This window comes from Salinibacterium sp. dk2585 (genome assembly GCF_008001035.1).
GTDB lineage: Bacteria > Actinomycetota > Actinomycetes > Actinomycetales > Microbacteriaceae > Homoserinimonas.
This window is the reverse complement of sequence record NZ_CP042856.1, coordinates 2042523-2098872: the sequence shown is the minus strand read 5'-3', so window position 1 is coordinate 2098872 and position 56350 is coordinate 2042523. Positions and strand designations below refer to the sequence as shown.

Genomic DNA, 56350 nt, shown 5'->3' with positions numbered 1-56350 from the left:
CGGTGCGGGCGTCGGACTGCTCGTGCTCGTGCTCGGCTTCGCGATCGGGGCACGGACCTTCTCTCGGCAGGCGCCCGAGTTGCTCGCCTTCACGCTCCGCAACTGAGTCACGATGGGCCGATCTTGTCAGCCCTGAAGCCGACCGAAGCGCCTACCATTGATGCCATGAGCGACACTGAGCACACCGGCGGCGGCACCGACACCCTCGACCGCGAGCTTGAAGAGCTCCTCAACCAGGAGCAGGTGGAAGATGGCGACCACGAGCGCTACTCCCACTATGTCAACAAGGACAAGATCATGAAGTCGGCCCTCACGGGTCGACCCGTCATTGCGCTGTGCGGCAAGGTGTGGACGCCCGGGCGCGATCCCCAGAAGTTTCCCGTGTGCCCCGTGTGCAAAGAAATCTACGAGTCCATGAAGAAGTAGCGACCATGTTCCGCATCGACCCCACCTCGGCCACGCCGCCGTTCGAACAGCTGCGGGGGCAGGTCATCGAGCAGGTCAAGAGCGGACGTCTCGCTTCGGGTGCGAAGCTGCCGACGGTTCGTGGCCTCGCTGTCGACCTCGGAGTCGCGGCCAACACGGTCGCTCGCGCCTACCGCGAGCTCGAGGCCGACGGCATCATCGAGACGCGCGGCCGCGCCGGCACCTTCGTGGCCGCGGCGGGGGATGCCTCGGAGCGCCGGGTGCAGGAACTCGCGCGACAGTTCGCGGCCGACGTGCGACGGCTCGGTGTCGATGAGAACGCTGCGCTCGACTGGGTCGAAGCGGCGCTGCGCTCCTGAAGCCGGCTTTCACAATTCAGGAACTGGCTTTCACAATTCAGGAACTGGCCCTCCCAATTCAGGGGCCCGGCTCCTGAATTGTGAGAGTGATCTCCTGAGTTGGGAAAGTGACCTCCCGGGTTGCGATACGCTCCGCTACTCAAGCCGCGCAAGCAAGCTCCGCTACTGGGCCCGCACAACGAAAGAAGCCCCGGCCGAGGCCGGGGCTTCTTCAGTTCTGGCGAAGGACTAGAACTGGTTCATCGTGTTGTTGTGGCCGCCGGCCTTGAGGGCCGCGTCTCCCGCGAAGTACTCCTTGTGGTTGTCGCCGATGTCGGAGCCCGCCATGTTCTGGTGCTTGACGGTCGCGATTCCCTCGCGGATCTCGCGGCGCTGCACGCCCTTGACGTAGGCGAGCATGCCCTGGTCGGCGAAGTAACCCTTGGCAAGGTCATCCGTCGACAGCGCAGCCGTGTGGTACGTCGGCAGCGTGATGAGGTGGTGGAAGATGCCCGCCTTGGCCGAGCCCTCCTTCTGGAAGTTGCGGATCATCTCGTCCGCCACCGTGGCGAGCTCGGTCTCGTCGTAGTCGACGTTCATGAGCTTGTCGCGGTCGTAGGCCGAGACATCCTTGCCCTCTTCGACCAGCTTGTCGAAGGCCTGCTGGCGGAAGTTGAGGGTCCAGTTGAACGACGGGCTGTTGTTGTAGACGAGCTTGGCGTTCGGGAACACCTTGCGCACCTCGTCGACCATGCCGGCGATCTGGCCAACGTGCGGCTTCTCGGTCTCGATCCAGAGCAGGTCGGCACCGTTTTGCAGCGAGGTGATGCAGTCGAGCACGCAGCGTGCCTCACCCGTGCCCTGGCGGAACTGGTAAAGGTTGCTCGCGAGGCGCTTCGGGCGCAGCAGCTTGCCGTCGCGCTTGATGACGACGTCGCCGTTGCCGAGCTCGGCGTCGGAGATCTCCTCGACATCGAGGAAGGCGTTGTACTGGTCGCCCAGGTCACCCGGCGTCTGCGTGACGGCGAGCTTCTGCGTGAGGCCGGCGCCGAGCGAGTCGGTGCGGGCGACGATCACGCCGTTGTCGATGCCGAGCTCGAGGAACGCATAGCGCACCGCGTTGATCTTGGCGATGAAGTCCTCGTGGGGAACCGTGACCTTGCCGTCCTGGTGGCCGCACTGCTTCTCGTCAGAGACCTGGTTCTCGATCTGGATGGCACACGCGCCGGCCTCGATCATCTTCTTGGCGAGGAGGTAGGTCGCCTCGGGGTTTCCAAAGCCGGCGTCGATGTCCGCGATGATCGGCACGACGTGCGTCTCGTAGTTGTCGATCTGCGACTGGATGAGCTCCACGGAGGTCTCGTCACCGGCCGAGCGGGCGGCGTCGAGCTTCGTGAAGAGCAGGTCGAGCTCGCGAGCATCCGCCTGGCGCAGGAAGGTGTAGAGCTCCTCGATCAGCGCGGGCACGGCCGTCTTCTCGTGCATCGACTGGTCGGGCAGCGGGCCGAACTCCGAGCGAAGCGCCGCGACCATCCATCCCGAGAGGTACAGGTAGCGCTTGTTAGTGGTCTTGAGGTGCTTCTTGATCGAGATGAGCTTCTGCTGGCCGATGAAGCCGTGCCACACGCCAAGGGACTGCGTGTAGACGGAGGAGTCGGCGTCGTACTCTGCCATGTCGCGGCGCATGATGTCTGCCGTGTACTGGGCGATCTCGAGGCCCGTCTTGAAGCGGTTCTGGGCGCGCATGCGGGCGACCGACTCGGGGTTGATGGCGTCCCAGCTGCTGCCGTACTGCTGCTTGAGGGCCTCGATCGACGCGATGTCGTCCTGATACGTGGTCATGGTGCTGATTCCTTCGTTGGTGGGATGGGGCTGGTGTTGGTCAGGCGGATGCGACGGGCTGAGGTTCCTCGACGAGGTAGCGCGTGTAGGCCGTGATCGTGAGGAAGGTCGGGTACTCCTCGCGGAGCGCGACCTCACGGAATACGTCGATCGCGTCGTCGAAGCGGTCGCCGTCGAAGCGCTCGAGGCCGAGGCGCTCGATGATGCCCTCGACGACCTCCGTGCAGATGACGGTGCCCTCTTCCGTGACGGTGTTCTGATGGATCCACTGCCAGATCTGCGAACGGCTGATCTCGGCTGTCGCGGCGTCCTCCATGAGGTTGTCGATCGCGGCGGCGCCGACACCGCGCAGCCACGACTCGATGTAGCGAATGGCGATAGAGACGTTGTCGCGAAGTCCGGCATCCGTCACGGTGCCGCCGATCGAGCGGATGTCGAGCAGCTGGTCGCGGGTGACGTGCACGTCGTCGCGCAGGCGGTCGACCTGGTTGGGCTTCTCGCCGAGCACGGCGTCGAACTCCGTCTTCGCCGTCGGGATGAGGTCGGGGTGGGCGACCCAGGTGCCGTCGAAGCCGTCATTCGCCTCGCGGCGCTTGTCGGTGGCGACCTGCTCGAGGGCGCGCTCGGTGACCTCGGGGTCGCGGCGGTTGGGGATGAAGGCGCTCATGCCGCCGATCGCGAAGGCGCCGCGCTTGTGGCAGGTGCTCACGAGCAGCTCGGTGTAGGCCCGCATGAAGGGCACCGTCATGGTGATCTGGTTGCGGTCGGGCATGACGTACCACTGCCCGCGGCCGCGGTAGTTCTTGATGATCGAGAAGATGTAGTCCCAGCGGCCGGCGTTGAGGCCGGCGCAGTGGTCACGGAGTTCGTAGAGGATCTCCTCCATTTCGAACGCTGCGGGGATCGTCTCGATGAGCACCGTGGCGCGGATCGTGCCGTGCTCGATGCCGAGGTACTCCTCCGAGAACGAGAACACCTCGTTCCAGAGGCGGGCCTCGAGGTGCGACTCGAGCTTCGGCAGGTAGAAGTAGGGGCCGCGGCCCTGCTCGATGAGCTTCGTCGCGTTGTGGAAGAAGTAGAGGCCAAAGTCGACGAGGCTGCCGGACGCGGCCATGCTGATGCCTGTGCGGTCGATGAAGCGCAGGTGCTTCTCGACGAGGTGCCAGCCGCGCGGGCGGAACACGATCGTGGGGGTGCGCTCGGCCGTGACCGCGTAGGTCTTGCCCTCGGGGCTCGTGTAGTCGAGCTGGCCGCGGAGGAAGTCGTAGAGAGTGATCTGGCCGCCGATGACGTTCGCCCAGGTGGGGCTCGTCGCGTCTTCCTGGTCAGCGAGCCACACGTTGGCGCCCGAGTTGAGTGCGTTGATCGCCATCTTGCGGTCGGTCGGGCCGGTGATCTCGACGCGGCGGTCTTCGAGGCCGGGGCCGGCCCCCGCGACCTTCCAGGAGTCGTCGTTGCGGATGTGCTCCGTCTCGGGCAGGAAGCGCAGGTCGCGTCCATTGCCGAGGTCGAAGCGCCGCTGCATCCGGTCGGCGAGTCGGTCGTGCCGCTGGCCACTGAAGCGAGCGTGGAGTGCTGCCACGAACGCAAGGGCCTCGTCGGTGAGGATCTCGTCGAAGCGGTCCCGCTGGGGGCCCGTGATCTCGATTGTGGGGTTCATGGTGTGACCTTTCGTCCGGTGCTTTCCCCAACTCTGACCCAAGAATTAGGCCTCTTCCGGCGAAATCAAGGCAGAAGATTTGCCATTCTTCTGTTGCATAGAAGAAGCTTGTCTGGCACCCTGAATCCATGACCGACATGCTCGCCCCGCCCGTCGACGAGACGCTCGACGCCCTCACGATCGGAAAGCGCATCCGCCAGCTCCGCACTGAGCGCGGCATGACGCTCGACGACCTCGGAGCAGCCATCGGCCGGGCACCTTCCCAGGTGAGCGTGCTCGAGAACGGCAAGCGCGAACCCCGCCTAAGTGACCTGCAGACGCTCGCCCGCGCCCTCGGCGTCGGACTCGAGGCGCTGCTCGCGACCGAGGCGCCCTCCAAGCGCGCCGCACTCGAGATCGCCCTCGAACGCGCGCAACGTGGACCCCTCTACTCCTCGCTCGGGCTGCCACCCCTCCCCGTGCGCAAGTCGCTCAGCGATGAAGCCATCGAGACGATCCTCGGGCTGCACGCCGAGCTGGAACGCCTGCACCGGCAGCGTGCCGCGACGCCGGAGGAGGCACGCAGGGCGAACACCGAGCTGCGCCAGCAGATGCGCACGCAGAACAACTACTTTCCTGAGCTCGAGGAGACCGCAGCGAGGCTCCTCTCGGCGGTCGGCCACACGGGAGGGCCACTCTCGCAGCGCATCGCCTCCGACCTCGCCAGCCACCTCGGCTTCTCGTTGCACTACGTGAAGGACCTGCCGGCATCCACTCGCTCCGTGACCGACCGCAAGCACGGCCGCATCTACCTGCAGATGAACCCCGGCGGAGACCCGCGCACGTCGCTGCTCCAGGCGCTCGCGGGCCACGTGCTCGGCATCACGGAACCGAAGGACTATACGGAGTTCCTGCGCCAGCGCGTCGAGACGAACTACCTCGCCGCGGCGCTCATGGTGCCGGAGACGGGTGCGGTCGAGTTCCTCACGGCCGCGAAGAACGCCAAGGAGCTCTCGGTCGAAGACCTGCGCGACACCTTCGCTGTCACCTACGAGACGGCGGCGCACCGCTTCACAAACCTCTCGACGCAGCACCTCGGCATCCCCGTGCACTTCCTCAAGGTGCATGAGTCGGGCACGATCTCGAAGGCCTACGAGAACGACAATGCGGCCTTCCCGACGGATGCCCTCGGCGCCGTCGAGGGGCAGGTCGTGTGTCGCCGGTGGAGCGCCCGGCAGGTGTTCGACGTCGATGACCGCTTTAGCCCGTACCACCAGTACACGGACAAGCCCGCGGGAACCTACTGGTGCACCTCGAGCATCCAGACGACGCACCAGGGTGCCTTCTCGGTGAGTGTCGGCACGCCCTTCGCTAACGTGAAGTGGTTCCGCGGCCGCGACACCAAGCATCGCCAGGTGTCGTCGTGCCCTGACCCCGCCTGCTGCCGCAAGCCGCCGGGAGAACTCTCCACCAAGTGGGCCGAGCACGCCCTCCCGAGCGCGAGCCTCAACTCCTCGCTGCTCGCGGCCGTGCCCTCAGGTTCGCTCACGGGCATTGACCAGAGCGAGGTCTACGCGTTCCTGGAGTCGCACGCGCCCGGGGACTGACTTTCACAATTCAGGACCCAACGTTCCCAACTCAGGAAAACCTGAGAGCCAGGTCCTGAATTGGGAGAGGTTCTAGGCATAGATGGTCGGCAGCGCGGGCTCGCCGCGGCTGAGCCGTGACGCGGCGGGCGGGAGTTCTGCGACGGCGGCGGCGCGGTGTTCGCGTGCCAGCCTGGTGCCCCCCTCGCCGAGGTGCTGCCGTTCGACCGCGCCCTCGACGATGAGCGGCACGAGAAGCTCGCGGCCATCGTGCTCTGCCGCGCCCGTGTGAATCACCTCGGCGGTCGCAACCCCGTCCTCGAGTCGTCGCACGGGGAACTTGCGCCCCCCGACGGTCGCCTTGTCGGCGGACTTCTTGGCGACGGAGATCCACTCGCCGCGGGCATCCTGTCGCGCCACCAGCTTGTAGACCATGCCGGACGCGGGCGAGCCGGAGCCCGTGACGACCGAGGTGCCGACGCCGAAGGAGTCGACGGGGGTCGCCGACATGGCGGCGATCGTGTACTCGTCGAGGTCGCTCGTGACCGTGATGCGGGTTTCGGTCGCGCCGAGGGAGTCGAGCTGGGCGCGAACGGCCGCGACCTGCTGGGGGAGGTCCCCGCTGTCGATGCGCACGGCACCGAGCTGCGTGCCGGCGATGCGCACGGCCTTCTCGACGGCGGCGTGCACGTCATAGGTGTCAACGAGGAGGGTCGTGCCGGGGCCGAGCGCGTCGACCTGTGCCTGGAAGGCTTCTTCCTCGGTCTCGTGCAGGAGCGTGAAGGAGTGCGCGGCGGTTCCCATGGTCGGCACACCCCAGGTGCGCCCCGCCTCGAGGTTGCTCGTCGATGCGAAACCGGCGATGTAGGCGGCGCGGGCAGCCGCGATGGCGCTGCGTTCCCCCGTGCGGCGCGAGCCCATCTCGGCGAGGGGCTTGCCCGCGGCCGCGCCGACCATGCGCGCGGCGGCGGTCGCGACAGCCGAGTCGTAGTTGAGCACGCTCAGGATGAGGGTCTCGAGCACGACGCATTCGCCGAAGCCGCCCTCGACGACGAGGAGCGGCGAGCCCGGAAAGTAGACCTCGCCCTCCCGGTACCCATGGATGTCGCCCGAGAAGCGGTAGTCGGCCAGCCAGTCGATCGTGTCGGGGGAGACGATGCTGTTGTCACGCAACCAGGAGAGTTCCGCGTCGGAGAAGCGGAAGCGTTCGATGAGCTCGAGCAGTCGACCCGTGCCCGCAAGCACCCCGTAGCGCCGGGCGCCGGGGAGTCGACGCGCGAAGGCCTCGAAGACGCACGACCGATCGTTGGTGCCGGCGCGCAGGGCGGCGTCAACCATCGTCAGTTCGTACTGGTCGGTCAGCAGGGCGGTCGATGCATCGCTCACCCGGCCAGCCTAACGTGGGCGATCAGGCCACCTCAGATGCCCGTCGACTAGTCTTTTGCGGTGAGCACCGCAGGCCCCTTCGACCCGAGCGCCTATGGGGCGTTCCGCTTCGACAGCTTCCGTGTCGACGAGTCCGCGTGCGCGGTCGATTTCACCTTCACGCTTGTTCCGCGCGAGGGGGCGGATGCCTCCCCCTGGAGCTTCACGGAGCGCATCGGTTTCTCGGCCCCGGCCGGCGGAGCGACGCCGGACTGGGCGGCGGCCCGCGGCATCCTTCCCCTGCTGGGTGCGGTGCTGGGACTCAGCTACTACAAGGCGGCCGCGCCACCCGTCTATGAGGTCGCGGTGGACGGTCTCGCTGCCGAGGGCGCCGCGTTCCTGAAGCAGGCGCTGCGGCACGGGCTCGCCGAGTTCGCGTACCGTGCGGGGCTGCCGGCGCTACTGGCGACTGAGGTGACGGTGACGGGCGCGCCCGCGGCTTCCCGGGCATCCGTCGCCCTCGAGGGAGAGCGCCTCGCTCGGCCTCTCGCGCCCGTCGGCGGCGGCAAGGACTCGGTCGTGACGGTCGAGTCGCTTCGGCTCGCAGGCCTCGACGTGACCCAGTTCTCGGTGAACCCCAACGCGATCATGCGCCGCGTCGCGGAAGCGGCCGGGCTGCCCTTCGTGACGGCGAGCCGCACCCTCGACCCCGCGCTCTTCGAACTCAACAAGTCGGGCGCGTTGAACGGCCACGTGCCGGTGACGGCCATGAACTCCCTCATCGCGCTCGCGCAGGCGCGGCTGCTCGGGCTGGGGCCCGTCGTCATGTCGAACGAGAACTCCGCCGCCGAGCCGACTCTCGTGTGGAACGGCGAACCCGTCAACCACCAGTGGTCGAAGAGCCTCGAGGCCGAGCAGCTGCTCGCTGCGGCGATCGAGGCGCAGACTGGGGAGCGCGGTGCCTACTTCTCGCTCCTGCGCCCATTCACTGAGCTGCGCATCGCCGGCAAGTTCGCCCGCACCGAGCGCTACGACGACGCGATCGTGAGCTGCAACCGGGCATTCCGGCTCTCGGGCGCCGAGCCCGGTTGGTGCGGCGAGTGTGCCAAGTGCCAGTTCGTGTTCCTCGCACTCTCGCCCTTCATGTCGCGGGAGCGTCTCGTCGGCATCATCGGCACCGACATGTTCGCCAAACCCGAGCTTGTCGACGGCTTCGCCTCCCTGCTGGGCCTCGACGCCCACAAGCCCTTCGAGTGCGTGGGCGAGGAGGCCGAGTCGACCGTCGCGATGAGCCTGGCCGCCCGTTCGCCCGAGTGGTGGGACTCCGCCGTCGTCAGGGCGCTCGTCGAGCGGGCCCCCGAGTTGCTCGATGGTGACCCCGCGATGGAGCGCTCGCTGTTCGCCGATCGCGAGGCGACCCCCGTGCCCGGCATCTACGCCGAAGCGCGCGACCTGCTCGATTCGAGCGTGCCGCTGTGAGCGCCGCCGAGAAGTTCCGCGGGCGCCGCGTGCTCATCGTCGGCACGGGCCGCGAGGGGCAGGCCGTCGCCGAGCTGGCCGTGCCGGTCGCGACATCCGTCATCGCCTACACGGATGACGCGGCCGCCGCACCGGCCTGGGCCGCGGCGTGGGGCGAGCGGGTTCCCGTACACGTCGGCTCCGTCGAGGGGGCGATCGATCTCGTCGTCGCGTCACCGGGCGTGAGTCCGCAGCATCCGCTGCTGCAACGTGTGCGCGAGTCCGGCATCGAACTGACGACGGGTACGAGCCTGTGGCTTGCCGAGCATGCGGGGCAGACCGTCGCGGTGACGGGCAGCAAGGGCAAGAGCACGACGAGCAGCCTCATCCACCACTTGGAGACGGCGCTCCACGGGCCAGCAGCACTCGGCGGCAACATCGGCGTGCCGCTCCTGTCGCTGCCGGATTCGCCGCGCTACGTCGTCGAGCTGTCGAGTTACCAGTGCGCTGGCCTGACGGTGTCGCCGCATACGGCCGTCGTCACCTCGCTGTTCGCGGAGCACCTCGACTGGCATGGCAGCGAACAGGCCTACTTCCGCGACAAGCTCAACCTCATCGCCCACGGACCCCGCCGCGTGATCGTCAACGCCAACGACAGCCGCCTCATCGCCGAGGTGACCGCGCGGTATCCCTTCATGGCGCCCGAGCTTGTGGGCTTGGACGAGAGCTTCCATCTCGCCGACGGATGGTTCATGCGCGGCACGGAGCGGCTCTTCCCGCGCGAGACCCTGGCCCTGCGTGGTGAGCACAACGCCCTCAACGCGTGCCTGGCGCTCGCCGCGGTCGAGCGCGACGGCCTCGACCTGGTTGCGGAGCGCGAGCGGGTCGCGTCGGTGCTTGCGGAGTTCACGCCGCTCGAGCACCGGCTCGAGGAGATTCCGGATGCCTCGGGCCTCACCTTTGTCGACGACTCCCTCTCGACCAGTCCCTACGCCGCGATCGAGGCCATGCGCGCCTTCGCCGACGCGCCCCTCACGCTCCTCGTTGGCGGGGCCGACCGCGGTGTCGACTATGCACCGCTCGCCGACTATCTGGCCGAGCATCCGATCGCGGCGGTCATCGGCCTGCCTGGCAGCGGAGAGAGGCTCACGGGACTCATGCCCGCAGCCCAGCGGGTCGCGACCGCGGTTGACATGGCGGATGCCGTGCGCCAGGCTCGCGCACTCACGCCGAGCGGCGGCTACGTGCTGCTCTCGCCTGCCGCGCCCAGCTACGGCATCTACCGCAACTATGCGGAACGGGCGGCGGACTTCCGCGCAGCCATTGGCGCGACGGCCAGCGAAGGCTGACGACCTTGCCCGCCGCCCTCGACACGACATGCTGCATCGTCGGGCGAGCGCCGGGTGGTCGGTCGCGGCATCAGGCCGGAGCACGTCTCGGCTGGGCTGCGGTCGCACTTCGAGAGCGTGGGAGGATTGCGGCATGACTGACCTGCGCATCGATTCCCGCACCCCCGACCAGCTTCGCCCCGTGACTTTCGAGCGCGGATGGAGCAAGCAGGCGGAGGGCAGCTGCCTTGTGAGTTTCGGCGACACGAAGGTGCTGTGCACGGCATCCTTCACCAACGGGGTGCCGCGCTGGATGACCGGTAAGGGCAAGGGCTGGGTCACGGCCGAGTACTCGATGCTGCCGCGGGCGACGAACAGCCGCAACGACCGCGAGGCGGTCAAGGGCAAGATCGGCGGACGCACCCACGAAATCTCGCGTCTCATCGGCCGCAGCCTCCGGGCGGTCGTCGACATGAAGGCGCTCGGCGAGAACACGATCGTGATCGACTGCGACGTGCTCCAGGCGGACGGTGGCACCCGCACCGCTGCGATCACGGGCGCCTATGTCGCCCTCGCCGACGCGCTCGATTGGGGCAAGCAGAACAAGTTCATCGCGCAGAGGGCCGCGCCCCTGAGCGACAGCCTCGCGGCCGTCTCGGTTGGCATCGTCGACGGCACGCCGATGCTCGACCTCGCCTACACGGAGGACGTGCGGGCGGGCACGGATATGAACGTCGTCGCGACTGGTTCGGGCAAGTTCATCGAGGTGCAGGGCACGGCGGAGGGTGTGCCTTTCGACCGCGCCGAACTCGACGCCCTGCTCGATCTCGCGCTCGCGGGCACGAACAGCCTCACCGCGCTGCAGAAGGCCGCGCTCGAGGCATGACGCGCACACTCGTCCTCGCGACTCACAACCAGCACAAGGTGGTTGAGCTGCGGCGCATCCTCGGCTCGCAACTCGACGGCATCGAACTCATCGGCTACGACGGCCCGGAGCCGGTCGAAGATGGCGATACCTTCGAGGCGAATGCGCTCATCAAGGCGCGCGCGGCCCACGAGCACACGGGCCTGCCCGCGATTGCGGATGACTCGGGCATCAGCGTCGCCGCGCTGGGCGGTGAGCCGGGCATCCACTCTGCTCGTTACGCAGGCACGCGCGACGACGTCGACAACTACCGGCTGCTTCTCGCGAACCTGGGCGACGCGAGCGACCGCCGCGCCGACTTCATGTGCGCGGCCGCCTTTGTCGACGGCGAGGTCGAGTTCGCCGAGTTGGGCGTGTGGCCGGGCACGATCCTGCACGAGCCGGCGGGGACGGGCGGCTTCGGCTACGACCCGGTCTTCAAGCCCGAGGGGCTGGAGGTCGCGTCCGCCGAGTTGAGCGCCGACGAGAAGAACGCGATCAGCCATCGCTCGCGCGCGTTCGGGGCCCTCCTGCCTCGCGTCAGGCAGCAGCTGCTCTGAGTGTCCTTTCGCAGGTCGCCCTGTATTACCATTTCGGCATGCCGAAAACTCTTGCCTCGGGTCGCCGTATCATCGCGGCCATGGCCGCGACAGCCCTCGTCGCTTCACTCGGCGGATGCGCGTCAGCGCCCGCTGAAGAGAGCACGAGCGACAAGCCGCTCGTGCTCACGACCTTCACGGTCATCGCGGACATGGTGCGGGTGGTCGGGGGAGACCACGTCGATGTCGAGTCGATCACAAAGGTGGGGGCCGAGATCCACGGCTATGAGCCGACCCCTTCCGACCTCCGGAACGCGGCATCCGCAGACCTCATCCTCGATAACGGCCTCGGGCTTGAGCGCTGGTTCGAGCAGTTCGTCGAGCGGCTCGATGTGCCGCACGCCGTGCTGACCGAAGGCATTGAGCCGATCGACATCGCAGGCGGCGAGTACCTCGGTCGCCCAAACCCGCACGCATGGATGTCGCCCGTCGCCGGCCAGCAGTACGTCGCGAACATCGCCGAGGGCCTGAGTGACCTCGTCCCCGAGCACGCAGCCGACTTCGAGGCGGCGGCCAAGGAGTACTCGGCCGAGCTCGAAACACTCGTGGCCGAGCTCGAGGCCGCAGTGCAGGAGCTGCCCGAGGAGCGCCGCGTGCTCGTGACGTGCGAGGGGGCGTTCAGCTATCTCGCTCGCGACCTCGGCCTGTCAGAGGGCTACCTTTGGCCTGTGAACAGTGACACGCAGGGCACGCCGCAGCAGGTCAAGTCCGCAATCGAGCTCGTGCGCGCCGGCAATGTGCCCGCAGTGTTTTGCGAGACGACCGTCGATGACGGCGCTATGCGGCAGGTGGCAAGCGAATCCGGCGCCAAGTTCGCCGGCAACCTCTACGTCGACTCCCTGAGCGAAGAGGGCGGCCCCGTGCCCACCTACCTCGACCTGCTGCGCCATGACATCAGCGTGATCGCTGAAGGCCTCGGCCGTGGCTGAGGGCGGGACATCGCCCGCAGCCACCATCGAGGTGCGCGGCCTGAACGTGAGCTATGAGCGGGTCCGCGCCCTCGTGGATGTCGACATCACCCTCCTTGCGGGGAGGGTGATCGGCCTCCTCGGGATGAACGGCTCCGGCAAGTCGACCCTGTTCGGCGCGCTCATGGGATCCGTGCGGCCCTCCTCGGGCCGCATCCGTCTCTTCGGGGGCGACCCGGCCGCCGCGCGCAAGGCAAACCTGGTGTCGTATGTGCCGCAGTCGGAACTGGTCGACTGGGACTTCCCCGTGTCGGTCGCCGACGTCGTGATGATGGGCCGCTACGGGCGGCAGGGCTGGACCCGGAGGGTGCGGCCAGCCGATCGCACGGCGGTCGCCGACGCGCTCGAACGGGTCGGGCTGACCGAACTCGCCGACCGCCAGATCGGCGAACTCAGCGGTGGCCAGCGCAAGCGTGTCTTCGTGGCGCGGGGCATCGCGCAGGAAGCGCAGCTCCTGCTGCTCGACGAGCCGTTCGCCGGCGTCGACAAGGGCTCGGAGCGCACGATCGTGACGCTGCTGCGCTCGCTTGCCGACGAGGGTCGCAGCATCCTGATCTCGACCCATGACCTCGCCGGCGTTCCGGAGCTCTGCGATGAGGTCGTGCTGCTACAGAATCGTGTGCTGTTCCATGGCTCGCCCGCCGAGGCACTGACACCTGAGCGCCTCGCGCTCGCATTCGGGCTCGGGGTCGAGTCGTGAGCCTCATCGACTGGCTCGTCGAGCCCCTCATGTTCGACTTCATGACACGGGCCCTCCTCGTCACCGTGGTGGCAGGCACCACCTGCGCGCTCCTCTCCACCTGGCTGGTGCAGATCGGCTGGTCGCTCATGGGCGACGCCGTCTCGCACGCCGTGCTGCCGGGCGTAGCCGTCAGCTACCTTCTCGGCTGGCCCTTCGCGGTCGGCGCCTTCATCTTCGGGGTCGGCGCGGTCGCCCTCATCGGCGGCGTGCGCGCGACCACCAAGATCAAGTCGGATGCCGCAATCGGCGTCGTCTTCACTTCACTCTTCGCCCTCGGACTCGTGATCATCTCGGCGAACCCCAGCCAGACCGACCTCGGCCACATACTGTTCGGCAATGTGCTCGGTGTCAGCGATGCCGACATCGTGCAGGTGGTCGCAATCGGCGCTATCGCCTGCGCGATCCTGCTCGCAAAGCGCAAGGACTTCACACTCTTCGCCTTTGACCGCAGCCACGCCGGGGCGATCGGCATCAACACGCGCGTGCTGTCGGCACTGCTCCTGGGCCTGCTCGCGCTCACGGTCGTCGTCGCCCTGCAGGCGGTCGGTATCATCCTTGTCGTGGCAATGTTGATCACTCCGGGTGCGACCGCGTCGCTGCTCAGTCGGCGTTTCGACCGGATGCTGCTGCTCTCGGTTGTCGTCACCGTCGTAGCGAGCATCGTCGGGGTCTACGTCAGCTACTACCTCGATGTCTCTACCGGTGGGGCAGTCGTGCTCGCCCAGGCGGCCGCCTTCGTGCTGGCCTACCTCTTCGGCGCGCGCGGCGGCGTCGTCACGGCTGCCCTGCGGCGACGACGGAGCATGACGGCGTGAACCCTGCCAGCGTCGGCAGTGCCGGCAACACCGTCGTGGAGGACTACCTCAAGACGATCTACTCGTTCAGCGAGTGGGCTGAGGTCGCGGTCACCCCGTCGGCACTCGCCGCCCGCCTGGGCCTTGCCGCCTCGAGCGTGACCGAGATGGTCAAGAAGCTCGCGGCATCCGGCCTCGTCAACCATGTGCCGTACGGCGCCATCAGCCTCACGGGGGAGGGACACACGCTCGCGCTGCGCATGGTGAGACGGCATCGGCTCATCGAGACCTGGTTGGTGGAGTCGTTCGGCTACCGCTGGGACGAGGTCCACGATGAGGCTGAGGTGCTCGAGCATGCGATCTCCGACCGGATGCTCGATGCGATCTTCGAGAAGCTGGGTCGGCCGACGCGGGATCCGCACGGTGACCCCATTCCGACCGCAGACGGCACGGTTGTGTTCCCTTCAGCGGTGTTGCTGGCCGATGCGCCGGAGGGCCATGAGGGTGTGGTGGTGCGCATCCGCGACCGTGACCCGAAGCTGCTGCGATATCTGACGGCGGAGGGGTTCCGCCTCGACTCCACGGTGCGCGTGGTCGGCCGCAAGCCGTTCGGCGGCGCGCTCACGATCACGCTCGACGGCACCGAGATCGATCTGGGCAGTGAGGCCACGGGCGAGATCTGGGTCAGCACCTGACGCGACTCCGGCTGACACCGCGCCCGTTCAGGGAGCGCGCTTGTCGGGGTCGTTGCTGGGGTCCTGGTCGAAATAGGCCGGGTCGAGCACGATCTCCTCTGAGTTGAGGGTCGGGATGCCGGCCGTGCGCGCCTGCTTGGCCTTCTGGCTCGAACGCCAGTAGTGGAATGCGGTGGGGATCACGGTCGCCGCGACGGCGATGAGCAGGATGAGGTCGATGTACTGGCGCACGAACTGCTCGACCGGCGGGATATAGCCGAGCACGAAGCCGACGAAGGTCAGGCCGGCCCCCCAGATGAGCGCGCCGATCGCGTTGTAGAGCGAGTACTTGCGGTAATCCATGTGGCCGATGCCCGCCGCGACCGGCACGAAGGTGCGGAGGATGGGCACGAAGCGCGCGAGGATGACCGAGAGCCCGCCGAAGCGCGAGAAGAAGGCGTTGGTGCGCTCGACGTTCTCGCGGCTGAAGATGCCGCTCTCCTTGCGCTCGAAGATGCTCGGGCCGAACTTGTGGCCAATCAGGTAACCGACCTCACCACCCAGGAAGGCGGCGACGGCGATCGCGAGGCACACCCACCAGATGTCCATCTCAATGACGTCCGCGAAGGTCAGCACGCCCGTGATGATGAGCAGCGTGTCACCGGGGAGGAGGAAGCCGACCAGCAGTCCGGTCTCAGAGAAGACGATGAGGCACACGCCCAGGAGGGCAAAGGCCCCGAAGCCCGTGATGAGCGTCTCGGGGTCAAGCCAGGGTATGAGGGCGAAAGGCATCAAGCGCGGGACTCCGTCGTTCAGGTGCGGCGCCTGCTGGCACCTGCTCAAGATTAGCGGCGGGAGTGCCCCAGCGCCTCGTTCTTCAGGATGATTCCGTCGAACTCCAAGGCGGATGCGTCGTGCCGGTCGTTGTACGGGAGAAGGGACTTGAACCCTCACGCCTTTCGGCACCAGAACCTAAATCTGGCGTGTATACCAATTTCACCACTCCCGCGGGAGACGCCAGTTTAGTCGCTTGGCAGCAGCCACGTTCGGGTGCAAGATTGAACAGCCCTATCCGGCGTCTGATGGAAGGCCCTCCGTGTCGCAGGCAGCATCCGTTCCCGATCCGCGGCGCTGGAAGGCGCTGGCGTTCATCGCACTCGCCGTTTCGGTCATCATCATGGATGCCACGGTGGTCAACGTGGCGGTGCCCACCATCATCGAGGACCTCGGGCTCGTGGCATCCGAGGCCGAATGGATGAACTCGGTCTATTCGCTCGTGTTCGCGGCCCTCCTAATCACCGCGGGGCGCATCGGCGATCTCTTCGGGCGCAAACGCCTCTTCCTGATCGGCGTCGTCGTCTTCGGCCTCGCGAGCGTGCTGGCCGCAGTGAGTGGCTCTGCTGCCGTGCTGATCGCGGCGCGCCTCCTCCAGGGCCTCGGGGGTGCGCTCATCATGCCAACGGCGCTCTCCTCGATTAATACCCTCTTCGTCGGCCGGGAACGTGGAATCGCCTTCGCCGTCTGGGGCGGCACGATCGGCGGAATGGCGGCCGTCGGCCCACTCGTCGGCGGATGGCTGACAACCGAGTTCAGCTGGCACTGGGCCTTCCTGATCAACGTGCCGATCGTCGTCATCGTCTTGGTGGGCGCCTCACTCTTCTTGCGAGAGACGCGGGACCCGCACGCAACTCGGGGCCTCGACCCGCTCGGCATCCTCCTGTCGTCCGTCGGCCTCGCCGCATTCGTGTTCGGGCTCATCGAGGGCCTGCGCTACGGCTGGTGGGCTTCCAAGGGCGACACCGACCTCTTCGGCCTGACCTGGACCGCGGATGTCTCGCCTGTCCCGCTCGCCTTCGCGCTCGCCCTCGTGCTCCTCACCGCCTTCGTGCTCGTGGAACGCGCTCGCGGAGCCGCGGGCAAGGCGGTGCTGCTCGATCTCTCGCTGTTGCGCATCCGCAGCTTCGGCTTCGGAAGCGTCGCCGCCCTCGTCGTGTCGCTCGGCGAGTTCGGACTGCTCTTCGCCCTGCCCCTCTTCCTCCAGGGCGGGCTGGGCCTCAGCGCGCTCGACACCGGCATCCTGGTCGTCTGGCTCGCCCTCGGCACCTTCCTCATCTCGGCTCGCACACCAGCCCTGACCCGCAGGCTCGGGGCGCGCGCAGTCGTGCGCCTGGGACTCGGGCTCGAGGTCATTGCGATCCTCGGGCTCGGGCTCACGATCACGCTCGAGACCAACACCTGGGTCTATGCGGCCTGGTTGTTCCTCTACGGCGTCGGTGTGGGCATGGCGACGGCCCAGCTCACGAGCGTGATCCTCATCGACGTGCCTGTCGAGCAGTCGGGGCAGGCGTCCGGCCTCCAGAGCACCTTCCGGCAGGTGGGGTCGGCGATCGGCATCGCCGTGCTCGGTTCGCTGCTCGTCACCTCATTGGGATCGACGTTCTCGAACTCGCTCGAAGGCGTTGACCAGTTGCCGCAGGAGGCCAGGAGCGGACTCGTCGAGGCCGTCGAGGGATCCGCCGGTGCGGCGATCCCGGGGATCGGCTCGGCCGTCGAGGAATCCATTGCGGAGGTGCCCGGCGTGCCGGTCGGTGATGCCGACGACGTGGCGGAGCAGGTGCAGGAATCAGCGCAGGAGGCGATGGTCGCAGCGGCAAAGGTGACGATCCTGAGCGCCGCCGGCGTCGTGCTGCTCGGACTGCTGGCCACCCTCGCACTCCCGCGTGTGCGCAGTGACGAGGACGACCCGGTGCAGGCGCCGCCTACTACCCCCTGACGACTCCGCGTCCACGTCGTACTCAGGAAACGCGCCTACCGTCCGAGCCATGCTGAAGATCATTCTCATCCTGCTGGCCATCTGGATCGTCCTCTCGATCATCGGTTTCGTTGTCGAGGGTCTCTTCTGGCTCGCCATCGTCGGCCTCGTGCTCTTCGCGATCACGGCCATCTTCGGCGGCGTGAAGGGGCGCGGGAGCACACGCTGAGCCCTGTGGAAAACGCGGCGCACGCGAAGGGCGCGTGTCGCAGGATGTGACGCATGCCCCAGCACCCGCACTCGCTCATCACGGAGCGCGTACGCGACAGGGTACGGCGAGACGGCATCGACCTGACGGCCGACCGCTCGATTGCCGGCCGTCTCGTGCGCGAGGAGGTGCAGCGGTACAGCGAGCGAGCGCTCGGTGGTGCCGTGCCGATGCTCGCCGACGAACGCGACGCGGAGGAACGCATCCTCGCAGACCTGGTCGGGTTCGGCCCGCTCCAGCCTTTCCTCGACGACCCGAACATCGAGGAAATCTGGATCAACGCGCCCGACCAGGTCTTCATCGCGCGCGGCGGCGGTGCAGAGCGCACCGACATCCGTTTGACTTCGTCGCAGGTGCGCGACCTGGTCGAGCGGATGCTGCAGTCCACTGGTCGGCGTGTTGACCTGAGTTCGCCCTTCGTCGACGCCTCCCTGCCCGACGGCTCACGGCTGCACGTCGTCATTCCCGACGTGACGCGCAGGGAGTGGGCCATCAACATCCGCAAGTTCGCGCGGCGCATCTCGGCGCTCGCCGACCTCGTGCAGCGCGGCTCGCTCACGCTGGAGGCGGCGGACTTCCTCCGCGGGGCGGTGCGTGCCGGTGTGAATGTCATCGTCTCCGGCGCGACGCACGCGGGTAAGACGACCATGCTGGGGGCCCTCCTGGCGGAGGCGAAGGAGCGCGAACGCATCATCACGGTCGAGGAGACCTTCGAACTCGACCTGGGCGGGCGTGACGTCGTGGCGATGCAGTGCCGCCAGGCGAGCCTTGAGGGAACCGGTGAGATCACGCTGCGAAGGCTCGTGAAGGAATCGCTGCGGATGCGCCCCGACCGGCTCGTCGTCGGCGAGGTGCGCGAGGCGGAGGCCCTCGACCTGCTGATCGCCCTCAACTCGGGGGTCCCTGGTGCGTGCACCGTGCACGCAAACGGGGCGCGGGACGCACTTGCGAAGCTCTCGGTGCTTCCCCTGCTCGCGGGGCGGAACATCGACGCGTCGTTCGTGCTCCCGACCGTGGCGGGGGTCGTCGACCTCGTCGTCCACTGCGAACAGACGGCGGATGGTCACCGCCGGGTTGCCGAGATCGTCGCGCCAACGGGCGTCGTCGACGGCGGTGTCGTGCAGGCGGTGTCGCTCTTCGCAATGACCGCCGACGGGCTTCGCCCCACCGGCGTGGCACCGCCCCGTGCCGCGAAGTTCGGATCGGCTGCGCTCGTGCCCGCGGGGATCGCGTGATGCTTCCCGTGCTTCCGGTCCTCCTGGGCGGTGCCCTCGGAGCGGGCCTACTGCTCGCGGCATCCCCGTTCCTCTGGGGGTCCCGCCAACGGGAGCGCCGACGCTCGCGCGTGCACGAGCTCATGACGGAACAGCTCACACTGGCAGGTCTCGGCTCCGTGACGCCGGCCACCTTCATTGTCGTGTCGCTGCTGCTCGCCCTCGCGGTCGGCGGCGTGACCCTCGCGTTCGTTCCCGTGCTCGCGATCGCGCTTGCGGCTGCCGCAGCGGCGGGCTCGGTGCCATTCATGATGGTGTCGTGGCGTTCCCGCGCTCGCAGGCGACAGCTCCGATCCCTATGGCCCGATGTCGTGGACCATCTCGTTTCGGCGGTGCGCTCGGGACTCTCCCTGCCCGACGGCCTCGCCGCTCTCGCCGAAGTCGGTCCGCCCGGAACTCGGGTGGCGTTCGCCGTCTTCCAGCGCGACTACCAGTCCACGGCAAACTTCTCCCGCTGCCTCGACGAACTCAAGCTGCGCCTCGCCGACCCCGTTGCAGACCGCATCCTGGAGACGCTGCGGATGTCTCGTGAGGTTGGTGGCACGGAGCTCACGGGCGTGCTCCGCAGCCTCTCGACCTACCTGCGCCAGGACTCGGCGATCCGCTCTGAGATCGAGGCGAGACAGTCGTGGGTCGTCAACGCGGCTCGGCTCGGTGCAGCGGCACCGTGGATCGTGCTCCTGCTGCTCGCGACCAGGCCAGAGGCGGCCGCTGCCTACAACACGCCCTCTGGCGTCGGCCTGATCGCGGCGGGACTCGTCGTGACGGTGCTCGCCTACCGGGTGATGATCGCGATCGGCCGACTGCCGGAGGAGGAGCGGTGGTTCCGTTGAGTGCGGCCTGGGCGCTGCTGTGTGGCAGCGCGCTCGGGCTGGGATTGTGGGTGCTTGCGACACGCATCCCTCGGCTCGGGCGCCCGCGGCTCGCGGCTCGCGTTGCTCCGCATGTTGTCGATGTGTCCCCCGGGGCGCGTGACCATTTGCACCGTTTGCAGTCCGACCCCCTGCCGGTGTTCGGTGCGCTCCTCGGGCCGCCGTTTGCCGCACTCCGCCGGGCGATGAGTGGCGTGCTCGGCGGCTCGGCCGCGGTGCAGCTGCGCTTGCGCCAGTCAGGATCGGGCATGACGCTCGACGGCTACCGTTCCCAGCAGTTGCTCGCCGCCATCGCGGGCGTCGCGTTCGGTGCCGTCGTCACGATCATCCTTGCCCCGCAGCACGCCTCACCCGTCATGCTCGGTGTCGGTTCGATCATCGCGGGTGGGGTCGCTGGCGTGTTCCTGCGCGACTGGATGCTGCAGCGCGCGGCATCACGGCGCATGTCGCGACTCGCCGCCGAGCTGCCCATGGTGCTCGAGTTCCTGACCTTGAGCCTGTCGGCGGGGGAGGGCGTGCTCGAGGCGCTCCGCCGCGTCTCTCGCATCAGTTGCGGGGAACTGTCTCGCGAACTCGGGGCGGTGCTCACCGACGTCACGACGGGTGCGCCCCTGTCGGAGTCGCTGCGGCGCTGCGCCGAGGAACTGCAGCTGGCGCCCTTCACACGCTGCGTCGACCAGCTGACGATCGCCCTCGAGCGCGGCTCGCCGCTTGCCGAGGTGCTGCGGGCCCAGGCTCAGGATGCGCGCGAAGACACCAAGCGCGGCCTGCTGGAACTTGCGGGTAAAAAGGAGGTGGCGATGCTCGTGCCCCTCGTCTTCCTCATCCTGCCGGTCACGATCCTGTTCGCGATCTTCCCGGGCATCATGGTGCTGCGGCTCGGGTTCTGACGCGCTCACGGGGCGACCGGGTTCACATTCCGACGGCCCGATGACGCGACGGGCAGGTTCGCTTCGCGCACCTCCCGGTACCCGCGGAGGTTGGTATAGAGCTCGTCGCGCAACGGGTTACGGCGCCGCTTGACGATCGTGTACACCTGGTAGACCGCCACCGCGATGTTGGCCGCGAGTGCGATCGCGGACACCGTGAACAGCGCGGCGGGGTCGTGGGAGGACTCGACCGCGAACGGTGAGGACTCCACGAAGGTCGGCACGGCCATCGTGAACATCATCCAGAGCGCCAAGGTATGTGCGCGGTGCTGCAGCCACGCGCCCCGCTTGATGAAGAACGCCGGGATCGTGCAGGAGATGAGCAGCGCGGCGCCGGCGTAGAAGGAGTGGTCTCCCACGCAGTTGTAGACGTAGGCGAAGTTCCAGAGATCGTACGCGATGATCCAGAACCACAGCATGTCGGGCCAGATCATGTCCTTCGAGCGGTCGCGCGACACGAAGATCCCTACCCATCCGCAGATGGTAAGCAGATTCAGGATGCCGGCGACGGCGTTCATGTAGTTCCAGGGTCCGCCGACCATGAAGACGCCGTCGTGAACGCCCTGTAGCCCGGCCACCTCAAAGTCACGAATGACGGCCTCGCCGATGTTGATCGCGAGGATCAGCGGCGGGAACAGCAGCATCCACCGGTTCTTCGCAAGACCCGGCACGTACCGGATGAGCATGAAGCCGAGACAGCCGGCCAGCGCCGAGTACACCTTGACCCAATGGAACCAGGTGCCCGTCGAGGACCCCTCGGCGGCGGTGGTCGGCCACACAAAGATCGTCAACACGATCGGCAGCGCGACGAAGAAGGCCAGGCCCGCCCACTTCCACCGACGCGTCACTTCGTTGAGCCCGACGAGCGCGCCGAGTACGACGAACCACATCAGCCACGAGTACCAGGGAATAGATTCGTACAGAAACATTTGACTGTCTCCTCCGGGCCCGCCCCGCGCGGGTTGTCCGTCTTCCATGGTTAGGGATCAGAACCCGCGTCACTAGGCACAAGGTCCCGTATCCCGAGCGGTCTGAGGGTGTGTTCAGCCCATCGCGTCCCGGAATCCTGCTGGTTGAGACGGTTGCCGCAACGCTCGGCGCAGAAGCGCTTCGACTCTGACCGGAGACTATTCCTCGTCGGAGCTGATGGGGTTGCGCAGTACCCCGATGCCGTCGATGTTGATCTCGACCGTGCTCCCCGCCTTCAGGAACTTCGGTGGCGTGAAACCGGCGCCGACGCCGCCGGGGGTGCCGGTCGCGATGATGTCACCAGGACGCAGCGGGGCCCAGGTCGAGATGTATTCGACGAGGGTCGCGACGTCGAAGACCAGCTGGTCGAGGCTCGAGTCCTGACGCACCTCGCCATCAACAGTCGTGCGCACCCGCTGCGACGTCACGGGGCCGAACTCGTCTGCGCTGACGATCCAGGGGCCGACGGAGCCGGAGTCGGCGAAGTTCTTGCCGGGGGTGAACTGGATTGTGTGGGCCTGGTAGTCGCGCAGTGAACCGTCGTTGAGGATCGTGTAGCCGAGCACATGTTCGAGTGCGTCCTCCTTCGCGATCGCGCGGCCGGCTCGGCCGATGACGATCGCGAACTCGCCCTCATAATCGAAGGCTTTGCTCGCCTTCGGCAGCACCATGGGGGCACCCGCGCCGACGAAGGTGTCGGGGAACCGGGTGAATAGCACGGGATGGGTGGGCATTTCGCGACCCATCTCGAGCACGTGGTCGCGGTAGTTGAGGCCCACGCAGAGCACCTTCGCGGTCGGCAGCACGGGCGGGAGCAACGTCACGTCGGCGAGGGGGAGTTCACGCTCGAGGGCAGCGGATGCGACATCCGCGAGCTCGACAGGGGAGTTGCTCGTGCGTACCGTGTCGCCTTCCACAATGCTCCAGCGTTCTGTGCCGTCGAGGGCGATGCGTGCGATCTTCACAGATGGATCCTTCCGGTGGCTCGGGCTTCGCGACTAGCCGTGAAGCGATCATGCGGGGTATGCCCCATACGGCAGCAGTCTTCCAGCCGGGGCGGCATCGGTGCTGCTTGCTGTTCCAAATTGCGCAACGCATTCAAGCGCGATATGCCTTGCACTTCTAGGTACCTTGCAGCTCTAGGTATATGCTTCCTCCAGGAGGCAGCCCATGAACATCGACAAGGATCTCGTCGCCGCGATGGCGACGCCACTCGTCCTCGCAATCCTCATGGAGGGCTCGAGTTACGGTTACGCGATCCTCAAGCGGGTGCGGGAGCTCTCCGCCGGCGAGCTCGAATGGACTGACGGGATGCTCTACCCGCTCCTGCACCGGCTCGAGCGGCTCGGCCATGTGCACGCCGAGTGGGGTGTCTCGCCCGAAGGTCGGCGCCGCAAGTACTACCAGATCACGGAAACCGGCAGGGCCCAACTGGCCGAGCAGCGGCGCCAGTGGGTCACCGCCACGCGCACGCTCGGCGGGCTCTGGGGCTTCGCGATCCCCGCGACGGGCGTGTGACGATGGAGCCGCTCGAAGCACGCATCCGGGAGTGGCGTTCGGCGATCGTGCGCGGGGGCACGGTCGACGGGGCTGACGCCGACGAGCTGGAGGCCCACCTGCGCGAGCAGGTCAGGGATCTCGAGGCATCCGGTCTCTCGCCAGACGAGGCCTTCCTCATCTCGGTCGGACGGCTCGGCCGTATCGACCAGCTGACGGCGGAATTCGCCCGCGAGCACAGCGACCGTCTCTGGAAGCAGCTGACAATCACACATTCCCCCGCAGAGGACACACGCGCCTCGGTGCTCGTGATGCTCGGCTTCGCGCTGCTCGCCGCCGTGCTCATCCAGGTGGCGCGGCTCATCGCCGACCTGCCGGGCGACGGCCGCGACATCCGCGAGGAGTGGTTCCTGCGCGGGGCCAGCGTCACGGTGCTGCCCGCGCTCGCCGCCTACTTCGCGCTGCAACGACGGATGCCACGGCCGCGGGCCATCGCGCTCGCCGCCGCTGTCACCGTCGTTGCCGTCGTGGCATCCGTCTTCCCCTACGGGGGCGAGAGCACGACTGTGCTGATCGCGCTGCACCTTCCCGTCGTGCTGTGGTTCGCGGTTGGTGTTGCGTATGTCGGGGGCGAGGTGGGCTCGCATTCGCGCCGCATGGACTTCATTCGCTTCTCGGGGGAGTGGGCCATCTACTACGCGCTGATCGCCCTCGGGGGTGGCGTGCTCGTCGCCCTCACGGCGCTCGTGCTCGCCCCGATTGCACCGGAGATGATCGAGGGCGTCTTCGAGTGGGTCGTGCCCTCGGGCGCTGTGGGTGCCGTCATCGTCGCGGCCTGGCTCGTTGAGGCCAAGAAGAGCGTCATCGAGAACATCGCGCCCGTGCTGACTGCGATCTTCACGCCGCTCTTCGCGCTCATGCTGGTGGTCTCGGCGGTTGGCTACGCCGCTGCGGGGGTGGGGCGCGAGTTCGACCGCGACCTGCTGATCGTCTTCGACGTGCTGCTCCTCGTCGTGCTCGGCCTCATCGTCTACGGCATCTCGGCCCGCGGCCCGTCGAAGCCTGGCGCGCTCGACGCGCTCCGCCTCGTGGCAGTGGTCGCCGCCATCGCGCTCGACGCGCTCGTGCTCGTGTCGATGTTCGGTCGCGTCGGAGAGTTCGGCTTCACGGCCAACCGCGTGGCGGCCCTGGGGCTCAACCTCGTGCTGCTCGTGAACCTCGCGGTGACCGCGTGGTACATCGCCCAACTCCTGGCTCGCAGGGTGCCCGCCATGCGGCTTGAGCGCTGGCAGACTTCGTACCTCCCGGTGCTCGCCGCGTGGGTGCTCACGGTTGTTCTCGTGCTTCCACCGCTCTTCGCCTTCGCCTGAGTTCTCGCGCAGCCGCTGTGGAAAACAGCGACGGATGCTGCGGGTCCCTCAGTAGCATCCCCGCATGACCGGCTTCCCCCGCATCCGCTCCGCGTTCGCCCGCCTCGCATCCGAGCGCGGTGACGTGCCCGGGTGGGTGCTCATCACGCTCATGACCGCGGGGCTCGTGATCATCATCTGGTCGCTTGCGGGGCCCGCGCTCAGTTCGGTCTTCGAACAGGCCATCCAACGGGTCTCCGGGTTCTGAGCACCAGTGCGGGTCGCCATCCTTCGTGGTGAGGGGGAGCGGGGCTCCGCGCCCGCCGAGTTTGTCATGGTCGCCGCGCTGCTGACGCTCCTCACGCTCTCGGTCGTGCAGCTCGGCCTCGCGATGCACGTGCGCAACACGTTGCTCGACGCGGCCGGGGAGGGCGCACGCTTCGCGGCGTTGGCGGACAGGACGCTGGCCGACGGCGCCGTCCGCACGCGCGAACTCATCACGACCGCGATCGGGCCCGCCTATGCGACGGATGTCACGATCACCGAGGGCACCTACCTGGGCCATCGCGCGGCCGTCGTGACGGTGCGGGCACCCCTCCCGGTCATCGGGCTGATCGGCTTCGACGGCGGCGTGGAGGTGACGGGCCGTGCAGCGCTGGAGATCGTGGACTGAACTGATGCGGGTGGAGAATGAGCGTGGCTCGGCCTCCCTTGAGTTCCTCGCGGCGGGCACCCTGCTCCTCGTGCCGATGGTCTATCTCATCGTCGCGCTGTCCGCACTGCAGTCCGGCGTGCTCGCCGTTGAGGCCGCCGCGAGGCAGGCCAGCCGCACCTATGTCGAGGCCAGCACGGTCGCGGAGGCCGCCCAGCGCGCGGAGCGGGCGGTGGCCTTCGCGCTTGCCGACCACGGGATGGATGTCGCGGTGGCGAGCATCCGCGTCGACTGCGCCCCACAGCCGCACGCCTGCCTGAGCCGACGTGGCATCGTCACAGTGACGGTCGAGGCGACGGTCGCACTGCCGCTCGTGCCGGCGGGACTCAGCGTTGGCGCGCCTCTCAGCATTCCGGTCGCCGCCTCGGCGAGCCAGCAAGTCTCGCGCTTTGCGGGGCTGCAATGAGTGCGGAGCGGTGGGCGCGCGCCGCCCGCGACGAGACGGGGTCGACGCTCGTGCTCACGATCTTCTACGCAGCGCTGTGCCTCGCGGTCGTGCTGCTCGTGACCGCCGCGACCTCCCTCTACATCGAACGCAAGCGCCTCTACTCGCTCGCAGACGGAGCGGCGCTTGCAGGCGCGGAGGCATTCGGGCTCGATGACGTGGACTCCTCCTCGGGGCGGCCCACCGCGATCCTCGACGATGCCCGGGTCGCGTCGACGGTCAACGCCCATATTGCCGCCGTGCCGCACTCCTTCGAAGGCCTGGCGATCGACCGGGCAGAGAGTCCGGGCGGTTCGGGTGCGGTGGTCGCGCTCTCGGCGACGTGGCGCCCTCCCATCGTGAGCGTGTTCGTGCCGGAGGGCCTGCGCATCGAGGTTGAGGCATCCGCCAGGTCGGTCTTCGGGTGACGGGCCATTGAAGAACCGTCCCTGGGGGAGGAGAATCGTGAGTCCGCCGACAAGGGCACGAGCGAAGGAGCACCCGTGAGTGATCGCGCTAGCGACGCATCCGACACCATGATCGTCACCCTGGAGCCGACGACGGTCGCCGTGCGCCGCGAGACGGTCGAGATGGCGAAGATCAGGGACTACTTCGACAGCGTCTACCAGGACGTCGCTGCCGTGATCGGCCAGCAGGACGCGCGCTTCGCGGGGCCTGCCATCGCCCTGTACCGAGGCATGCCCAGCGAGACAGTTGACGTCGCTGCGGGGTTTCCTACGCAACGGCCGGTCGAATCCGCCAACGGGGTTGCGGCCGAGCAGTTGCCGACCGGCTTGGCGGCCCGGCACATCCACCGCGGTCCCTATGACGGCCTCGCCGATGCATACGGCGCCCTGCTGGCGTGGATGGAGCGGCACGACCACACGCCGGGCGAGCTCTACTGGGAGGTCTACGTGACCGAGCCAACCCCCGGCGCCCGCCCCGAGGACATGGTGACCGAGATCGTCTGGCCCATCGCGCCCAGGGAGTGACGCCGCCAGCGGATGCACGGGGCTTGTCCCGGTAGGCTGGTGCCCACAATGGATGAGCTCGATATCACTGGCCAGGTCGCGGACCTCCGCGGCACCTTCGCCGAAATCCGGGCCGTCGTCGACGTGCCGCGACTCGAAGCCGAGATCGCGACGCTGAGCGAGCAGGCGGGCGCGCCCGACCTGTGGGACGACACCGAGAAGGCGCAGAAGGTCACCAGCGCCCTCAGCCACCGCCAGGCGGAGCTCGCCAAGATCACGAGCCTGCAGCAGCGCCTCGACGACATCGAGATCATGGTCGAGCTCGCCAATGAAGAGGGCGACGCGGATGCCGCGGCCGAAGTCCGCAAAGAACTCGCGGACATCCAGCGTGTGCTCGGCGAACTCGAGGTGCAGACGCTTCTCAATGGGGAATGGGATGCTCGGTCCGCCGTCATGACGATCCGCGCGGGTGCCGGCGGCGTCGACGCCGCCGACTTTGCCGAGATGCTGCAGCGCATGTACCTGCGCTACGCCGAGAAGAACGGCATCCCGGCGCGCGTGCTCGACACGAGCTACGCGGAGGAGGCCGGCATCAAGTCGACCACGATCGAGTTTGACGCGCCCTACGCCTTCGGCACCCTCAGCGTCGAGGCGGGAACACACCGCCTCGTGCGGATGTCTCCCTTCGGCGCGGCGGGCAAGCGCCAGACGAGCTTCGCGGCCGTCGAGGTCATCCCGCTCATGGAGGCGACCGAGTCGATCGACATCCCCGAGAACGAGATGCGCGTCGATGTGTTCCGTTCGAGCGGCCCAGGCGGCCAGTCGGTCAACACGACCGACTCCGCCGTGCGCATCACGCACCTCCCGACCGGCATCGTCGTCTCGATGCAGAACGAGAAGAGCCAGATCCAGAACCGTGCCGCAGCGCTTCGCGTGCTGCAGTCCCGCCTCCTCCTGCTGCAGAAGGAACAGGAAGCGGCGCAGAAGAAGGAGCTCGCGGGCAACATCACCGCAAGCTGGGGCGACCAGATGCGCAGCTACGTGCTCGCGCCGTACCAGATGGTCAAGGACCTGCGCACGGAGCACGAAGTGAGCAAGCCCGATGACGTGTTCGACGGCGACCTCAACGGCTTCATCACGGCGGGCATCCGCTGGCGCAAGCGCGCAGTCAACGACTAGGCCCCACACCGCGGGTTGAGAAGCGCGAATCGCTTGTTGGCAATCGCGCCAGCGATTGCGCGATTCGCGCCGACCGAGCCTGCGAGGGAGGACTCGGGCTGTATCGAGGCCCATCGCAGGAACGCCAAAGCGGGCCGAGCCGATCCGAAGACCGGCCCGACCCGCGTCGGTGTTGCTACGTCAGCGACGTGCCAGGCGGCGGCTCACCACGAGCCAGGCGATCGTCGCGGCGACCAGCACCGCGAGGATGATCAGCACGGTCGGCGCGAGGGCCGCCGGGCTGACGCTCTGTGCGCCAGACGCGAGCTCACCTGAGCCAGCCGCGATGCGCTCGTTGCCGTCGCTCAGCTCAGCGACGCCGTCATTGAGCGTCTTGGCGCCATCGTTGAGCTTCTTCGCGCCGTCGGCGAGGCTTCCATTGCCCTCGGCAAGGTCGGCGGCGCCGGTCGAGAGCGTGCTGGTGCCCTCGGCGAGTGAGCCAGCGCCCGTCGACAGCGTCTCGAGGCCCGCGTTGAGGTTGTTGGCGCCGGTCGTGAGGCTGGCGGCACCGCTCGAGAGGGTGCCAGCACCGGCCGAGACCTTCGCGGTGCCGTCGGCGAGGGATCCCGCACCCGTGGCGACCTTCGCCGTGCCCGCCGCAAGCGAGTTCGCGCCAGCGGCGAGCTGGCCTACGCCCGCGTCGAGCTTGGTGGCGCCGGCTGCGAGGTCGCTAGCGCCGATCGAGAGTTCCGTCAGACCGGGTGCGTTGATAGGGTCGGTTCCCCCGACGAGCTGCGCCGTACCCTGGGCCACGAGGCTCGAACCAATCTTCAGGCCGGCGTCGCTGCCGTCCGCCTTGGTCGGCACCTTGTTGAGGTTTCCGAGCAGAGTGTCGATCTTGCCCTTGAAGCCGTTGATCTCTGCCTTGACAGTGCCCGTTTGGGTAGCGAGACCGCTCAGGCTGGTCGCGAGAGCGTCGATCTCAGCGTCGGTAGGCACGTAGTCCGCGGCGGCCCAGTTTCCGAGCTGATGAGCGAGTGCCGCTGCATTCGCGGCAGCCTCGCCAGAAGCGACGTGGACTTCAGCTGCAGGTACGGCAGTATCGCCACCGAGAAGGCCCGCATAGTCGCTAAGGCCCTTCACCGCGGTCGAAGCCGCGGACACGCCATCCGCGATCGCCTGCGTCTTCACCTTCAGCGTTTGTGCCCCAGCGAGTGCTCTGCTGGCACCGGCGGACACCTGCGCGGCGCCACCCGCGACAACTTCAGAGCCGGTCGTCTTCGCGCCAGCGAGCTTAGCCGCGAGGTCATGGGCGCCCGCGTTGGCGTCGGCCGCGCCTTGTGCGAGGGTGCGAGCTCCTGTCGCGGCGGTGTTGGCGCCCTGGTTGAGGGTGCTCGCACCGTTGAAGAGCTTGTTCGCCCCCTCGGCGAGGGAGATGGAGCCGGTGAACGCTGACGAGGCGCCGTCGGCGAGCTTGGTCGCGCCCTCTGCCGCGGAGTCAGCGCCAGCGGCGACCTTGTCGGCACCCGCCTTCGCGCTCGCCGTGCCGTCCTTGAGTGTCGCCGTGCCGTCGAAGAGTGTGGCGGCGCCATCGACGAGGCGCACGGATCCGTCGCGTGCCGTGGTCGCGCCGTCGTTCAGTTGCGATGCCCCGGCGGCGAGTTTGTCTGTCGTGATGAAGAAGAACGCGAGCAGGCCGATGAGCAGGATCGAGAGCGCGGCTATCGCCACTTTCGAGAAGCTATCGCGTCGTTCAGACCTGGTGTGGGCGGGACCGCTCATGTAGTGACTCCTTTGTCGGTATCCGGGCAGCACAAAACGCACGCCATCATGCTGTTGAGGCGCGCGCCGAACGAGGGCTTTCCCGCGCCGTTCGGGCACCGACATTGGTGTCCGGCGCGAGTCGCCTCCGGTGGATTGCGCTGAATCTAACAGTGGCCGAGATCGTTGTGAGGGTCCGTCGAAAAGTGTGTATCGAAGGTCAATAGCCAACTAATGCGGCCTTCGATCGTTGGAGGATGTCTACAGCGCATGGCGGGGCATCCGCGCGTCGGCCTGTCGTTGCGCCCGGATGGGCGACGGATGCTTAGGCTCGACGGGACATGATTCGTTTCGATCAGGTGACCAAGCTCTATGCCGGCACCACCAGGCCCGCCCTCAACTCCGTGACCCTCGAGATCCTGCGGGGGGAGTTCGTGTTCCTTGTCGGTGCCTCCGGCAGTGGAAAGTCGAGCTTCCTGCGGTTGATCCTCAAGGAGGAGAATCCGACGAAGGGCGAGATCCACGTGCTCGGCCAGAACGTCGGCCGCCTCTCGAGCCGCAAGGTGCCCTACTTCAGGCGCAACCTCGGTGTCGTCTTCCAGGACTTCCGCCTGCTGCCCCAGAAGTCAGTCTTCGACAACGTGGCCTTCTCGCTGCAGGTTATCGGCAAGTCGAAGGGCTTCATCCAGGAGGCCGTGCCCGACGTGCTCAAGATGGTGGGACTCGCGGGCAAGGCGAGCCGCTTCCCGCACGAGCTCTCCGGTGGTGAGCAGCAGCGCGTCGCCATCGCCCGCGCGATCGTCAACCGGCCGGCCCTGCTGCTGGCCGATGAGCCGACGGGAAACCTCGACCCGGCGACATCCGCTGGCATCATGACGCTCCTTGAGCGCATTAGCCAGAGCGGCACGACCGTGATCATGGCGACCCACGACGCCGGCATCGTCGACCAGATGCAGCGCCGAGTCATCGAGCTCGTCGCGGGCCAGATCGTGCGAGACGAACGGCAGGGCGGCTACCTCACGCAGGCGATCCCCGTGCAAAAGGGCTTCGGAGCGGAGGCAGCACAGTGAGGTTCGGCCTGATCATGTCGGAGGTCGGCCAGGGCCTGCGACGCAACTTCTCGATGGTCGTCTCCGTCGTGCTCGTGACCTTCATCTCGCTCACCTTCGTGGGCACCGCGATCCTGCTGCAGATGCAGATCAACGAGATGAAGGGCTACTGGTATGACCGCGCCCAGGTGGCGGTCTACATGTGCACCGCCACGACAGACACCGCCAACTGCAATATGACGGAGGCGACGGAGGAACAGAAGGCGGCCGTCGCGTCCAAGCTCGAATCGTCTGAACTCGCCCCACTCGTCAACGAGTACGAGTTCGAGACCCACGAGGAGGCGTACGAGAAGTACGTCGAGTTCACCGACAGTGCCGAGGCTGACTACATCACGCCGGAGTTCCTGCCGGAGACGTTCTGGGTGAACATGGTCGACCCCACGCAGTCGGGCGTGCTGATCGAGACCCTCTCGGGCACGCCTGGTGTCGATGAGGTCGCCGACCAGCGCAAATACCTTGACCCGATCTTCGACGCGCTCAACGCCGCCAGCTACACCGCGATCGGCATCGCCGCGCTCATGCTCGTCGCGGCCGTGCTGCTGATTGCCACGACCATCCGCCTGAGCGCCTTCAGTCGCCGGCGCGAGCTCGGCATCATGCGGCTGGTCGGTGCATCCAATCGCTTCATCCAGACGCCGTTCATCCTCGAAGGCGTCATCGCCGGGGTGATCGGCGCTGCGCTGGCGGGGGGAGCGACGGTCGCGGTCGTGCACTTCTTCGTGCAGGGCTACCTCGCCGAGACGATGGTCGCGACCTCCTTCGTGGGGCTCGAAGAGGCAGTCGTCGTGGCGCCGATCCTGCTCGCAGTCGGAATCGTGCTTGCCGCGATCTCCGCCAACGTCGCGATCAGCCGCTACCTCAAGGTCTAGTCGTGACGGCCGAGCGCGCGTCGCTGCATCCGATCACTCGGGAGGCGCCGCCGCTCGGCTCGCGCGCGATCATCGGCCAGCGCTGGAGCCACGTCAGCTTTCTGCACTGGCGCATCGACCGTGCGGACGCTGAGCGTGCCCTGCCGCCTGGCCTGCAGGCCGATGAATTCGATGGTTCCAGCTGGATCGGCCTCATCTGCTTCCGGCTCTCCGGTTCGGCTCCCTTTGCCGGCCCTCCGATCCCGTACTTCGGCACCTTCCCCGAGGTGAATGTGCGCCTCTACACGCGCGACTCGCAGGGCAGGCGTGGCGTCTGGTTCGCGTCGCTCGAGGCTTCCCGTCTCGCCGCAGTGCTCGCTGCGCAGGCAGCGTTCGGCCTGCCCTACCGCTGGGCCGCCATGTCGATCACCGAGGGTGCGGGTGTGCTCCGCTACACCTCGCGCCGGAGGGGTGCCACGGATGCCACGGCTGACGTGAGCGTCCGACCCAGTAGTGCGGCCGTCGACGACGAGCGAGCGCGCTTCCTCACGGCGCGCTGGGGGATGCACACCTACCGGGGTGGCGAGCTCACGTGGCACGCCAACGTGCACCAACCGTGGACGCTCGTCGAAGCCGAACTCCTCGACTGTGAGCACGGCCTCTTCCATGCGGCAGGCATCATGGGCGTGCGGCCCGGCCCGCCGGAGTCGGTGCTCTACGGGGCTCCCGTCGACGCGCGCTTCGCTCGCGGCATCCGCACGCCACCCCTCTCGCAGGCTGGCCCGCTGTAGGATGGTGGGCTGCGTGTCGCCCGGCACGTACTAGACGTAAAGGATGCATCGTGCCAAGGGAACGTGGTCAGAAGGTCGTCGCGACCAACCGCAAGGCTCGCCACGACTACACGATCGAGGACACCTACGAGGCGGGCCTCGTGCTCAGCGGCACCGAGGTGAAGTCGCTGCGCGCAGGTCGCGCGAGCCTTGTCGATGGCTACGCCTTCATCGACGACCACGCGGAAGCATGGCTCGATGCCGTGCATATCCCCGAGTACACGGGCGGCACCTGGACGAACCACCCGCCTCGTCGCAAGCGCAAGCTCCTGCTGCACAAGGCGCAGATCCTCAAGATCCACAACAAGGTCAAGGAGGGTGGGTATACGCTCGTGCCCCTCTCCCTCTACTTCAGTGACGGCAAGGCGAAGGTCGAACTTGCGGTCGCGAAGGGCAAGCGCGAGTACGACAAGCGTCAGGCGCTCCGCGAGCGCCAGGACAACCGCGAGGCGCAGCGCGCCATGTCGGCGCGCCGGCACCTCGGCGACTGACTAGCCCGAGTAGGGATACGTCGGCCCCTTACCGCGAAGCGGCTCGGAGATGGGGCCGTTCGTGTCGTAGGCGAGGCAGAGTACCTGGCGGTCGCCCTCGTCCCAGCTCTCGGGGCTGGGGTAGTAGTAGCCGAAGTAGAGGCTTGTCTCGTCGATGGCGGAGCCGACGAAGCCCTCGAACTCGGTGAAGCATCCCATCTCCGCCTCCTCGAGGATGGCGTCTTCATCGTAGGAGGGGAAGGTCGACGAGGCGAGGTCGTACAGGTGGTATGCCTCGTTGTCGTGCGGCTCCGTGCACTTGGGCATCACGACCGACTCGACCTGTTCGACGGCGGCGGTGTCGTCGTTGAAGCAGTCGCCGACCGCGATCGAGAAGACGTCTTCCTTGCCCTGGAAGAGATCGGTCATGGCGGCGATGCTGCAGCCGGTGAGCCCGAGGACAGCGAGCGAGGAGAGGGCGAGGACGGGGAGGGTTCTGCGGGTCACGGCCTGTGCTTCCTGTTGCCGAGCGCACGCGAGGCGCCTCGGATCTTGAATGTTCTCGGGGAGCCTAGCGGCGTTCCCAGCGGGTGCACAGCTTGCGCGACTTTGCTTCCTTCTTGCCGGGCACTTTGCTATCATTGAAGGCTGCGCCCGAGTGGCGCTTTTGACAACTCAACAGCGTGCGACTGTGACACGTCTTCACGAAGACGCGTATGGGGATGATCGGTTTCGACATTGCCTGCGCAATTGTGAGAAGCGGGTCGAGGATGCCGACTTATCTCGTAAACGATGTCGGCAAACTATAAGTGCCGATTCCAAGCGCACTGACTTCGCCCTCGCTGCCTAAGCGAGCGCACTAAGGAAGTCCGTCAGTCCGGGGATGCTCTCTACCCGGGTCCTGGCGTTATCTAGAGAGATTGCTTCTCTGTTCCGTCCTGGGGCAGAGAGGGACTTTTACCAGGGCTGGGCTCGTCGGATTAGGTGCCAGTGACAAATTCCGGAGCCGAGTAGAACGCCTGCACTGGCTACACCCGTAGAAGGCACATGACCACAGCAGTGGACCGGGGTTCAATTCCCCGCATCTCCACCATCGTCACCGTCGCACGCTGTTGAGTTCCACATCGACCCATTCGTGGCCGAGCGGTTGCAGCGCGCCCGCACCGGATGTCGCGGCGGCAACGATCTCGTGCAGCCCCTCGCCTCCCGAGAGCCTCAACTCGGCCCGCGCCGCATACTCGACGTCGAGCACGGTGACGCCACGCGCCCGCAGCTCCGACTCGACCCTTCCCGCATCGGCGTGGTGAAGGCTGAGGCGGAAGAGTTCGCGCCGCTCCCGCGCCACGAGTGCCGCCTCCCGGATCGCGTTCGCGACGGCATCCGAATAGGCGCGGGCGAGGCCACCGGTGCCAAGGAGCACGCCACCGAAGTAGCGCGTCACGACTGCGACCACATCGACGAGGCCCGCGCCCGCGAGCGTGTCGAGCATTGGTGCTCCCGCCGTGCCGGATGGCTCACCGTCGTCGCTCGACCTGCGCACCTGGACTGCAGCACCCTTTGGCCCGATGACGAAGGCCGAGCAGTGGTGGCGTGCGCCCCAGTGTTCCCGCCGCGCCGCGTCGACCACTGCGCGCGCCGCGTCCTCAGTCTCGACGCGCTCGATTCGGCAGATGAATCTCGAGCGCTTGACCTCGACCTCGGCGGCGATCGCCGCGCCGGGCCCGCCGCGCAGCGTCACATCAGTCATGCATCCATTCTCCCCCGCGCGCGCGAGCCGCGGCCTAGCCTGCGCGACGGATGCCGCGGCCAGCGCGGCGCGAGACCTCGCCCACCTGGGGGAGGCGCCCGCCCCGCCGCCTTCCTACGCTGGTGTCATGAGTGAAGAGAAGCCAGCACAGGAGCCGCAGGACAAATCGACGCGCTACCCGATGATGGGCGCCGGAATAGCCATCGGCCTCGCCGTGGGGACGGCACTGGGGGTCGCGCTCGACAATCTGGGGATGGGACTCGGCATGGGCCTCGCGATCGGCGTCGCATTCGGTGCCGCGTTCTCGGCTGCCCAGGGCGGCAAGCGGGCTGACGGCAACCACACCTCGGGCGAGAGCGGTGGCGTCGCTGGCGCCGGATCTGATGGTCGGAAAGGTGGCTCCAATGGGAGCGACGATGGCGGCAGCGCTTCCGACGGGGGCGGCGCCTCCGACGGGGGCGGTGCCTTCTAGCGGCGCTGGCCCGGCTCCGGCACGGTGACCGCGCCGGTCGTGACCGGGTAGGTCTCCTGCAGTGAGTCCTGCACGGCGGTCACGGCGACCTCGCGTTCGATCGTGGTTGCGAGCGGCTTCTCCTTGACGAAGAGCAGCAGCACCGCGGCGATGACCGCCAGGGGCACGATGTAGAGGAACAGCGGGGCCAGGGCGTCGTTGTAGGCCCAGATGACCTGCTCGTGTATGGCGGTCGGCAGCTCGTGCACGAGCGCGGGGGTGAGCGAGTTCATCTCGCTCGCGGCGCCGCCCTGCTGGGGCAGGCGCTCAGCGAGCTGTGACGCGAGCCTCGTCGTGAACAGGCTGCCGATGACCGCTCCGCCGAGCGAGCCACCGATCTGGCGGAAGTAGTTGTTGGCCGCGGTCGCCGTGCCAACCTCGCGCGCGGGGAAGGTGTTCTGCACGATCAGCACGAGCAGCTGCATGCTCGTGCCGAGGCCGATGCCCATGACGGCGAGGTAGGAGCAGAAAACCCAGAGGGGAGTGTCGGGGGAGATCGTGCCCAGCAGTGCGAGGCCGATCGCGAGGATGATGCTGCCGACGATCGGCAGCCACTTGTACCGGCCGGTCTTGCTCACGATCTGGCCCGCGCCGATCGAGGTGATGAGCAGGGCTGCCATCATGGGGATCATGAGGAGGCCGGCATCCGTCGCGCTCGCGCCGAAGGTCATCTGCAGGTAGGTCGGCAGGTAGGCGAGCGTGCCCATCATGGCGACGCTCGTGAGCAGGCCCGCGATCGTCGTGATGTTGAAGTTGGCTTCGCGGAAGAGGTGCAGCGGGATGATTGGCTCGGGCGTCACTCGCTCGACGAGGACGAAGCCGACCGCAGTGAGCACCGCGACGACGATCAGGCCGATGATCGTCGTGGAGCCCCACGCGAAGTCCTTGCCGCCCCATGAGGCGACGAGCACGATGCAGGTCGTCGTGATCGTCAACAGCACCATGCCCCAGATGTCGACGCGCGGCTTCTCGTACTCGCGCTTCGGCAGACGGAGCAGGAAGACGGCGGCCGCAAGCGCGACAATGCCGAGCGGGATGTTCATCCAGAAGGTCCAGCGCCAGCCGGGACCTTCGGTGAACCAGCCGCCGAGGAGGGGGCCCGCGACCGAGGAGACGGCGAAGACCGCGCCGAGTGCTCCCATGTACTTGCCGCGCTCGCGCGCGGGGACGATGTCGGCGATGATCGCCTGCGACAGGATCATGAGCCCGCCACCGCCGAGGCCCTGCACGACGCGCGCCGAGATGAGCATGGACATGTCAACGGCGACCGCGCCCAGCACGGAGCCGGCGATGAAGAGCACGATTGCGGCGATCAGGAGGCCCTTGCGGCCAATCAGGTCGCCGATCTTGCCGTAGATGGGCATGACCACGGTCGAGGCGAGCATGAAGGCGGTCATGACCCAGAGCATGTGGTCAACGCCGTCGAGCTCACCCACCATGGTGGGCATTGCTGCGCTCAGCACGGTCTGGCTGAGCGAGGAAAGCAGCATCGCGAGCATGAGGCCGATGAAGACCAGGAGCACGCGCGACTTGGGCGCGGACGTGGCTCCAGCGGTGGCGGAGGAGTCGGGAGAATTTTGCATCGTCTGCAAATATACAGTACTGCATGAATATTCTGCACCACTGCACGAATACAATCAGTGGATGTCCACCATACGCTCCCAGGTTCCCGACCGCGCACGGTGGCAAGCCTTCGCTGTGTGTTCTGCTGCGGCCGCACTCACGATCCTCGACCTCTCAAAGGTCAACGTGGCCCTGCCATCGATCGAGGCCTCCCTGGGGGGTGGCCCGAGCGAGCTGCAGCTCATCGTCGCCGGCTACGCGCTCGCAATGGGGCTCGTGCTGGTGCCCGCCGGCCGACTCGGCGACATCCACTCCCGCAAGCTCTTCTTCGCGATCGGGCTCAGCGTCTTCGTCGCAACGAGCATCATGTGTGCCATCGCGCCGACGATCGAGATGCTTGTCCTGGGGCGGATGCTGCAGGGCGTTGCTGCAGGAATCCACATGCCGCAGATCCTCGGCCTGATCCAACAGCTGTTCCAGGGGCCCGAGCGGGGAAAGGCATTCGGCCTCTTCGGTGCCATCATCGGACTCTCAACCGCATTCGGCCCCACCCTCGGGGGTCTCCTCATTGCGGTGGGCGGCGAGCAGGACGGCTGGCGACTCACCTTCTGGATGAATGTGCCGCTCGGGTTGCTCGCGCTCGCCTTCGCCCTGTGGCGACTGCCTGCGCACCAGCATCACGAGACCAAGCGCACCGAGATCGACCTCATCGGCGTGCTCCTCCTCGGCGCGACCGTCTTCGGCCTCATGCTGCCCTTCGTGCTCACGACAGGTGGGCCGGGCGACGACCCGGCCCGCTGGTGGTGGCTGCTGCTCTTTGCTGCGGCGGGTGCCGCATTCGTCTGGTGGGAGAACCGCTATGCCGTGAGCGGCAAGTCGCCCGTGATCGATTTCGGACTCTTCCGGCTGGCCTCCTATCGCCACGGTGTGCTTATCGCGACAGCGTACTTCGCTGCAACGCCCGCGATCTTCCTCATCAACACGCTCTTCCTGCAGAACGGGCTCGGCGTCTCCGCCGTCTTCGCGGGCATGGTGAGCATTCCCTTCGCGCTCGTCTCGGCCTACACCTCCGCGGTCGGTGGGCGACACGTCGCCACGATGGGCCGCCGCCTCGTGTTCATCGGCCTCGTGCTCGTCGGCGTTGGTTTCGGGGCCTCGATTCCCGTCGCCCTCCTCGCCCCGCCCGCGCTTGTGCCGTGGCTGCTCGCGGTGCTGATGGGCGTTGCGGGAGCGGGAGGCGGCCTCGTCATCTCGCCCAACCAGACCATCACGCTCACCGACGTGCCCGTCGTGCAGGGCGGCGTCGCGGGGTCGATCGCCCAGGTGGGCCAGCGGGTCGGCACGGCCGTCGGTGTCGCCGTCGCGAGCTCGGCCTTCTTCTCCACGATCTACCGCGAGGAGGCGACCGAGAGCCTGCGCGACGCGTTCAGCCACGCCTACGCGTTCGGGATGCTCGCCGCCCTCGGCCTCGTCAGCATCGCCCTCATCTTCGCAATCGCCGACCTGCGCTCGATCAGGGCCGTCCGCCGCGAGTAGCTCAGCGCCGCGCGATGATGTCGAGCACGGCCTCGTGCAGGAGCCCGTTGCTCGCGAGCGCGGAACCGTGCCAGGGGCCCGGCTCACCGTCGGCTGAGGTGAAGGTGCCCCCGGCCTCCTCGATGATCGGCACGAGCGCCGCCATGTCGTAGGGCTGCAGGTCAAACTCGCCTGCCACGTCGATGAGCCCCTCGGCCACCATCATGTACGACCACATGTCGCCGTAGGCGCGCGTACGCCACACGGCGCGCGAGAGGGCGACGAGCTCATCGAGCCTGCCGTGCCAATCCCACTGTTGGATGCTGTTGTAGCTGATCGAGGCATCCGCGAGTGCTGCGACCTTGGAGACCTGCAGGCGACGACCCTCCGGCGACTCGGCGTCGCGCACGAAGGCACCCTCGCTCCGCTCCGCCCACCAGCGCTTGCCGAGGGCGGGCGCGCTGACGACGCCGAGCACGGGAACCCCGTCGACCGCGAGCGCGATGAGCGTCGCCCACACGGGCACGCCGCGCACGAAGTTCGAGGTGCCGTCGATCGGGTCGACGATCCACTGGCGACGGGAGTCCCCCGAGGTGCCGAACTCCTCGCCGAGGATCGAATCGTCGGGGCGCTCCGAAGCGAGCATGGCGCGGATGGCCTCCTCAGCGGCGCGGTCGGCATCGGAGACCGGCGTCATGTCAGGCTTCGTCGTCACGACGAGGTCGCTCGACCGGAAGCGGGCGGCGGATACGGCGTCTGCGGCATCGGCAAGTCGCTGTGCCAGATCCAGGTCATCGCTCACGCCTCAAGGCTAGCGCGAAGGCCAGCAGCCGCCAGCCTTCAGCTCAGCTGAGCGAGGCGAGCATCCGCTGGAAGGAGTCGAGGCGTTGCCTGCCGAACTCGCCCAACTGCCCGGACTCGGCGCGCTCGACGAGTTCGCAGTCGGGGGCATCCGGCAGGTGTGTGCACCCGCGCGGGCACTCCTCCGCGATCTCCGCGAGGTCGGTGAACGACCGCAGCACGTTGTCGACGTCGACGTGGCCGAGACCGAAGGATCGCACGCCCGGCGTATCGATGATCCAGCCGTCCTTGACGCGGTACGAGACGGTCGACGAGGAGGTGTGGCGACCGCGGCCGGTCACCTCATTGACGTGCCCGGTTGCCCGGTTCGCCTCCGGCACGAGGGCATTCACGAGGGTCGACTTGCCGACCCCCGAGTGGCCGACCGCGACGGTCGAGTGACCGGCGAGGAGCGTGAGGATCTCCTCGGTCGGCGTCGCGCCCTTGCCGCTCGTGACGATCGTGAGGTCGAGCCCCGCGAACTCCGCGAGAAATGGCGCGGGGTCGGCGAGATCGGTCTTGGTGATGCAGAGGATCGGCTCGATGCCCGCGTCGAATGCAGCAACGAGGTAACGGTGCACGAGACGCGGCCGCGGCTCGGGGTTCGCGACCGCGACGACGATGAGCATCTGGTCGGCATTCGCGACGATGATGCGCTCGACCTCGTCGGAGTCGTCGGCGCTTCGCCGCAGCACCGTGTCGCGAGGGCGGATGCGCACGATGCGCGCGAGGCTGCCCTCGGTTCCCGAGGTGTCGCCGACGATGTCGACCCGGTCGCCCGTCACGATGGCCTGACGGCGAAGTTCGCGCGCGCGCGTCGCTGTGACGGCGTGCTCACCGGCACCCCCTTCATCCACGAGCACGGTGTAGCGGCCACGGTCGACCGTTACGACCCGGGCCTCGACCGCGTCTTCGTGCTCGGGCCTTCTCTTGGTGCGCGGCTTGTTGGCCTTCGGGTTCGGCCTGGCCTTGGCCTCGTAGTCGGCATAGCGATCGTCGTCGTCATCGACGTCGGTGAGCCAGCTCATGCGAGTGCCACGCGCTACAGCAGCCCGAGCGGGTCGACGGAGGGGCGGCTCAGGCCGAGGAGAGGTCCGAACCAGAGTTCGGCGAACTCGGGCAGGGTCTTCGAGGTCGTCGAGATGTCATCGACCTCGACGCCCTCGACCGCAAGGCCGATGATTGCGCCGGCCGTCGCCATCCGGTGGTCCTCATAGGTGCGCCAGGGCCCTCCGTGCAGGGGGCGGGGCTCGATGGCCAACCCGTCGGGCAGTTCGCTGACCGCGCCGCCGAGCCCGTTGATCTCGGCGACGAGCGCCGCGAGGCGGTCGGTCTCGTGCCCCCGCAAGTGGCCGATTCCGGTGATGCGGCTCGGGCCCTCAGCGAGCGCCGCAAGCGCGACGATCGCGGGGGCCAGCTCGCCGCCGATGCTGAGATCCATCTCGACGCCCGGCAAGGCCTTGCCGCCGATGAGGCCGGCGCCGCCGTCGACCGTGATCGAGCCATCGGCGACCGTGACCGAAGCCCCGAACTCGGGCAGGATGCGCGCCAGCTCGGCACCGACCTGGGTCGTCTGCTCGGGCCAGCCCTCGATCGTCACGGTGCCACCCGCGATGAGGGCGGCCGCGAGGAACGGTGCGGCATTGGAGAGGTCTGGCTCGATCGCGACCTCGGCTGCCGCGATCGGCCCTGGCTCGACGATCCACTCACCGCTGCGCGGCGAGGTGACCTCGACGCCGCGCTGCCGCAGGCATTCCACCGTCATGTCGATGTGCGGCATGCTCGGCAGGTGCTCGCCCGTGTGGCGCAGCTGCAGGCCGTTCGTGAAGCGGGGTGCCGAGAGCAGGAGACCGGAGACGAACTGGCTCGAGGCCGAGGCATCGATCTCGAGCGCACCGCCCTCGACGGTGCCGGAGCCGTAGAGGCTGAAGGGGAGGGCTCCGCGTCCGTCATCGTTCACGTCGACGCCCAACTGGCGCAGGGAGTCGATCGTGGTGCGCATGGGGCGACGGCGTGCTGATTCGTCGCCGTCGAATGCGACCGGCCCAAGCGCGAGGGCCGCGACAGGTGGGATGAATCGCATGACCGTGCCGGCGAGCCCACAGTCGACGGATGCACCACCCGAGAGCTCCCCCGGGGTAATGACGAGGTCGGGGCCGAACGGCCCGGGCTCGCCTTCCTCGATCACGGTGCCCAGACTCCGCAGCGCTTCGATCATGAGGGCGCTGTCCCGTGAGTGCAGGGGTCGGCGCAGCACGGAAGGGCCATCCGCGAGAGCAGACAGCACGAGTTCGCGGTTCGTGAGCGACTTCGATCCCGGGATCGACACTGTGGCCGAGAGCGGGGCAGTCGCGGTCGGTGCCGTCCAGGGACCGTCGTCGGGCTCGACGAGCGCTTCGCCCTGGTAGGGGTCGAAGTCGGGATTGGAATATTTGGAGATCAGCATCGTTGTCAAGGGTATCGGCTGTTACTGGCGTGCGACGGGAGGACGAATGACGCTCACGCTCGACCCATTACCCACCTTCCTCTCGCCTGCCCGCGAACTAAGCTTGGCGGCGATGCCAAGCGATATCCCCGCCCCCGAAGACAACGAATCGGCCGCTCCTGCTGCCGACGCTCGCGACGACGCAGCCACGAGCTCGGCCACTGAGCTTCGCGACCTGTTCGAAGAGCAGGCCATGCCTTTCATGGACCAGCTCTACGCGGCCGGGATGCGCATGACACGCAACCCCGCCGACGCCGCCGACCTTGTGCAGGAGACCTTCGTCAAGGCCTTTGCCGCCTTCGGTCGCTTCGAGCAGGGCACGAACCTCAAGGCGTGGCTCTACCGAATCCTCACCAACACCTTCATCAACACCTACCGCAAGAAGCAGCGTGAGCCCTATCAGGGCACGATCGACGACCTCGAGGACTGGCAGCTGGGCGGCGCTGAGTCGACCACCTCCACCTCCTCTCGTTCCGCCGAGGCCGAGGCAATCGACCACCTGCCAGACAGCGCGGTCAAGGATGCGCTGCAGGCGATCCCTGAAGACTTCCGCCTGGCGGTCTACCTCGCCGACGTCGAGGGCTTCGCCTACCAGGAGATCGCCGACATCATGAAGACCCCCGTCGGCACAGTCATGAGCCGACTCCACCGCGGACGCCGCCTCCTGCGCGGCCTGCTCGCGGAATACGCACAGGGTCGCGGCTTCGACGCCGCGCCGACCACCGGGAGCAAGAAATGACCGACTGCGGTTGCGAGAAAGCGAAAGCCGAACTCGAGGAGTACCTGCACAACGAACTGCAGGCAGAGGATGCCGCAGACATCTGCGACCACATCAAGAACTGCTCCGACTGTGCGAATGAAGCACACGTCGGCGAGGTGCTGACACTCGCAGTGAAGCGTGCGTGCCAGGAGACGGCGCCAGAAGACCTCAAGGATCAGGTGCTCGCGCGCATCCGGGAGATCCAGGCGACGCACTAGCCAGGCATCCGCCAGGCGAACCGCGCTACTCAACCGGCGGCGGGCTTCGAAGTACTCCCGCGACTACGACAAAGGGCGGGCATCCGATCGGATGCCCGCCCTTTGTCGTGCGCTCAGCCCTAGATGGTGAGGGCGCGGTCGATCAGGTCGGCCTGCTCCTGCGCACTGCGCTTGGTTGAACCGGTCGCGGGCGAGGCCGACGCCGGACGGCAGGCGACCTTCATCTCGCGGTTCGGCAGGCTGCGCTTGAGCTCCATGTAGATGAACGGCCAGGCGCCCTGGTTCTCCGGCTCCTCCTGGGCCCACATGAGTTCCGCGTTGGGGTACTGCGAGAGCACCGCCGAGAGCTCACGGAGCGGCAGCGGGTAGTACTGCTCCACCCGCACGAGCGCGATGTCGTTGATGTCGCGCTTCTGCATCTCGTTCTTGAGGTCGTAATGCAGCTTGCCGGCGTGCAGCACGACCCGCTTCACGGCACCCTTGTCGACGCTCGTGTCGTCGATCACGGGCTCGAAGCGGCCGTTCGTGAAGTCCGCGATGTCGCTCGTCGCGCCGCGCAGGCGCAGCATCGCCTTCGGGGTGAACACGACGAGCGGGCGACGCGGCCGGGCGTAGGCCTGGCGGCGCAGCAGGTGGAAGTACGAGGCGGGCGTCGAGGGACGCGCGACCGTCATGTTGTTCTCCGCGCACAGCTGCAGGAAGCGCTCGATGCGGGCCGAGGAGTGGTCGGGACCCTGGCCCTCGTAACCGTGGGGGAGCAGCAGCACGACGCTCGAGCGCTGGCCCCACTTCTGCTCGGCGCTCGCGATGAACTCATCGATGACCGTCTGGGCGCCGTTCGCAAAGTCGCCGAACTGCGCCTCCCAGAGCACGAGGGCGTCGGCACGCTCGACCGAGTAGCCGTACTCGAAGCCCATCGCCGCGTACTCGCTCAGCAGCGAGTCATAGATCCAGAAGCGGGCCTGGTTCTCGCTGAGGTTGAGCAGTGGCAGCCATTCCTGGCCGTTCTCACGGTCGTGGAGCACCGCGTGGCGCTGCACGAAGGTGCCGCGGCGAGCATCCTGGCCTGCGAAGCGCACGGGGGTGCCCTCGAGCAGGAGCGAACCGAGCGCGATGAGCTCGCCGAAGCCCCAGTCGACTCCGCCCTTGCGGCTCATGTCGACGCGCTTCTTGAGGAGCGCATCGAGCTTGGGGTGCACCGTGAAGCCGGCCGGCTTGTTGGCGTGCGCGTCACCGATGGTCGTGATGACCGACTCCGCGACAGCGGTCGTCTCTGGCTCGCCCGCGCGGTCGTCCTGCTGCGAGTCGGGCCGCTCGAGGTCGCTCTGGGCGTTGTCGTCCTGCGTCACGATCGGCATCGAGTTCGTCTGCGCCGCGTGCGTCTCGGCGAAGGCGCGCTCCAGGCGGTCCTGGAAGTCGGCCTGCGCTGCCGCGTACTCCTCCTGGGTGATGTCACCGCGTCCCACGAGGGCCTCGCCGTAGAGCGTGCGCACGCTGCGCTTCGCCTCGATGAGGTTGTACATGAGGGGCTGCGTCATCGAAGGGTCGTCGCCCTCGTTGTGGCCGCGACGGCGGTAGCAGATGAGGTCGACCACGACGTCCTTGTGGAACTTCTCGCGGAACTCGAGGGCGAGCTCTGCGACGCGAACGACCGCCTCGGGGTCGTCGCCGTTCACATGGAAAATGGGCGCCTGCACGGTCTTCGCGACATCCGTCGAGTAGACCGAGCTGCGGGCCTCGCCGGGAGGCGTCGTGAAGCCCACCTGGTTGTTGACGACGACGTGGATCGTGCCGCCCGTGCGGTAGCCGCGCAGCTGCGACATCTGTAGCACCTCGACGACGATGCCCTGGCCTGCCATGGCTGCGTCACCGTGCACCATGATCGGCACGACCTGGAAGGTGCCGATCGGCTTGCGGTCCTGCTTGGCGCGGACAATGCCCTCGAGCACGCCGTCGACGGCCTCGAGGTGCGAGGGGTTCGCTGCGAGGTAGACGGGGATCTGCTCGCCGCCGAGTGCCGTGAACGTGCCCTCGGTGCCGAGGTGGTATTTGACGTCGCCGGAGCCCTGCACGGTGCGCGGGTCCTGCGTACCCTCGAACTCACGGAAGATCTGGCCGTAGGTCTTGCCAGCGATGTTGGTGAGCACGTTGAGGCGACCGCGGTGGGCCATGCCGATCGCGACCTCTTCGAGGCCCTTCTCGGCGGCACCCTGCAGGATCGCGTCGAGGAGGGCGATCATCGACTCGCCGCCCTCAAGGCTGAAGCGCTTCTGCCCGACGTACTTGGTCTGGAGGAACGTCTCGAAGGCCTCGGCCTCGTTGAGCTTCGCGAGGATGCGCATCTGCTCGTCGTGCGTCGGCTTCTCGTAGGGCGCCTCGAGGCGCTCCTGCATCCACTTGCGCTCTTCTGGATTCTGGATGTGCATGTACTCGACGCCGACCTTGCGGGCGTAGGCGTCGCGCAGGATCCCGAGGATGTCGCGCAGCTTCGCGGTGCGACGGCCGCCGAGGTTGCCCGTGACGAACTCCCTGTCGAGGTCCCAGAAAGTGAGGCCGTGGCTTTCGATCTCAAGGTCGGGGTGCGAGCGCTGCACGTACTCGAGCGGGTCGACATCGGCCATGAGGTGGCCGCGCACGCGGAACGAGTTGATGAGTTCCTGCACGCGTGCGGTCTTGTCGATCGCCGAGGCGAGGTCGACGTGGATGTCGGGCGCCCAGCGGATGGGGGAGTACGGGATGCGCAGGTCGGCGAAGATCTCCTCGTAGAAGTCATGCTTGCCGATCAGGCGCTCATGGATGAGCTTGAGGAACTCGCCCGAGCCCGCGCCCTGGATGACGCGGTGGTCGTAGGTCGACGAGATCGTCATGGTCTTGCCGATGCCGAGGTTCGCGAGGGTCTCTCCTGAAGTGCCCTGGAACTCGGCCGGGTACTCGAGGGCGCCCGCGCCGATGATGCAGCCGGCACCCTTCATGAGGCGCGGCGCCGACTGCACGGTGCCGATGCCGCCCGGGTTGGTGAGCGAGATCGTGTTGCCCTGGTAGTCGGCCATCGTGAGCTTGTTGTCACGGGCGCGCTTGACGACATCCTCGTAGGCGGCGAGGAACTGGCTGAAGTTCATCGTCTCGGTGCGCTTGACACCGGGAACGACGAGCTGGCGCGAGCCGTCGGGCTTGGGGAGGTCGATCGCGATGCCCAGGTTGATGTGCGCCGGGGCGACGACGACGGGCTTGCCGTCGACCTCGTCGTAGTAGACGTTCTGGCTCGGGAAGTCGCGCAGTGCCTTCACCATCGCCCACGCGAGCAGGTGCGTGAAGGAGACCTTGCCACCGCGCGCGCGCTTGAGGTGGTTGTTGATGACGATGCGGTTGTCGATCATGAGCTTCGCCGGCACCGTGCGGTAGCTCGTCGCGGTGGGCACCGAGATGCTCTGGTCCATGTTGGCCGCGATCGTCTTCGCGACACCCTTGAGCGGGGTGACGACATCCTGCGGCTCGCTGGGCTCATCGGCAGCGGTGGGCGCTGCTGGTGCTTCGGCCGGGATCGGCTGCGGCTTGGCCTGGAGGGAGGTGGTGCGGGCGATGGGCTGGCTGCCGGTGGTGGCCGCGGGTTCCTTGCTGGGCGCCTGCCCAGAGGGCTCGTTCGTCACCTCGACGGGGATCTGCGGCTCCTGGTCGGAGGCGGGGCCGCTCGAGTCGCTCGGCGCTGGCGCGGCCTCGGCCTGTGCGGGCTTCGACTCGCTGGCCGCGGGCTTCGACTCGGAGGATGCATTCGCGGCCGGGCTCGAGACCTGGCCCTTGGTCTGGTGGTAGTTCTCGAGGATGGGCCACCATGACTTGTCGACCGAGTTCCGGTCGACCTTGAACTGCTGGTACATCTCGTCGACGAGCCATTCATTGGCTCCGAACTCCCCTGAAGATCCCGCTTCAGAACCGATGCCGGTCACTTGGCTAGACACAGCCGCCCACTCTCCGTTGTCACTATCGATTGTTCGGCGCAGATCTGGGCGCCGATGGCCACATACTGACAACAAGCGTAATCCCTCCGGCTGGGCGCTGCCGCCGAGTCGGGGTCGGGGCTACCCTTAAAAACATGAAGTTTTACGAGGCGTCCCCGCGCCATGACCTCACCTACTCCGACGTCTTCCTCGTACCGAGTCGATCCGGCGTCGACAGCAGGCTGGATGTCTCGCTCGATCCCACCGACGGCACGGGCGCGACCCTGCCGATCGTGTCGTCGAACATGAACTCCGTGACGGGTCCGCGCCTCGCTGCGACGCTCGCCCGGAGGGGAGGCCTCGGGGTGCTGCCGCAGGACCTTCCCCTGCAGGAACTGGATGCCGCCATCCGCTGGGTCAAGGACCAGGCGCCGGGCTACGACACCCCGCTCTCCCTCTCGGCCGACGAGACCGTCGACCACGCGCTCGAACTCGTGCCGCCCGTCGAGGGCCACGGCATCATCGTGCGCGATGGTGACGGTGAGTACCTCGGCTGCCTTCCCGCCGCCAGGCTCGCGACGGCGCTGCCGGATGCACGCCTCGGCGACCTGCTGCACGAAGAGCTTCCCTCGATCGATGTCGATGATGTCGACGAGCCGCGGGCAGCCTTCGACCTCATGGTCGAGGCGGAGCTCGACTTCGCCCCCGTCATGCGCCACGGCAAGGTCGTCGGCACGCTCAGCAGGCGCAGTGCCCTTCGCGGCACCCTCTACCGTCCCGCCGTCGACGGCGATGGCCGCCTGCGCGTGGCGGCAGCCGTCGGCATCAACGGAGACATCGAGGCGAAGGCCAAGGCCCTCGCGGATGCCGGTGTCGACGTGCTCGTGCTCGACACGGCCCACGGCCACCAGGAGGGCATGGTTGGCGCCGTGGAACGCGTTGCGGCGCTCGACCTCGGCCTTCCGCTCGTCGCCGGCAATGTCGTGACGGCGAACGCCGTGCGCGACCTCGTCTCGGCCGGCGCGAGCATCCTCAAGGTGGGGGTCGGTCCCGGTGCCATGTGCACGACCCGCATGATGACCGCCGTGGGGCGCCCGCAGTTCTCGGCGGTGCTCGAGACGGCCGAGGTCGCCGCCGAGCTGGGCGCACACGTCTGGGCTGACGGGGGAGTACGGTACCCGCGCGACGTCGCCCTCGCGCTTGCGGCTGGAGCGGCATCCGTCATGATCGGCTCCTGGTTCGCCGGCACGATCGAGGCGCCGGGTCGCCTGCAGAGGGATGCCGAGGGTCGCCTCTACAAGGAGAGCTGGGGCATGGCCTCGACCAAGGCGGTGCAGGCGCGCTTCAATCGCCTGAGCCCCTACGAGCTCGCACGCCGTGAGCTCTTCGCGGAGGGCATCTCGAGCTCGCGCATCTACCTCGACCCCCTGCGACCCTCTGTCGAGGACCTCATTGACATGATCACCTCGGGTGTGCGCAGCTCCTTCACCTATGCGGGCGCGCGAACGCTCGCCGAGTTCCACGACCAGGCGCTCGTCGGCATCCAGTCCGCGGCGGGCTACGAGGAGGGCAAGGCGCTGCCGGTCAGCTGGTAGTCGATTCGCAGCCGAAGCGCCTGTGTGCTCGGCTATAGTTGGCGCAAATGGACGACCCTCCTTCTAGTTACTTGTCGGTGGCCCAGTGCACGAGTTGATCCTGCTCGCCATCGGCATCGTTCTCACGATCGGCACCGGCCTGTTCGTGGCATCCGAGTTCGCCCTCGTGAACCTCGATCGCCAGGAACTCGAGGCGCGGCAGGCCCGAGGCGAGTCCCGTCTCACCATGACGATCGCCGCCCTGCGGCGCACCTCGACGCACCTCTCGAGCGCGCAGCTGGGCATCACGCTCACGACGCTCCTCACGGGGTACACCCTCGAGCCGGCCTTCAGCGCGTTCCTCGCCGGGCCGCTTTCGGTCTTCGGCCTTCCCGAGGCGGTCGAACGCGGGGTCGCCGCGGTTGTCGCTGTCACGATTGCGACGCTGCTCTCCATGATCGTCGGCGAGCTCGTGCCCAAGAACTTCGCCCTCGCGCTGCCGCTCGGCACCGCCAAGGTGGTCGTGCCGTTCCAGCTCGCCTTCACGTGGGTGTTCAAGCCGGCCGTCGCGCTCCTCAACAACTCCGCCAACGTCATCCTGCGAAGCGTCGGTATCGAGCCGAAGGAGGAGCTCTCGTCTGCACGCACGGCAGAGGAACTGACCTCGCTCCTGCGCCGCTCTGCCATGGCGGGAACCCTCGAGGTCGACACGGCGACGCTGCTCGCGCGCACCCTCGCCTTCAACGAGCATGTCGCGGCCGATGTCATGACGCCGCGGCCCCGCGTCTCGAGCGTCGAGCGCGGCGACTCGGCCCAGGTCGTGCTCGACCTCGCCAAGCGCACCGGGTTCTCCCGCTTTCCCGTCGTCGATGACGGCATCGATGACGTCGTCGGCATCGTGCACATCAAGCAGGTGGTGGCCGTGCCGAGGGAGAAGCGAGCGGATGTCCCGGCCTCCGCACTCCAAAGCGACGCACTGCGTGTGCCCGAGACGATGCGGCTCGACTCGCTGCTCGGGGAGCTGCGCCAGCACGGCTACCAGATGGCCATCGTGCTCGATGAATACGGCGGAACCGCGGGTGTCGTGACGCTCGAGGACCTCGTGGAGGAGCTCGTCGGCGAGGTCTCCGACGAGCACGACCGCACGCGTGCGGGCGTCGTCCGCTCCCGCAACTGGGTGACCTTCCCCGGAATGCTGCGACCAGACGAGCTCCTCGAGCGGGCGGATGTCACGGTGCCCGAGGATGGCCCCTATGAGACCGTCGCGGGCTTCCTCATGAGCGAACTAGGGCGCTTGGCCAAGGTCGGCGACACGGTCGAGATCGACGCCGGGGAATTCCGGGTCGAGCGGATGGACGGCCGACGCATCGACCGCATCCGCTTCACGCCGCGTGCCGAGCAGGTTGTGGAGGAGGAGCGATGAGCGACGTCTGGGGCATCGTGTGGCTTGTCGTGCTGCTCGGCGCGAACGCCTTCTTTGTCGGCGCGGAGTTCGCCGTCATCTCTGCTCGTCGCTCGCAGATCGAGCCCAAGGCTGAAGCGGGTTCGCGCGCGGCCAAGACGACGCTCTACGCGATGGAGCACGCGACCCTCATGCTGGCGACGAGCCAGCTGGGCATCACGGTGTGCTCGCTGCTGATCTTGAACGTGTCTGAGCCGGCGATCCACCACCTGCTCGAGGTGCCGCTCGGCCTCACGGGCTTGGCCCCCGAGGTCATCAGCACGGTCGCGTTCATCATCGCCCTCGTGATCGTCTCGTTCCTCCACGTCGTGCTGGGCGAGATGGTTCCCAAGAACCTGTCGTTCTCGCTGCCGGACCGCATGGCCCTCATCCTCGCGCCGCCGCTCGTGTGGGTGTCCCGCGTCTTCAAGCACCTCATTTGGGCGCTGAACTCGATCGCCAACGGGGTGCTGCGGCTCTTCGGCGTCGAGCCGAAGAACGAGGCGACAAGCTCCTTCACCTTCGACGAGGTGGCCAATATCGTGGCCCACTCGACCCGCGAGGGCGTGCTGACGGACACGAGCGGCGCGCTGTCGAATGCCTTCGAGTTCACCTCGAAGAAGGCGCGCGATATCGCCGTCGGGCTCGACACGCTCGTCTCGGTGTCGGAGGCGGCGACGCCCGCCGAGGTCGAGCGCGCCGTCGCGCAGCACGGGTTCTCGCGCTACGTACTCGTGGACGATGAGGGCGAACCGAGCGGCTACCTGCACCTCAAGGACGTGATCGACCTCGACGACGACGGCGAGTTCACGGAACCCGTGCCACCCAAGCGCATCCGGCACCTCATCTCGGTGTTCGAGGACACAGACCTGGAGGATGCCCTCGCAACCATGCGCCGCTCGGGAGTGCACATCGCACGCGTCTTCGACGCGGAGGGCGCCACGAAGGGCGTGCTCTTTCTCGAGGACATCCTCGAGGAGCTCATCGGCGAGGTGCAGGACGCGACTCGTCGCCTCTAGGGGAGCGGGAGCGGGGTCACCAGCGTTCGAGTGGCGTGAGCGCCCGATGGTATGCCGCTGGCCACGTCTCGGGTTGCAGCCCGAGTTCGACGGCCGCGCGCGCCGGGAAGTGCGGGTCACGCATGAGCTTGCGGCCCATCATGACCGCATCGGCGCGGCCCTCCCGCACAACGGCATCCGCCTGCTCGGCCGTAGTGATGAGGCCGACCGCACTCACGGCTGAACCCGTCGCACGCTTGAGCTCTTCGGCGAAACCGACCTGGTAGCCGGGACCGACCGCGATCTTCGCGTTCGGGATGAGCCCGCCGCTCGATACATCGAAGAGGTCGACGCCGCGGTCGGCCAGCCATCCGCCGACGATCGCCATCTGCTCCGGTTCCCAGGAGGGGCCCGCGTCGGCGGGGGCCCAGTCGGTGGCGGAGACGCGCACGAAGAGTGCGCGGTCATCGCCCATGACCGAGCGCACGGCTTCCGTCACCCTCAGGAGCAGCGCGGCGCGATTCTCGAGCGAGCCACCCCACTCGTCGTCACGCGTGTTGCTGAGCGGCGAGAGGAACTGGTGGAGCAGGTAGCCGTGGGCGGCGTGGATCTCGATGACGTCAAAGCCCGCGCGCACGGAACGCTCCGCCGCCAAAGCGAAATCCTGGATGACGCGCTGGATGCCGGCTTCGTCGAGCGCGACGGGAGCAGCGTAGTCGCCGAAGGGGATGTCGCTCGGGGCGACGGTCTGCCAGCCACCGGCATCCTGCGGCCTCGTGATGCCGCCGCGCGGCCCCCACTCACGCCACATCGAGCCCTTGCGGCCGGCGTGCGCGAGTTGGATGCCCGCCGCTGAGCCCTGTCCGTGGATGAAGTCGACGATGCGGCGCCAGGCCTCCGCCTGTTCGTCGCTGTAGATGCCCGTGTCCTCGGCCGAGATACGGCCCTCGGGGCTGACCCCCGTCGCCTCCGTCATGACCAGCCCTGCCCCGCCACGGGCGAAGGAGCCGAGGTGCACGAGGTGCCAGTCCGTCGGCACGCCGTCCTCGGCGTCGACCGAGTACTGGCAGAGGGGTGACACCCAGAGGCGGTTGCGCAACTGCACGGATCGGAGGGTGAGCGGGGCGAAGAGTGAGGGCGCGGTATCGGTCACCGCACCAAACTATCGTGGAGGTATGCGCGCACCCGTCGAGTGGACCCCGAGAGACACTGCGGCCATGATCGCGACTCCCACCGCGACGGACGACAAGTACAGCCGTGGGGTCCTCGGCGTTGTGACCGGCTCCGACACCTATCCCGGCGCCGCCGTGCTCGGCGTCGACGCCGCCCTCGCCACGGGGGTCGGCATGGTGCGGTACCTGGGGCCCGAGCGCCCCACGGCGCTCGTGCTGCAGTCGTGCCCAGAGGTCGTCACCCAGCCGGGGCGCGTGCAGGCATGGCTCGCAGGCTCGGGCGCCGGCGCAGACCGCACCTCGCTCTGGGACGACGTCGTAACGGATGCGGTGCCCGCCGTTCTCGACGCGGGTGCCCTCTCGCTCGTGCATGAGGTCGCCGGCCCCTCCGTCTTGACGCCGCACCACCGGGAACTCGCGAGACTCATGGATCTGGACACGGAGTGGGTCGCCTCGCACCCCGCTCGCGCGGCGAGCGAGGCGGCAGCGTCCCTTGCCTCCGTCGTGCTCCTCAAGGGCAACAGCACCCTTGTGGCGACGCCCGGGGGAGAGCTCATCGCATGCCCGCCCGCGAGCCCGTGGCTCGCCACAGCCGGCACGGGCGACGTGCTGGCGGGCATCCTCGGCGCGCTCGTCGCGACGCACGCGCGCGAGTTGCACGACGACGAGCGGATGCTCGCCCGCGTGGCCGCCTCGGCATCCGTCATCCACGCTGAGGCGGCAAGCCGAGCGTCTGCGGGCGGGCCGTTCACCGTGCGGGCGCTTATCGCCGCGATCCCGGCCGCCGTCGCCGGGTTCCTCGCGTGAGGCTGGGCGTCGGCGCTTCGCGCGCCTGGCTGTGGTGCGCATTCCTCGCCGCGAATGTCTGGATCGCCTGGCTCGCATACACGGGCCCCGGGCATCCGATCGGCGACGTGTACCTCTATGCGTGGTGGGTCGAACTCGGCCTCGAGGGAGGGCCATGGGTCGGCATCGACACCTCGTGGGTCTATCCCGTGCTGGCGCTGCTCCCCATGACGGTCGCTGCCGTGGGCGGCAGCCACTACGCGCTCATCTGGCTCGTGCTCATGGTGCTGCTGAACTGCCTTGCGCTCGCATTCGTGACCGGATGGCGGGGCCGCGCGCGTGGTCTCGCGGCCGGTTGGTGGTGGACCGCGTTCCTGGTCGCGGTGGGGCCGATCGCCCTCGGCCGAATCGATTCGGTCACGGTGCCGCTCGTCGTGATCGCGGCGGTGCTGCTCGCGCGTCGTCCCGTCGTTGCCGGGGCACTGCTCGCCGCCGCGACCTGGATGAAGGTCTGGCCGGCCGCCGTCATCGGCGCCGCGCTCATCGCGCTGCGCGAGCGATTCCACATCCTGCTGGGCGTGCTGGCGACGAGCGCGATCGTCATGGTCACCGCCGTCGTGCTCGGCGGCGGGGCTCCCCTCTTCAGCTTCATCACGACCCAGACGGGCCGCGGCCTGCAGATCGAGGCCCCCGCGAGTGCCCCGTGGCTATGGCTCGGAGCGTTTGGGGATGACGCATCCGGCCTCTATTACGACGACGAGATCCTGACCTATCAGGTCTTCGGGCCGCACGTCGAGGTGGTCGCCGCCGTCATGACGCCCCTCCTCGCGAGCGTCGTCGCCGCCATCGTCGGCCTTGCGCTCTGGCTCCTGGGTCGAGGGGTGAGGCCTGAGTCACTCCTCCCGCCCTTCGTGCTCGCCCTCGTGACCGCGCTGATCGCCGTCAACAAGGTCGGGTCGCCGCAGTTCATCACGTGGCTCTCGGCGGCCGTCATCATCGGCCTGATCGCGCAGCCGAGCGGCGCGGCGGCTTTCCGAATGCCGGCGGTGCTCGTGCTCGTGATCGCGCTGCTCACGCAGATCGTCTACCCCGTGCTCTACGGCTACCTGCTCGCCCTCGAACCGGCCATGCTCACGGTGTTGACGCTGCGCAACCTGCTGCTCTTCGTGTTGCTGGGCTGGGCGGTGCGGACGATGCTCCGCACCCCTCGGGCGCGGCGTCGCTGACGGCCGCAGCGCGGCAAGCGCGGCTCAGAACTCGCGGGGTCCCTCACCGCGCAGCAAGATGCCGTCGGCGATCGCGCGCTTCCGCAGGGCGACCTTGGTGCCCACATCGATGCCCGCGATGCGGTACTTCTCACGGATGCGCTTGAGGTACGACTTGGCCGTCTCCTCCGAGATGCCGAGCTGGTAGGCGACCGCCTTGACGGGCTCACCGCCACCGTAGAGTGCCATGACGCGGCGCTCCTGTGCGCTCAGCTTGGGGGATCCGCCGACCTCGGTCTGGTTGATCGCGAGGTCGAGTTCGGCCGAGATGAAGGACTCGTCATTGGCTGCCGCCCGGATCGCCTCGACGATCATCGAGGCGTCCTCCGTCTTGACGAGGTAGCCGAGCGCGCCGGCAGCGAGGGCCTCGCGCACGACGTTCGGCTCGGAGTAGGTGCTCATGAGCACCGTCTTGACGCCCGTCGTCTTGAGCGTCGAGATCTTGAGCGAGATGGGCAGGTTGTCCTTGAGGTCGAGGTCGAGGAGCACGACGTCGACGGGGAACTGCGGATGCGTCAGGAGCTCCGGCCAGCTTGAGACGGCGGCGACGAGGTTGATGTCTGGAGCGGCCGAGCGAACCCACTCGGTCAGCGCCCCCAGGAGCATCTTGTGGTCGTCAACGATCGCGAGCCGGAGTGGATCTGAAGCAATAGACACGTGATTCCCCTTATTTCGTCTTCGCCATTGAATGCTACTGGTCAGCCGGATTATCCACGAGGCATTGAATTTCGACACGCAGGCTGGAGTCCTGCGTCGAATCCGTATAGCGGCCGACCTTGCCGATGGCCTCCCAGGTGGCCGGATCGACGCGGTTGCGTGGCATCCCCGTCGTCACGATTGAGATGGGAACGCTCACCAACCGGTCAACGCGCTGGGCTCCCTCGGCGGGGCCGATCGTCAGCTGCACCGTGACGGGCTTGTTCTCGCGATCGCTCACGAGCAACCAGACGGCGGAGAGCAGGCCGTCGCGCTGGCGCCGGTCGAGCAGCCCCGCGAGGCTGCTGCGGTCGATGAGCGTGACTGAGCGGCCGAGCGTCTCGGACTCCGTGATGGCGTGGTAGAGCCACGTCTCGCGCCGGCCCTCGATGAGGTGCAGGCGCAGTTCGGTGGCGAGGGATGCCGCGCGCGACGCCATGGTCGGCTTGAGCGGGAGCGAGAGGCGCCCGGTGGCGACCGAGTCGAGCAGCTCCTCGGCCGCGAGGTCGAGGCGGGCAAGTTCTTCGGATGCGAGCATGCCGACCGCGAATCGAGGAGCCGAAACCGTACTCTGCACGAGCACACGGTCGAGCTCGGTCTGCACGAGGCGTCGGAATCGCCGCACGATGTAGACGCCGAAGAGGGTGGGGAGCACGGCGAGGGCCACGAAAGTGAGTTGAGCGGGGATCGTCGTGGTCGTGACGGGGGAGCTGGCCGCAATCCCCCAGATGAGCACGGCTGCGACCAGGATCGTGGCACCGACGACTTCCCACGTGCGACGCAGCGTGACGGAGACGAGCAGCCCCGTGGAGGCGCAGAGCGAGGCCGTGCCGAGCGCGGCGGTGTTGCCGACCGGCCACACCGCGATCAGGTCGAGGGCGATGACGGCGAAGACGGCGAGCACCACGAGGAGGAAGAGCCAGTCGGGCATGTTCTCGCCGCGCGTGGCGATCGAGACGGCGACACCGGCGAGCATTGCGAGCAGCAGGAGCCACGCGAGCGTGACGGGAAGCGTGTCGGGGTAGAGCTCCCAGTTCCAGATGAGGAGCGTGAGCCCGTAGAGCACGATGAGGCCGGCAAGCACGCCCGTGCCGACGCCGAGGTAGCCCGTGCCGAGGCTCGCTCCGGCAGCCCTCGCCTGGCGCGCGGCGCGCGTGGGCGCGCCCGGCTGTGCGCGACGTTTGCCGAAGATCACGCCGAGCGTGTTCTCTCCGAGGTCCCCGTAGCTCATACGCGCGGCACCTCCAGCACGACGGTCGTGCCTGCGCCGGGAGAGGAGAAGACGCGGGCGTTGCCGCCGACCTCCTTCAGCCTGCCGACAATCGACTCCTTGTAGCCGAGGCTGCTCTCGCCCACCTCATCGAGGGCGAAGCCGACGCCCTGGTCGGTCACCATGGCTCGCACTGTCGTCTCGTCGTCGGTGATCGTCACGTGGGCATTGGCAACACCCGCGTGGCGTCGCACATTCTCGAGGCACTCGGAGAGGGCGAGGAGGAAGGCGTCGAGCACCTCGCTCGGCAGCAGCACGTGGCCGGTGCCGTGCCAGGAGACCTCAAGCCCCATGCGGCCGAAGCGCTGCTTGACCGACTCGAGCGTCGTGCCGAGCGGTGTCTCGGAGACGGGCTCGGTGCTGTGCACGACGGGCATCGCGTGCGAGCCCGCAACACCGAGGCGCAGCTGGCGCAGCAGGCGGGCGTCGTCGGCGGCCTGCTGCCGCATCGAGTCCGTCGAGACCCCGACCCCCGCGTGCGCGAGGAGCGTGAGGGTCGCGAGCACGGTGTCGTGGAGCAGGCGAGCGCCCTGGCGTCGTTGCGCCTCGGTCTCGCTCGCCCGTCGCTCGGCCCGGTGCGCGCGTCCGATGCTGTTGATGCGCCGCGCCGCCCTGGGCACTGCCGCGTTGAGCCAGTAGGCGAAGACGATCACGAGCGCCCACCCGAACACCACGAGGATGACCGCGCGGGCCGCGGCGTCGGGCGCGGGGGCCGCCA

56 protein-coding genes, 1 tRNA gene and 1 other RNA gene (2 of these 58 only partly in view) are annotated in these 56350 nt (G+C 67.8%); 39 read left to right on the top strand and 19 right to left on the bottom strand.

Going from position 1 to position 56350, the window contains the following annotated elements; genetic code table 11:
* The 3 genes in view from FVA74_RS09870 to FVA74_RS09860 are tightly spaced (at most 59 nt apart) and all read left to right on the top strand, a layout consistent with a single transcriptional unit that may run on beyond the window.
* Positions 1-106, top strand: the 3' end of a protein-coding gene (locus tag FVA74_RS09870) for a hypothetical protein (RefSeq protein WP_147722018.1). It extends 1466 nt beyond the left edge of the window; the window shows 106 of its 1572 coding nt (coding positions 1467-1572); its start codon lies off the left edge, out of view; the stop codon is at positions 104-106.
* Positions 107-165: 59 nt separating this feature from the next.
* A complete protein-coding gene (locus tag FVA74_RS09865) occupies positions 166-426 on the top strand; it encodes a DUF3039 domain-containing protein (protein WP_147722015.1) in 261 nt (86 codons plus the stop codon).
* A 5-nt stretch (positions 427-431) separates the two neighbouring features.
* Positions 432-785, top strand: a complete 354-nt coding sequence (locus FVA74_RS09860; protein ID WP_147722013.1) for a GntR family transcriptional regulator — start codon at positions 432-434, stop codon at positions 783-785.
* Positions 786-1013: 228 nt separating this feature from the next.
* On the opposite strand, the gene FVA74_RS09855 is transcribed toward FVA74_RS09860, so the two are convergent.
* Both FVA74_RS09855 and aceB read right to left on the bottom strand, forming a co-directional pair.
* Positions 1014-2606, bottom strand: a complete 1593-nt coding sequence (locus tag FVA74_RS09855) for an isocitrate lyase (protein WP_147722011.1) — start codon at positions 2604-2606, stop codon at positions 1014-1016.
* 40 nt (positions 2607-2646) lie between these two features.
* Positions 2647-4266 (bottom strand): malate synthase A, encoded by a 1620-nt coding sequence (gene aceB / locus FVA74_RS09850; protein ID WP_147722009.1) that lies wholly within the window; start codon positions 4264-4266, stop codon positions 2647-2649.
* A 128-nt stretch (positions 4267-4394) separates the two neighbouring features.
* On the opposite strand from aceB, the gene FVA74_RS09845 reads away from it, so the two are divergent.
* Entirely contained in the window at positions 4395-5852 is a 1458-nt protein-coding gene (locus tag FVA74_RS09845) for a helix-turn-helix transcriptional regulator (RefSeq protein ID WP_147722007.1), read from the top strand.
* A 72-nt stretch (positions 5853-5924) separates the two neighbouring features.
* Here the strand turns inward: FVA74_RS09845 and FVA74_RS09840 are convergent, their stop codons facing one another.
* Positions 5925-7169: a nicotinate phosphoribosyltransferase gene (locus tag FVA74_RS09840; RefSeq protein ID WP_370454501.1), complete on the bottom strand. Its 1245-nt coding sequence runs from the start codon at positions 7167-7169 to the stop codon at positions 5925-5927.
* A gap of 108 nt (positions 7170-7277) precedes the next feature.
* Here FVA74_RS09840 and FVA74_RS09835 point away from each other — a divergent pair, with 108 nt between their 5' ends.
* The 8 genes from FVA74_RS09835 to FVA74_RS09800 all read left to right on the top strand — a co-directional run bounded on the left by FVA74_RS09835 (position 7278) and on the right by FVA74_RS09800 (position 14684).
* Positions 7278-8675: a hypothetical protein gene (locus tag FVA74_RS09835; protein ID WP_147722003.1), complete on the top strand. Its 1398-nt coding sequence runs from the start codon at positions 7278-7280 to the stop codon at positions 8673-8675.
* The gene (gene murD / locus FVA74_RS09830; RefSeq protein ID WP_147722001.1) at positions 8672-10003 is read left to right on the top strand and encodes a UDP-N-acetylmuramoyl-L-alanine--D-glutamate ligase; all 1332 of its coding nucleotides are present in this window, start codon (positions 8672-8674) and stop codon (positions 10001-10003) included. The genes FVA74_RS09835 and murD overlap by 4 nt, the downstream gene beginning before the upstream one ends.
* Before the next feature lie 133 nt (positions 10004-10136).
* Complete coding sequence (gene rph / locus FVA74_RS09825; protein WP_147721999.1) at positions 10137-10868, top strand: ribonuclease PH; 732 nt, start codon at positions 10137-10139, stop codon at positions 10866-10868.
* Positions 10865-11446 carry an RdgB/HAM1 family non-canonical purine NTP pyrophosphatase gene (gene rdgB / locus FVA74_RS09820; RefSeq protein ID WP_147721997.1) on the top strand — a complete coding sequence of 194 codons (582 nt, stop codon included), beginning with the start codon at positions 10865-10867 and terminating at the stop codon, positions 11444-11446. Before rph ends, rdgB begins: the two co-directional genes overlap by 4 nt.
* Before the next feature lie 38 nt (positions 11447-11484).
* Entirely contained in the window at positions 11485-12414 is a 930-nt protein-coding gene (locus tag FVA74_RS09815; protein WP_147721995.1) for a metal ABC transporter substrate-binding protein, read from the top strand.
* Positions 12407-13153 (top strand): metal ABC transporter ATP-binding protein, encoded by a 747-nt coding sequence (locus FVA74_RS09810; protein WP_240792201.1) that lies wholly within the window; start codon positions 12407-12409, stop codon positions 13151-13153. Before FVA74_RS09815 ends, FVA74_RS09810 begins: the two co-directional genes overlap by 8 nt.
* On the top strand, positions 13150-14010 hold the full coding sequence (locus tag FVA74_RS09805; RefSeq protein ID WP_206022627.1) for a metal ABC transporter permease: 861 nt from the start codon (positions 13150-13152) through the stop codon (positions 14008-14010). Before FVA74_RS09810 ends, FVA74_RS09805 begins: the two co-directional genes overlap by 4 nt.
* On the top strand, positions 14007-14684 hold the full coding sequence (locus tag FVA74_RS09800; RefSeq protein WP_147721993.1) for a metal-dependent transcriptional regulator: 678 nt from the start codon (positions 14007-14009) through the stop codon (positions 14682-14684). The genes FVA74_RS09805 and FVA74_RS09800 overlap by 4 nt, the downstream gene beginning before the upstream one ends.
* A gap of 27 nt (positions 14685-14711) precedes the next feature.
* Here the strand turns inward: FVA74_RS09800 and FVA74_RS09795 are convergent, their stop codons facing one another.
* Positions 14712-15455, bottom strand: coding sequence for a DedA family protein (locus tag FVA74_RS09795; protein ID WP_187266477.1), 744 nt, complete (start codon positions 15453-15455; stop codon positions 14712-14714).
* 135 nt (positions 15456-15590) lie between these two features.
* Positions 15591-15672: transfer RNA gene (locus FVA74_RS09790), tRNA-Leu, on the bottom strand.
* A gap of 87 nt (positions 15673-15759) precedes the next feature.
* On the opposite strand from FVA74_RS09790, the gene FVA74_RS09785 reads away from it, so the two are divergent.
* The 5 genes from FVA74_RS09785 to FVA74_RS09770 all read left to right on the top strand — a co-directional run bounded on the left by FVA74_RS09785 (position 15760) and on the right by FVA74_RS09770 (position 20719).
* Positions 15760-17436 (top strand): MFS transporter, encoded by a 1677-nt coding sequence (locus FVA74_RS09785; RefSeq protein WP_240792200.1) that lies wholly within the window; start codon positions 15760-15762, stop codon positions 17434-17436.
* Positions 17437-17485: 49 nt separating this feature from the next.
* On the top strand, positions 17486-17644 hold the full coding sequence (locus tag FVA74_RS13620) for a hypothetical protein (RefSeq protein ID WP_168220105.1): 159 nt from the start codon (positions 17486-17488) through the stop codon (positions 17642-17644).
* A gap of 53 nt (positions 17645-17697) precedes the next feature.
* Positions 17698-18918 carry a CpaF family protein gene (locus tag FVA74_RS09780; RefSeq protein ID WP_147721990.1) on the top strand — a complete coding sequence of 407 codons (1221 nt, stop codon included), beginning with the start codon at positions 17698-17700 and terminating at the stop codon, positions 18916-18918.
* Positions 18918-19790, top strand: coding sequence for a type II secretion system F family protein (locus tag FVA74_RS09775; protein WP_147721988.1), 873 nt, complete (start codon positions 18918-18920; stop codon positions 19788-19790). Before FVA74_RS09780 ends, FVA74_RS09775 begins: the two co-directional genes overlap by 1 nt.
* Before the next feature lie 155 nt (positions 19791-19945).
* Positions 19946-20719, top strand: a complete 774-nt coding sequence (locus tag FVA74_RS09770) for a type II secretion system F family protein (RefSeq protein ID WP_240792199.1) — start codon at positions 19946-19948, stop codon at positions 20717-20719.
* Between the two features lie 5 nt (positions 20720-20724).
* Here FVA74_RS09770 and FVA74_RS09765 read toward each other — a convergent pair whose 3' ends face one another.
* A complete protein-coding gene (locus FVA74_RS09765) occupies positions 20725-21687 on the bottom strand; it encodes a DUF5692 family protein (RefSeq protein WP_147721984.1) in 963 nt (320 codons plus the stop codon).
* Positions 21688-21885: 198 nt separating this feature from the next.
* On the bottom strand, positions 21886-22692 hold the full coding sequence (locus FVA74_RS09760; protein ID WP_206022626.1) for a fumarylacetoacetate hydrolase family protein: 807 nt from the start codon (positions 22690-22692) through the stop codon (positions 21886-21888).
* A 205-nt stretch (positions 22693-22897) separates the two neighbouring features.
* On the opposite strand from FVA74_RS09760, the gene FVA74_RS09755 reads away from it, so the two are divergent.
* The 8 genes from FVA74_RS09755 (at position 22898) to prfB (ending at position 27859) form a co-directional block, all read left to right on the top strand.
* Positions 22898-23245, top strand: coding sequence for a PadR family transcriptional regulator (locus tag FVA74_RS09755; protein ID WP_147721982.1), 348 nt, complete (start codon positions 22898-22900; stop codon positions 23243-23245).
* Positions 23246-23247: 2 nt separating this feature from the next.
* Positions 23248-24594 (top strand): permease prefix domain 1-containing protein, encoded by a 1347-nt coding sequence (locus tag FVA74_RS09750; RefSeq protein WP_147721980.1) that lies wholly within the window; start codon positions 23248-23250, stop codon positions 24592-24594.
* Positions 24595-24658: 64 nt separating this feature from the next.
* Positions 24659-24841 (top strand): hypothetical protein, encoded by a 183-nt coding sequence (locus FVA74_RS09745; protein WP_147721978.1) that lies wholly within the window; start codon positions 24659-24661, stop codon positions 24839-24841.
* Positions 24842-24847: 6 nt separating this feature from the next.
* Complete coding sequence (locus FVA74_RS09740; protein ID WP_255471441.1) at positions 24848-25246, top strand: TadE/TadG family type IV pilus assembly protein; 399 nt, start codon at positions 24848-24850, stop codon at positions 25244-25246.
* A gap of 4 nt (positions 25247-25250) precedes the next feature.
* Positions 25251-25691, top strand: a complete 441-nt coding sequence (locus tag FVA74_RS09735; protein ID WP_206022625.1) for a hypothetical protein — start codon at positions 25251-25253, stop codon at positions 25689-25691.
* A complete protein-coding gene (locus FVA74_RS09730; RefSeq protein WP_147721976.1) occupies positions 25688-26137 on the top strand; it encodes a pilus assembly protein TadG-related protein in 450 nt (149 codons plus the stop codon). The genes FVA74_RS09735 and FVA74_RS09730 overlap by 4 nt, the downstream gene beginning before the upstream one ends.
* Positions 26138-26212: 75 nt before the next feature.
* Complete coding sequence (locus FVA74_RS09725; RefSeq protein WP_147721974.1) at positions 26213-26701, top strand: GyrI-like domain-containing protein; 489 nt, start codon at positions 26213-26215, stop codon at positions 26699-26701.
* A 48-nt stretch (positions 26702-26749) separates the two neighbouring features.
* Positions 26750-27859 carry a peptide chain release factor 2 gene (gene prfB / locus FVA74_RS09720; RefSeq protein WP_147721972.1) on the top strand — a complete coding sequence of 370 codons (1110 nt, stop codon included), beginning with the start codon at positions 26750-26752 and terminating at the stop codon, positions 27857-27859.
* Between the two features lie 180 nt (positions 27860-28039).
* On the opposite strand, the gene FVA74_RS09715 is transcribed toward prfB, so the two are convergent.
* Positions 28040-29569, bottom strand: coding sequence for a hypothetical protein (locus tag FVA74_RS09715; protein ID WP_168220104.1), 1530 nt, complete (start codon positions 29567-29569; stop codon positions 28040-28042).
* A gap of 371 nt (positions 29570-29940) precedes the next feature.
* Between FVA74_RS09715 and ftsE the strand changes: the two genes are divergently transcribed.
* Genes ftsE through smpB form a run of 4 tightly spaced genes read left to right on the top strand, consistent with a single transcriptional unit; the run spans position 29941 to position 32877 of the window.
* Positions 29941-30669 carry a cell division ATP-binding protein FtsE gene (ftsE, locus tag FVA74_RS09710; protein ID WP_147721968.1) on the top strand — a complete coding sequence of 243 codons (729 nt, stop codon included), beginning with the start codon at positions 29941-29943 and terminating at the stop codon, positions 30667-30669.
* Positions 30666-31577 (top strand): permease-like cell division protein FtsX, encoded by a 912-nt coding sequence (gene ftsX / locus FVA74_RS09705; protein ID WP_147721966.1) that lies wholly within the window; start codon positions 30666-30668, stop codon positions 31575-31577. Before ftsE ends, ftsX begins: the two co-directional genes overlap by 4 nt.
* A gap of 2 nt (positions 31578-31579) precedes the next feature.
* The gene (locus FVA74_RS09700; protein WP_240792198.1) at positions 31580-32347 is read left to right on the top strand and encodes a YqjF family protein; all 768 of its coding nucleotides are present in this window, start codon (positions 31580-31582) and stop codon (positions 32345-32347) included.
* A 50-nt stretch (positions 32348-32397) separates the two neighbouring features.
* A complete protein-coding gene (gene smpB, locus FVA74_RS09695; RefSeq protein WP_147721964.1) occupies positions 32398-32877 on the top strand; it encodes an SsrA-binding protein SmpB in 480 nt (159 codons plus the stop codon).
* Here smpB and FVA74_RS09690 read toward each other — a convergent pair whose 3' ends face one another.
* Positions 32878-33363, bottom strand: coding sequence for a septum formation family protein (locus FVA74_RS09690; protein WP_168220103.1), 486 nt, complete (start codon positions 33361-33363; stop codon positions 32878-32880).
* Positions 33364-33574: 211 nt separating this feature from the next.
* Here FVA74_RS09690 and ssrA point away from each other — a divergent pair.
* Positions 33575-33949: a transfer-messenger RNA gene (gene ssrA, locus FVA74_RS09685) on the top strand.
* Between the two features lie 3 nt (positions 33950-33952).
* On the opposite strand, the gene FVA74_RS09680 is transcribed toward ssrA, so the two are convergent.
* A complete protein-coding gene (locus tag FVA74_RS09680) occupies positions 33953-34603 on the bottom strand; it encodes a YigZ family protein (RefSeq protein ID WP_147721960.1) in 651 nt (216 codons plus the stop codon).
* 127 nt (positions 34604-34730) lie between these two features.
* Between FVA74_RS09680 and FVA74_RS09675 the strand changes: the two genes are divergently transcribed.
* Positions 34731-35075 (top strand): hypothetical protein, encoded by a 345-nt coding sequence (locus tag FVA74_RS09675; RefSeq protein ID WP_206022623.1) that lies wholly within the window; start codon positions 34731-34733, stop codon positions 35073-35075.
* Here FVA74_RS09675 and FVA74_RS09670 read toward each other — a convergent pair.
* Complete coding sequence (locus tag FVA74_RS09670; protein WP_147721957.1) at positions 35072-36697, bottom strand: MDR family MFS transporter; 1626 nt, start codon at positions 36695-36697, stop codon at positions 35072-35074. The genes FVA74_RS09675 and FVA74_RS09670 overlap by 4 nt on opposite strands.
* Before the next feature lie 61 nt (positions 36698-36758).
* Here FVA74_RS09670 and FVA74_RS09665 point away from each other — a divergent pair, with 61 nt between their 5' ends.
* On the top strand, positions 36759-38213 hold the full coding sequence (locus tag FVA74_RS09665; RefSeq protein WP_147721956.1) for an MFS transporter: 1455 nt from the start codon (positions 36759-36761) through the stop codon (positions 38211-38213).
* Between the two features lies 1 nt (position 38214).
* On the opposite strand, the gene hisN is transcribed toward FVA74_RS09665, so the two are convergent.
* The 3 genes from hisN to aroA are packed head-to-tail and all read right to left on the bottom strand — an operon-like array spanning position 38215 to position 41478.
* Complete coding sequence (gene hisN, locus FVA74_RS09660) at positions 38215-38994, bottom strand: histidinol-phosphatase (RefSeq protein WP_147721954.1); 780 nt, start codon at positions 38992-38994, stop codon at positions 38215-38217.
* 43 nt (positions 38995-39037) lie between these two features.
* Positions 39038-40060: a ribosome small subunit-dependent GTPase A gene (gene rsgA, locus FVA74_RS09655; RefSeq protein WP_147721952.1), complete on the bottom strand. Its 1023-nt coding sequence runs from the start codon at positions 40058-40060 to the stop codon at positions 39038-39040.
* A gap of 14 nt (positions 40061-40074) precedes the next feature.
* A complete protein-coding gene (gene aroA, locus FVA74_RS09650) occupies positions 40075-41478 on the bottom strand; it encodes a 3-phosphoshikimate 1-carboxyvinyltransferase (protein ID WP_147721950.1) in 1404 nt (467 codons plus the stop codon).
* Between the two features lie 46 nt (positions 41479-41524).
* Between aroA and FVA74_RS09645 the strand changes: the two genes are divergently transcribed.
* Together FVA74_RS09645 and FVA74_RS09640 are read left to right on the top strand one after the other, a co-directional pair.
* Positions 41525-42256, top strand: coding sequence for a sigma-70 family RNA polymerase sigma factor (locus tag FVA74_RS09645; protein ID WP_370454499.1), 732 nt, complete (start codon positions 41525-41527; stop codon positions 42254-42256).
* Positions 42253-42495, top strand: coding sequence for a zf-HC2 domain-containing protein (locus tag FVA74_RS09640; RefSeq protein ID WP_147721947.1), 243 nt, complete (start codon positions 42253-42255; stop codon positions 42493-42495). Before FVA74_RS09645 ends, FVA74_RS09640 begins: the two co-directional genes overlap by 4 nt.
* 119 nt (positions 42496-42614) lie before the next feature.
* Here the strand turns inward: FVA74_RS09640 and FVA74_RS09635 are convergent, their stop codons facing one another.
* Complete coding sequence (locus FVA74_RS09635; protein WP_147721945.1) at positions 42615-46451, bottom strand: multifunctional oxoglutarate decarboxylase/oxoglutarate dehydrogenase thiamine pyrophosphate-binding subunit/dihydrolipoyllysine-residue succinyltransferase subunit; 3837 nt, start codon at positions 46449-46451, stop codon at positions 42615-42617.
* A 134-nt stretch (positions 46452-46585) separates the two neighbouring features.
* Between FVA74_RS09635 and FVA74_RS09630 the strand changes: the two genes are divergently transcribed.
* The 3 genes from FVA74_RS09630 to FVA74_RS09620 all read left to right on the top strand — a co-directional run bounded on the left by FVA74_RS09630 (position 46586) and on the right by FVA74_RS09620 (position 50464).
* Positions 46586-48025 carry a GuaB1 family IMP dehydrogenase-related protein gene (locus FVA74_RS09630; protein ID WP_147721943.1) on the top strand — a complete coding sequence of 480 codons (1440 nt, stop codon included), beginning with the start codon at positions 46586-46588 and terminating at the stop codon, positions 48023-48025.
* A gap of 85 nt (positions 48026-48110) precedes the next feature.
* Positions 48111-49427 carry a hemolysin family protein gene (locus FVA74_RS09625; RefSeq protein WP_147721941.1) on the top strand — a complete coding sequence of 439 codons (1317 nt, stop codon included), beginning with the start codon at positions 48111-48113 and terminating at the stop codon, positions 49425-49427.
* The gene (locus tag FVA74_RS09620; protein ID WP_147721939.1) at positions 49424-50464 is read left to right on the top strand and encodes a hemolysin family protein; all 1041 of its coding nucleotides are present in this window, start codon (positions 49424-49426) and stop codon (positions 50462-50464) included. The genes FVA74_RS09625 and FVA74_RS09620 overlap by 4 nt, the downstream gene beginning before the upstream one ends.
* 16 nt (positions 50465-50480) lie before the next feature.
* On the opposite strand, the gene FVA74_RS09615 is transcribed toward FVA74_RS09620, so the two are convergent.
* Entirely contained in the window at positions 50481-51596 is a 1116-nt protein-coding gene (locus FVA74_RS09615; RefSeq protein WP_147721937.1) for an NADH:flavin oxidoreductase/NADH oxidase, read from the bottom strand.
* 22 nt (positions 51597-51618) lie between these two features.
* On the opposite strand from FVA74_RS09615, the gene FVA74_RS09610 reads away from it, so the two are divergent.
* Positions 51619-52422 carry an ADP/ATP-dependent (S)-NAD(P)H-hydrate dehydratase gene (locus tag FVA74_RS09610; RefSeq protein WP_147721935.1) on the top strand — a complete coding sequence of 268 codons (804 nt, stop codon included), beginning with the start codon at positions 51619-51621 and terminating at the stop codon, positions 52420-52422.
* The gene (locus FVA74_RS09605) at positions 52419-53627 is read left to right on the top strand and encodes a glycosyltransferase 87 family protein (protein WP_147721933.1); all 1209 of its coding nucleotides are present in this window, start codon (positions 52419-52421) and stop codon (positions 53625-53627) included. Before FVA74_RS09610 ends, FVA74_RS09605 begins: the two co-directional genes overlap by 4 nt.
* A gap of 24 nt (positions 53628-53651) precedes the next feature.
* On the opposite strand, the gene FVA74_RS09600 is transcribed toward FVA74_RS09605, so the two are convergent.
* The 3 genes in view from FVA74_RS09600 to FVA74_RS09590 are tightly spaced (at most 34 nt apart) and all read right to left on the bottom strand, a layout consistent with a single transcriptional unit that may run on beyond the window.
* Positions 53652-54323, bottom strand: coding sequence for a response regulator transcription factor (locus FVA74_RS09600; protein WP_147721931.1), 672 nt, complete (start codon positions 54321-54323; stop codon positions 53652-53654).
* A 34-nt stretch (positions 54324-54357) separates the two neighbouring features.
* Positions 54358-55593, bottom strand: coding sequence for a hypothetical protein (locus FVA74_RS09595; RefSeq protein WP_147721929.1), 1236 nt, complete (start codon positions 55591-55593; stop codon positions 54358-54360).
* A protein-coding gene (locus FVA74_RS09590) for a sensor histidine kinase (protein ID WP_240792197.1) crosses the window boundary here: on the bottom strand, positions 55590-56350 show its 3' portion. It continues 415 nt past the right edge of the window; only the last 761 of its 1176 coding nucleotides appear in the window; the start codon falls outside the window, past its right edge; it ends in the stop codon at positions 55590-55592. The genes FVA74_RS09595 and FVA74_RS09590 overlap by 4 nt, the downstream gene beginning before the upstream one ends.

Coding starts and splice junctions, on each gene's coding strand:
- FVA74_RS09795 (WP_187266477.1), bottom strand. CDS start 15,455: ATGCCTTTCGCCCTCATACCCTGGCTTGACCCCGAGACGCTCATCACG.
- FVA74_RS09755 (WP_147721982.1), top strand. CDS start 22,898: ATGAACATCGACAAGGATCTCGTCGCCGCGATGGCGACGCCACTCGTC.
- FVA74_RS09730 (WP_147721976.1), top strand. CDS start 25,688: ATGAGTGCGGAGCGGTGGGCGCGCGCCGCCCGCGACGAGACGGGGTCG.
- rsgA (WP_147721952.1), bottom strand. CDS start 40,060: ATGAGCTGGCTCACCGACGTCGATGACGACGACGATCGCTATGCCGAC.
- FVA74_RS09735 (WP_206022625.1), top strand. CDS start 25,251: ATGCGGGTGGAGAATGAGCGTGGCTCGGCCTCCCTTGAGTTCCTCGCG.
- FVA74_RS09640 (WP_147721947.1), top strand. CDS start 42,253: ATGACCGACTGCGGTTGCGAGAAAGCGAAAGCCGAACTCGAGGAGTAC.
- FVA74_RS09630 (WP_147721943.1), top strand. CDS start 46,586: ATGAAGTTTTACGAGGCGTCCCCGCGCCATGACCTCACCTACTCCGAC.
- aceB (WP_147722009.1), bottom strand. CDS start 4,266: ATGAACCCCACAATCGAGATCACGGGCCCCCAGCGGGACCGCTTCGAC.
- FVA74_RS09840 (WP_370454501.1), bottom strand. CDS start 7,169: ATGGTTGACGCCGCCCTGCGCGCCGGCACCAACGATCGGTCGTGCGTC.
- FVA74_RS09815 (WP_147721995.1), top strand. CDS start 11,485: ATGCCGAAAACTCTTGCCTCGGGTCGCCGTATCATCGCGGCCATGGCC.
- FVA74_RS09780 (WP_147721990.1), top strand. CDS start 17,698: ATGCCCCAGCACCCGCACTCGCTCATCACGGAGCGCGTACGCGACAGG.
- FVA74_RS09680 (WP_147721960.1), bottom strand. CDS start 34,603: ATGACTGATGTGACGCTGCGCGGCGGGCCCGGCGCGGCGATCGCCGCC.
- FVA74_RS09645 (WP_370454499.1), top strand. CDS start 41,525: ATGACGCTCACGCTCGACCCATTACCCACCTTCCTCTCGCCTGCCCGC.
- FVA74_RS13620 (WP_168220105.1), top strand. CDS start 17,486: ATGCTGAAGATCATTCTCATCCTGCTGGCCATCTGGATCGTCCTCTCG.
- aroA (WP_147721950.1), bottom strand. CDS start 41,478: ATGCTGATCTCCAAATATTCCAATCCCGACTTCGACCCCTACCAGGGC.
- FVA74_RS09865 (WP_147722015.1), top strand. CDS start 166: ATGAGCGACACTGAGCACACCGGCGGCGGCACCGACACCCTCGACCGC.
- FVA74_RS09675 (WP_206022623.1), top strand. CDS start 34,731: ATGAGTGAAGAGAAGCCAGCACAGGAGCCGCAGGACAAATCGACGCGC.
- FVA74_RS09860 (WP_147722013.1), top strand. CDS start 432: ATGTTCCGCATCGACCCCACCTCGGCCACGCCGCCGTTCGAACAGCTG.
- FVA74_RS09750 (WP_147721980.1), top strand. CDS start 23,248: ATGGAGCCGCTCGAAGCACGCATCCGGGAGTGGCGTTCGGCGATCGTG.
- FVA74_RS09595 (WP_147721929.1), bottom strand. CDS start 55,593: ATGAGCTACGGGGACCTCGGAGAGAACACGCTCGGCGTGATCTTCGGC.
- FVA74_RS09670 (WP_147721957.1), bottom strand. CDS start 36,697: ATGCAAAATTCTCCCGACTCCTCCGCCACCGCTGGAGCCACGTCCGCG.
- rph (WP_147721999.1), top strand. CDS start 10,137: ATGACTGACCTGCGCATCGATTCCCGCACCCCCGACCAGCTTCGCCCC.
- FVA74_RS09620 (WP_147721939.1), top strand. CDS start 49,424: ATGAGCGACGTCTGGGGCATCGTGTGGCTTGTCGTGCTGCTCGGCGCG.
- FVA74_RS09745 (WP_147721978.1), top strand. CDS start 24,659: ATGACCGGCTTCCCCCGCATCCGCTCCGCGTTCGCCCGCCTCGCATCC.
- FVA74_RS09610 (WP_147721935.1), top strand. CDS start 51,619: ATGCGCGCACCCGTCGAGTGGACCCCGAGAGACACTGCGGCCATGATC.
- FVA74_RS09775 (WP_147721988.1), top strand. CDS start 18,918: ATGCTTCCCGTGCTTCCGGTCCTCCTGGGCGGTGCCCTCGGAGCGGGC.
- FVA74_RS09855 (WP_147722011.1), bottom strand. CDS start 2,606: ATGACCACGTATCAGGACGACATCGCGTCGATCGAGGCCCTCAAGCAG.
- FVA74_RS09665 (WP_147721956.1), top strand. CDS start 36,759: ATGTCCACCATACGCTCCCAGGTTCCCGACCGCGCACGGTGGCAAGCC.
- FVA74_RS09765 (WP_147721984.1), bottom strand. CDS start 21,687: ATGTTTCTGTACGAATCTATTCCCTGGTACTCGTGGCTGATGTGGTTC.
- FVA74_RS09845 (WP_147722007.1), top strand. CDS start 4,395: ATGACCGACATGCTCGCCCCGCCCGTCGACGAGACGCTCGACGCCCTC.
- prfB (WP_147721972.1), top strand. CDS start 26,750: ATGGATGAGCTCGATATCACTGGCCAGGTCGCGGACCTCCGCGGCACC.
- rdgB (WP_147721997.1), top strand. CDS start 10,865: ATGACGCGCACACTCGTCCTCGCGACTCACAACCAGCACAAGGTGGTT.
- ftsE (WP_147721968.1), top strand. CDS start 29,941: ATGATTCGTTTCGATCAGGTGACCAAGCTCTATGCCGGCACCACCAGG.